The following is a 41,198-nucleotide window of genomic DNA, read 5'->3' on the forward strand; positions in this document are numbered from 1 at the left end:
TCAGTATCTGATCGAAATAGGTTTTGTTCCGCTCGGACTGTGGCCGGCGCGAGGGTGCGCAGGCATCGCCGATGCCCGCCGTTCCGTGTGCCCACACCACCAATGGCCAGCCGCCCAGCGGCGGCAATCCCGCGGGCAGATAGAGCGCGCCGGACGCCTGCGCGGGCGCGCCGTGCTGATCGGTCGTGGTGTAGCCGATCCCGAAGGACACCGCGGCCGCGGGGAACGACCACGCGGTGTCGAGCAGCTCGAACGCGCTCAGCTGCCCGGCCTTCGGGCTTTCCGCTGTCGCCGGCGCCACCCCGAGCGTGACCGCGACGCACATGCCTATCGAGGCGGCGAGGAGACCGGATCGCCGAAGGAAGGATGTGGACATGCCGCAGCACCCTACCGACGGACGCCGGTGATCGTGCCCGAGCGACACCGGCCACCAGTGGCAATTTCCATCCCGCGGAACGGATGCGAAAGCCGTCTACCCGGTCTCGGCGGACGGCTGCCGCGCCGGTGGCGCGACCACGCCCGGAAACCATCGATGCATCGCGTAGGCGCCCGCCGCGGCGGTGAGCGCGAGCGCGATGGCCGCTCCGCCGAGCACGGTCACGGCGCTGATCGCGCCGACCGCCACCGGCCCGGCGAACATGCCGATGTCGTGGGTGAGCCGCCAGGCGCCGAGGAACTCCGCGCGCTGCCCGTCGGGCGCGACGTCGGCGCCCACCGTCATGATCAGCCCGTTGCTCATGCCGTTGGCGAGCCCGAGCAGTAGGGCGGCGCAACCGAGACCGAGCACCGAGGAGGTCCACGGCAGCACGCCGAAACCGGCGGCGAACAGGATCATCGACGGCACGCCGGTGGCGCGTCTGCCGTAGCGATCCAGCCACACCCCCGCCGGATACGACATCAGCACGTCCATCGCGCCCGCGACGCCGAACACCAGGCTGGTGGTCGACGCGCTCACCCCGAGGTGCGCCGCCCACAACGGCAGCAGCGCCAGCCGCGCCGCCCGTGCCGCGCCGACCAGCAACGCGGCCAGGCCGAGCGTGCCGAGGGTCCTGCGGTGCTCGACCACGATCGCTGTCAACGCATGCCCCGCGCCCGGCCCACCCGATGCTTCGGGTGATCGGATCGCCGCCATGGCCGCGCCGGACACCACCGTGGTGACCAGTTGCAACCACAGCGCACCGTGGGGACCGACCGAATGCACCACGGCCGCACCGAGAAACGGTCCACAGAAGAAGCCCAGCCGCATCGAACCGGCCAGCGTCGACATCGCGCGCCCGAGGTCGTGCGCGGGGACCACGGTTACGAGATAGGACTGGCGAGCCAGGCCCCACACCGCGCTCGCCGCGCCGTTGAGCAGCATGCCCAGCGCGAGCACGCCGACGTTCGGCGCGACGATCGCCGCGAGCACGCCGATCGCGCCGAGCACCGAACCCACCGCCAGCGCGCCGCGCTCCCCGATCGTGGCGACCACCCGTCCGGCGGGCAGATCGGTGAGCACCATGCCCAGCCCGGACAGCGCGACGACGACTCCGGCCAGACCGGCCGAAGCCCCCAGATCCAGCGCGCGCAGCGCGTACATCGGGGCCGCCGCGCCGGACCCGATGCCGTACACCACCATCGGCACGAACACGGTCCAGACCAGCGACCGCAGCCGCACCCCCGCGACTTCGCCGACCGCAACAGAACGCTCGCTCATCGCATCACCGACGGGGTGTGCCGGGAGCGTCGCCGCGCTGGGCTCCGGCTGGTCGGTTCCCGTCCGCGGTCACCGGCCGAGGCGAGGCTGTCTCGTGCCGACCACGCGCCACACCGGAGCGCGACTCGCTGGTCGCCGCAGGTCCGCGCACCGTCTGCATCCAGCAGGCGCGGGGCAGCGGGACAGTCGCTGCCGTCGGCGCCGCTCACCGGGTCAGCGCGGGCTGCCGGGCGAAGCGGCTGTCGGGGCGGGGCAGGCCGAAGTGGTCGCGCAGGGTGGTGCCGGTGTACTCGGTGCGGAACAGGCCGCGCTCCTGCAGGATCGGCACGACGGTCTCCGCGAAGACCTCCAGGCCGCCCGGGTAGTACGGCGGCATGACGTTGAATCCGTCGGCGGCGCCGTTGCGGAACCATTCCTCGATGGTGTCGGCGACCTGCTCGGGCGTTCCGGCGAACACCCGGTGACCGCGCGCACCGGCGAGGCGGTGCAGCAGACCGCGCACGGTCGGCCGCTCGCGCTGCACGATGCCCGCCACGACCTGCAACCGGCTCTGCCCGTTGTCGGTGACATCGCCCGCGTCGGCGAACAATTCGACCGGGATGGGCTCGTCCAGCGGCAGATGCCGCAGGCTGATCCCGGCGATGCCCTCGAGCTGGGTCAAGCCGTACTCCGGCACGGTGAGCTCGTTGAACTCCCGCTCCAGCTTCTTGGCCGCCGCCTCGGTGTCGGCGATGAACGGGCTGATGCCGGGCAGGATCTTGACGTGCTCGGGGTCGCGCCCGAAGCCGCGCGCCCGCGCCTTGATGTCGGCGTAGAACGCCTGCGCGTCGCTGAGCCGCTGATGCGCGGTGAAGATCGCCTCGGCGTACTTGCCCGCGAACGCCCGGCCGTCGTTCGACGAGCCCGCCTGCACCAGCACCGGGTGACCCTGCGGCGTGCGCGGCGCGTTGAACGGCCCTCGCACGCGCAGGTGTTCGCCCTCGAAGTCGATCCGGTGGATCTTCTCCGGGTCGGCGTACACGCCCGCGGCCCGGTCCAGCACGATGGCGTCGTCTTCCCAGCTGTCCCACAGCGCGAGCACGGCGTCGACGAATTCCCTCGCCCGCGCGTATCGCTCGGCGTGCTCGGGATGCTTGGCCAGGCCGAAGTTCGCCGCCGCGAGGTCGGTGCCGGTGGTGACGATGTTCCAGCCCGCGCGGCCGCCGGAGATGTGGTCCAGCGTGGAGAACAGCCTGGCCAGGTTGTAGGGCTCGTAGTAGGTCGTCGACGCGGTGGCGATGAGACCGAGACGCGTGGTCGCCGTGGCGATCGCGGTGAGCAGGGTGATCGGCTCCAGGCCGGAGGCCGCGTTGTGCTTGACCTCGGTGCGCAGGGCCGGACCGTCGGCGAAGAACACCGCGTCCAGCTTCGCCGCTTCGGCGGTGCGGCCGATCTCCTGGTAGTAGGCGACGTCGTAGATCCGCTCGGGGCTGCTCCACGGATGCCGCCAGGCGGCCTCGTGGTGGCCGGAGGGGTAGATGAAGGCGTTGAGGCTGAGTTGGCGCGATGCGGTCATGAGGCTTTCTTCTCGTCGGTGGGCGTGTCCGCGACGTCGACACCCAGGCTGGCCAGCAGCAGGGAGCGGTGCCGCAGGAACGCGGGGTCGCCGTGGCGGCGCGGACGTTCCAGGTCGATGCGCTGGTCCACCGCGATGCGCCCGTCGTCGAGCACCAGGACGCGGTCGGCGAGCAGCACCGCCTCGTCCACATCGTGGGTGACCAGCAGGACGGCGGGCCGGTGCTTGGCGCACAGATCCTGCAACAGCGCATGCATCTTGATCCGGGTCAGCGCGTCCAGCGCGCCGAACGGCTCGTCCGCCAGCAGCAGTTCCGGTTCGCGGACCAGCGAGCGGGCCAGCGCGACGCGCTGTTGCTCGCCACCGGAAAGCTCCTTGGGCCAGGCTTTCTCCCGACCCGCGAGCCCGACCTCGGCCAGCGCCGCGCGACCGCGACCGGCCGCGTCCGAGCCGCCGAGGCCGAGGGTGACGTTGTCGAGCACACGCGCCCAGGGCAGCAACCGGGAGTCCTGGAACACCACGGAGCGCTCGGTGGGCACGCTCAGCTCGCCGGATCCCGGCACGTCGTAGTCCAATTCGGCCAGCGCCCGCAGCAGCGTGCTCTTGCCGGACCCGCTGCGGCCGAGCAGGGCGACGAACTCGCCACCGGCGATGTCGATGTCGAGGTCGCGCAGCACGACGCGGTCGCCGAAGCCACGGCGCAGCCGCCGGGCGCGGACGACGTTCAGTCCCCGAGTGTCTGCCGCCATGACAGCGCCTTCCTTTCCGCCGCGCGCACCAGGATGTCGCCGAACAGGCCGAGCAGGCCGTAGATCACCAGGCCGACCACGATGATGTCGATCTGGCCGTAGGTGCGGGCCTGGGTCATCAGATAGCCGATGCCGCTGGTGGCGTTGACCTGTTCCACCACGACCAGCGCCAGCCACGAGATGGTGACGGCCAGCCGCAGGCCGGTGAAGAAGCCGGGCAGCGATCCCGGCAGCGCGATCCGGCGGATGAACCCCCACCGCGACAGCCCCACCGTCTGGGCGAGTTCCACGTACCTGGCGTCGACGCTGCGCAGGTGCGCGTGCGTGTTCAGGTAGATCGGGATCGCCACGCTGGTGGTGATGACCACCAGCTTCATCTCCTCGCCGATGCCGAACCACACGATGAACAGCGGGATCAGCGCGAGCGTGGGAATGGCGCGCTTGATCTGGATCGGGCCGTCCACCAAGGCTTCGCCGATCCGGCTCAGCCCGGCCAGCAACGCCAGCACCAGGCCGATCGCGACACCGAGAGCGAGCCCGATCGCCGCGCGCTGCACGGAGGTCAGCAGATTACTCTGCAGACGGCCGTCGGCGAGCAGGTCACCGGCGGTCTCGGCGACCGTCCACGGGGCGGGCAGGGTTTCCGGATCCAGTGTGCCCGTGGCGGAACCGAGCACCCACGCCGCGATCAGCAACGCGGGTCCCAGCGCGATGCCGAACGGAATCGGGCGGCCGGGTCCAAGGCGCGGCCGGGCCGGTTTGCGTTTCGCCAGTGCGGGCCGGGCTTCGGTGCGGCCGCGCCCGATGCGGCGCAGCACGCCGGCGTCGAGGGTCGCCATCAGCGTGCCTTCGGTTCGAACGAGGCGCCGCTCTCGGTGACCGCCTGCGTGACCGCGGCGTCGAAGCGCAGGTCGAAACCGGTCGACGCCTGCACCTTCCTGGGCAGTTCGCCCGCCTTGGCGATGGCATCGATGGTGGCCTGCTGCCGGTCGACGAGCTGCTGGTCCAGATGTGGGAAGACGTAGACACCCAGCGACTCCACGATGCGCTTGGCGTCGTCGGCGCTCACCTTCTGGTTCTCCACGTAGTACCGGCGCGCCCAGTCCTCGGGGTGGGTGTTGGCCCACTGGTAGGCCCGGACGAACGCGCCGACCAACGCGCGCGCGGCGGCCGCCTTCGCCGGGTCCCGCACGACGGCGCGGCGGGCGTAAAGGTAGGCGAGCCCGCCGTAGATGCCCGCGGTCTCGGAGTCGGGCACCAGCGAGGCACCGGGGGTGCGCAGGAACCGGGTGACGTTCGGTTCGATCAGCGGTGCGACGTCGACCTGCCCGGTGCGCACGGCATCGGGGAATTCGGCCAGCTGCAGCCGGATCAACTGCACGTCGGAGGTGGTGAGACCGGCCTTGTCGATGGCGCGCAGCACGGCGGCCTGCTGGGCGGTGCCTTCGGCGTAGGCGATCTTCTTGCCCTTCAGATCCGCCAGTTTCGGCACCGACTTGCCCGGCGCGACCGCGAGTTTCAAGGCGGTGGTGCTGGTCTGATAGGACGCGATGATCGGCACGTCCTGCCCGGCTACCAAGGCGTGGATCGGCGGGACGTCACCGACCTGCGCGACATCGGCGGCGCCCGCGCGGAACGCCTCCAGGATGGCCGGACCGCCGATGAAATTGGCGAACTCCACCTTGAACGGCAGCTTGTCGAGCTCACCGGAGAGGCGCAGCACGGACTGCAGGCGCTCGGATTGGTCGGCGACCACCAGGGTGGTTCCGGCGGGAACCTCGGTGGGCAGCGGTCCGTCGGCGGTGGGACCGACCGGCTTGTCGTCCTTCGCGCAGCCGGTGAGTCCGAGAGTCGCGACGGTCGCCACGGCGAGCAATGCGGCGGTCGCGCGGCCGCGGAGGCCGAACCGGAACGTACTTGGTCGGAACATAGCCGAATTGAAACAAGACGAAACCGGCGGGAAAACGGTTTGTCTCAGCCTGGTTCGAACCCCTCAGCGAGGCGGCGCGGCCACCGTCGTCGACCGGACCTGCTGCTGATAGCGCTGCACGAACGGCAGGATCTGCTGCTCGATCACCGTGTTGTACTCCCGCGGGCGCTGCATCGGATTGGCGTGCCCGGTGTTTCGCGCCAGCACCACCAGCAGCGTGCCGTCCACTCCGCCGGACTGCTCGATCAGCACCCGGTGGGAGTACTCGACGTCGACCACGCGGTCGGCGCTCGCGTCGCGCGGCCGGATGAAGACGATGGCGGGCCGCGGCTTGTCCGCGACGGGCTGGGCCAGGGTGCGCAGGTCGTCGGTCGCGCCACCGGCCACGATGGCGGTGAACTGCGATTCGATCAGACCGTTGCTCGCGGCGTCGCGCGAGACGATCTTCTCCCGCAGCACTTCCGTCAGCACCTCGCCCAGCTTGCCGAAGCGGATGCCGGGGACACTGTCGCCGCGGTCGAGGAAACGGTCGCGACGGGCATAGGTCTCCACGGCCAGCCGCAGCGCCCGGCTTTCGCGGGCTCCGGGCAGCCAGCCCATCCAGCGCAGCATGTCCTCACCGCGCCCGCGGCTCTCCGGCCGGACGGCGTTCAGGTCCACCGGCGTGCAGTCCAGCACCACCCCGACCAGTCTGCGATCGCTGTCGCGGTGAATGTGTTCGGCGACCTCCAGCGCGATCACACCGCCCATGCTGTGGCCGACGAGCACGACGTTGCGCAGGCCGGACAGTTCGGCGGCGCGCACCACGAGGTCGGCGATCACCTTGGTGTCGAGGCCCTCGTTGTCGTAGCGGATCGCCCACACCATGCCCATTCTGCGCAGAGCGGGCAGCGCGGCGGCGGTGTCACTGGCGTCGAGCCCGCCGAGCCCGACCAGGTCCACCACGACGGTGTCCCAGTTCTGCGGGTCCACCGGCGGGGCGACGGGCAGGATGGCCGGCTCGGTGCGCGCCAGTCGCACCTGTTCCGGCGCGACGTCGTACTTCCAGTACTGCGCGAATACCACGAGTCCGGTCAGCAGCAGTGCGGCCACCCTGAGCAGCGTCACCTTGGTACGGCGCAACGTCTTCCACCCGTGCCCCAGGCTCGTGTCCCGCAGCCGAGCTCGGCGTCGCGCGTCGTCCCAGTCGGAGACGGTGGACGGGTGCCGGGCGTCCATCGGCGACATCCATCCCACTGTAGGCACGGGAGTGGACGGTCGCCACGAACCCGCTACCGCTCAGCGTGCTGCCTCGGCGATCGCCGCGAGTTTGCCGAGCGAGATCCGCCAGCCGAGTTCGTTGTCCTCGGGGGTGATGGCATCCGGAAGACCTTCGTGCATCGCCACGATATCGGTGCCGCCCCCGGCGTCGCCGAGGACATAGGTGATGGTTTGCTTGCCGGTCGCCGCTGGATCGTCGGTCTCGACCTGAATGACCCCCACCACCTGCTCGTCCGGGATCAGCCGGGCGAAACGACCGTGGTAGGTGTCGCCGTTCGTGGTGGTGTCGCCGGTACCGGTGGGCTCGTCGGCGGTGAACGTGATGCGGAACACGCCGCCTTCGGTGGGATCGAATTCGTGCACGCGGCTGGTCATTCCCTCGGGCCCCACCCAGTGCCGCACCGATTCCGCGTCCAACAGCAGGCGGTAGACAGTCGCGCGGGGCGCGCGCACGTGCCACCGGATCCATGTCGCGGTCATGCGTCTCACTCTAGGCAGCGGCACCGACATACTCACGCAGCGCTTTGCGCCGAGCGGGGCGAGGGCCAGTGATCCAGCTCGGCGGAGGACCCGCCCGCGCCGTCTTCGCCGTGACGCCCGAACATGGCAGCGGCGTCAGCACTTCCGATGAACTCGGCCAGCTCCTCCGCCCCGTCCCCGGGCACGACCGCGCACCCGAACTTCCGAACAACCCGACCAGCCCCTCCGCCCGCAACCCCGGACACGACCACGCACCCGAACTTCCGAGCGACTCGGCCAGCTGATCCGAGGTTTCGCCCGCGGGCGACTCGTCAGCGGAACGGTGACCAAGCGGGATCGAACCAGCCCGGGGCGGCGGCGGTGAAACGCGCACGCTGCCAGCCGCCCGCTCCCTCCGGCACCGAGCCCACCAGATCGACGCCGGTGACGCGGGACAGATCGGTGCGGTTGCACTCGGCGGCCAGGTCCGGTTCGGCGGGCCAGGAGCCGATCACCAGGCCCGCGCATCGCACGCCCGCCGAGTGCAGTGCGCGGGTGGTCAGTTCGGTGTGGTTGAGCGTGCCCAGCCCGGCCGCGGTGACCAGCAGGACGGGCGCGCCGAGTTTCTGCGCGAGGTCGAGCAAGGTGAAATCACCGAGGCGCACCAGCAATCCGCCCGCGCCCTCGACCAGGACGAGGTCCGCGTCGGACAGGGCATCGACGGCGGCGGCGGTGTCGGCGAGGGTCAGTTCCGGCAGCCCGGCGCGGCGGGCTGCGGTGTCGGGCGCCAGCGGGTCCGGGTAGCGGGCGAGTTCGACCGTCCGGGTGACGCCGGACAGCCGCTGGATCTCCGCGAGGTCACCGGGTTCGCCGGCCGCGACACCGGTCTGGCCCGGCTTGCACACCGCCACCGAACGACCGTTGGCCCGCGCCATGGCGGCGACCGCCGCGGTGACGACGGTCTTGCCGACGTCGGTGGAGGTTCCGGTGATCAGCAGGACGGTCACGCGGGCACCGCCTCGCGCGCCTCGGCCAGTACGTCACCGAGCACCGTCGCGATGGCGTCGAGTTCGGCCGCGGTGAGATTCGCCCGCGCGGTCAGCCGCAGTCGCGACGTGCCCTCCGGAACCGTCGGCGGACGGAAGCAGCCCACGGCCAGCCCGCGCGCCCGGCACGCCTGGGCGGCGTCGAAGGCGACCTGCGCCGGGCCGAGCACGACCGGCACCACCGCCGAGGGGGGCGTGGGCACACCGGCGATCCGCGCGATGTCCGCGGCGCGAGCCAGTACCCGCCCGGCCAGCTCCGGTTCGGCGCGCAGCACGCGCAGGGCGGCCCGTGCGGCGCCGACGGCGGCGGGCGCGAGCCCGGTGTCGAAGATGAACGTGCGCGCGGCGTCGACGAGGTGGGCGCGCACCCGCGCACTCGCCAGCACCACACCGCCTTGCGCGGCAAGGGATTTCGACAGGGTCGCGGTGATCACCAGGTCCGGCGCGCCGGCCAGGCCCGACTCGTGCACCAACCCGCGCCCGCCTGCGCCGCGCACGCCCAGGCCGTGCGCCTCGTCCACCACCAGCACCGCCGCGTTGGCCCTGGTCACCCGATGCAGTTCGGCCAGCGGGGCGAGGTCGCCGTCGGCGCTGAACACCGAATCGGTGAGCACCAGCGCACGGTCCTCGGTTCGCTCCGACAACAGCCGGTCCACCGCCGCGACGTCACGGTGCGGCGCGATCTCCACCCGGGCGCGGGAGAGCCGGCACGCGTCCACCAGCGACGCGTGGCTGCCCGCGTCGGAGACCACCAGCGAGCCGCGTCCGGCGAGCGCGGTGACCGCGCCCAGGTTGGCCGCGTACCCGGAGGCGAACACGAGTCCGGCTTCGGCGCCGACGAATTCGGCCAGCTCGGTTTCCAGCAGTTCGTGCTCGGTGGTGGTCCCGGTGACCAGGCGCGACCCGGTCGCCCCCGCGCCCCAGCGGCGCACCGACTCGATCGCGCCCTCGATCACGTCGGGATGGTGGACCAGGCCGAGGTAATCGTTCGAGGCGAGGTCGATCGATGTCGCCCGCGCGGCGCGCGGGCGCAGCTCCCGGCGCAGTCCCGCGGCCACGCGCGCGGCCGCGCGTTCGTCCAGCCAGCTCAGCGGATCGGTAGTCACAGCTGAGCAGCATACTTGAACACCGTTCAGGACGCCCGCTGGTACCGTGGGGCAGTCGTTGGTGATGGTCACCGGCCCGCGGTGACGAAGTTTCACCGGGGAGGAACACGGCCGGATGCCGCGGTGGGCGATAGTCGTCGAGGAAACAACGGGCTCGGGCGAGCACAAGCGCTGGTCACCCCGGATCCTCACGGAAGTGGTCGGCACGCGCGCGCAGGCACTGGCGAAGCTGGCCGGGGTACTGCCCACCTACACGCCGGAGCATCCCAAACTGCGCGGCCGCCGCGTCGTCCTGCGCGACGGCGACACCTATCTGCTGATGGTGCGCGGCTGGTCGGACGATTACCACTGCATCTTCCGGGTCTGGGAGATCTTGTCGGACAGCGATCGTCCCGAGATCGCGGGGAATCCGCCCGGCGCGCACGGACGGCTCACGGACCGGTGAACCAATTCGGCGTGTCGAGCCGGAACAGTTCGCCGGGCGTCAGCTCGCGCAGATCGCGTTCCAACGCGGCCAGCCGGTCCGCGCCGAGCCGCTCGGCCCAGCGATCGCGGATCCGGTCGAAGGTGCGCGCCGAGCGCGTCAGCACGTCCTCCGCCCGTTCGGTCAGCGTGTAGACCTTGCGCCGCGCGTCGGTCGGATCGTGTCCGCGACACAGGTAGCCCAGCCGCTCCAGCGCCTCGATGTGCTTGCCCGCGGCCTGTTTCGAGACGCCGAGCGCGCGCCCGAGGTCCGCGGCCGTACACCCGTAGGGCCCGCCCGCGCGGCCGACCGCCTGGAAGACGAAACCGTGCATCGGCCGCAACGCGTCGTGCCCGTGCTCGGCCAGGTCGGCGTGCACCTCGTCGATCACGGTGCGGAAACCGAGCAGCATGCGCAGCGGCAACTCGTAGCCACCCGCGTCACTTGACATGATGGACAACCTCGTTAACTATATGGACAACCTTATTGTCTATCTTAGAGGTGGTAGCCCGATGACCGTCATCCGACACTCCGACACCCGCCGCACCGAGACCCCGAGCGGCGTCATGACCACGCTCGCCTCCCCCACCCAGGGCGGCTCGCAGCTCGCGCTGTGGCGGGTCGAGGTTCCCGCGGACACCGCGGGACCGCTGCACTTCATCGACGCCGAGCAGATCTGGACCGTCCTCGCGGGGCGGATCGACGTCGCCATCGACGGCACGGAACTGACAGCGGCCGAGGGCGATACGGTGATCCTTCCGCCGAACGCGCTGCGGCAGGTGCGCACCGCGGAGGGCTTCACCGCCATCGTCACCGCACCGGCGGGCGCCCGGGCCGGAACTCCCGACGGCGACGGCACGATCGTCCCGCCGTGGATCGCCTGACCGGTCACCGACCGTCCTGCGCGGCCACCGCGGCGCGCATCCCGGCGGTGATCGTGGCGATGTCGGCGGAGGTGCTGATGAACGGCGGCATGACGTACACCAGGTTGCGGAACGGGCGCAGCCACACCCCGGCCGCCACCGCAGCGTCGGTCGCGGCGCGCATGTCGACCGGGCGCTCCAGCTCGATCACCCCGATCGCGCCGAGCACCCGCGCGTCGGCCACGCCGGGCAGGTCGCGCGCCGGAGCCAGGCCCGCCGTCAGCTCCGTTTCGATCCGGGTCACCTCGCCGCGCCAGTCGCGCGAGCGCAGCAGCTCGATCGACGCGACGGCCACCGCGCAGGCCAGCGGGTTGCCCATGAAGGTGGGCCCGTGCATGAGCCCGCCGTGCGCCGCGCTGATCGTCTCGGCGATCCGCGCGGTGCACAGTGCGGCGGCGAGGGTGAGGTAACCACCGGTCAGCGCTTTGCCGACGCACATCACGTCCGGGCTCACCCCCGCCTGGTCAGCAGCGAAAAGAGTTCCGGTGCGGCCGAATCCGGTCGCGATCTCGTCGAAGACCAGCAGCACGCCGTGTTCATCGCACAGCCTGCGCAGGTCGGTGAGGTAATCGGGGTGATGCCAACGCATCCCGCCCGCGCCCTGCACCACCGGCTCCACGATGACCGCCGCGAGTTCGCCCGCGTGCGCGGCGATCAGGCGATCGAGTTCCGCCGCATACTCCGGCCGGTAGTCGCGCGGCGGCACCGGCGCGAACACCTGGTCGGCCAGGATGTCGGTCCATAGCGAGTGCATGCCGCCTTCCGGATCGCACACGCTCATGGGAGTGAACGTGTCGCCGTGATACCCGCCGCGCCAGGTGAGCAGGCGGCGCTTCTCCGGTTTGCCCAGCGAACGCCAGTACTGCAGGCACATCTTCACCGCGACCTCGACCGACACCGAGCCGGAGTCGCACAGGAACACCTTGTCCAGCCCGGCCGGCGTCGCTTCGACCAGCAGCTCGGCCAGCCGGGCCGCCGGCTCGTGGGTGAGCCCGCCGAACATCACGTGACTCATCCGCCGCGCCTGGTCGAGCAGCGCGGCGTCGAGCGCCGGATGCCGGTAGCCGTGGATCGCGGCCCACCAGGAACTCATGCCGTCGACCAGCTCGCGCCCGTCGGCCAGGGTCAGCCTGGTTCCCGCGGCGGCGGCCACCACCAGCGGTTCGGTTGTCGCGGGGAAGCCGCCGTAGGGATGCCAGACGTGCTCGGCGTCGAGTGCGGTGATCTGGTCGGGGGTCAGTGCCACAGGAATCCTCGCGTCACGGCCCCGGCCGTCCGGGGCGGCTTGAACGCCGTTCAAGTTAGCACCCGAGCTGGGCGGGTCCGCAAGGGTGGGCGAAGTTCCACCGTTTCCCCACTCGGCGGCAGCGACGCGGAATATTCTTTGACGAAGTCAAAGAATGGAGCCGACGTGACCGCTGCCGCACCCGCCGACATCGCCGCCGTCCGCGAATTCAACCGCCACTACACCCGGGTGATCGGCGTACTGGGCGAAGGACTGCACGACAGCCGGTACTCGCTCACCGAAGCACGGATCCTGTTCGAGCTGGCCGCATCCGACACGACCGAAGTGGTCGCGCTGCGGCATGCCCTCGACCTCGACGCCGGCTATCTCAGCCGCATCCTGGCCCGCTTCGAACAGGCCGGCCTGGTGCGGCGCAACCGCTCCGGCAGCGACGGCCGACGCCAGGAAGTCCGGCTGACCGATCAGGGCCGGGAAGTCTTCGCGACGCTCGATCGGCGCTCCAGCGACGAAGTGGGCGCGTTGCTCGACGCGCGGCACCCGGCGGCCCGTGCCCGCCTGATCACCGCCATGCGCACCATCCAGCAGATCCTGGACCAGCCCGCCGATTCGCCTTCGTGCACGCTGCGCGCGCCGCGCTCCGGCGACTACGGCTGGGTGATCCAGCGCCACGCGGAGCTCTACGCGAACGAATACGGCTGGGACGGGACCTACGAGGAGCTGATCGTGCGCATCGTGGCCGACTACCTGGCTTCCCGCGACGAGCAGCGCGAGCGTGCCTGGATCGCGGAGTCCGACGGCCGTCCGGTGGGCAGTGTCTTCTGCGTCCGCGAGGACGACACCACCGCGCGGCTGCGCCTGCTGCTGGTCGAACCCACCGCCCGCGGCTTGGGCGTCGGCTCGGCGCTGGTGGAGGAATGCTTGCGTTTCGCCACCGCCGCGGGATATCGGGAGATCGTGTTGTGGACCAACGACGTGCTCACCGCCGCGCGGCGCGTGTATCAGCGGGCGGGGTTCGAACTCGTCGACCAGAGCCCGCATCACAGCTGGGGACACGACCTGGTCGGTCAGACCTGGCGGCGATCGCTCACGCCCGCGGACTGACGCGCGCCCGGCCCGCGCGCGGTGCGTCACCACCCCTGCCCGCCGGTCGGCCGGATCCACCTGACGCGCCACCAGCCACGCACTCGGCGGCCTGGCGCACCTCGCGATACTTCTCGGCTACCGCCGCCGCTGGTTGGAAAACCTCTCCGACCTCCCCTGATCAACTCGGCCACAACCACCCGCACAGCGGAGCGCCCGCCTGCCGCTACTGTCGTTGCCATGGCTCAGCCCGACGCAGCGCCCGGCGACGCGACACCACTGGGTGTCTGGCCCGGCACCGCCTATCCCCTCGGGGCCACCTACGACGGCGCGGGCACCAATTTCTCGGTGTTCTCGGAAGTTGCCGACGCGGTCGAACTCTGCCTGATCGAGGGGGACGGCGCCGAGACCCGGATCGCGCTCGACGAGGTAGACGGCTACGTCTGGCATGCCTACCTGCCGGGGATCGATCCCGGGCAGCGTTACGGGTTCCGGGTGCACGGCCCGTACGACCCCGACCGTGGCCTGCGCTGCGATCCGAGCAAGTTGCTGCTCGATCCGTACGGCAAGGCGTTCGACGGTGACTTCGACGATCACCCCTCGCTCTACACCCACGGTCTGGACTCCCTCGGCCACACCATGACCGGCGTGGTGATCAACCCGTACTTCGACTGGGGCGCCGACCGTGCGCCCAACCGCCCCTACCACGAGACGGTGATCTACGAGGCGCACGTCAAAGGCATGACGATGACCCATCCCGAGGTGCCGGAGGAATTGCGCGGCACCTACTCCGGCATCGCGCACCCCGCGATCGTCGACCATCTGAAGGGATTGGGGGTCACCGCGATCGAACTGATGCCGGTGCACCAATTCCTGCACGATCGCGTGCTGCTGGACCAGGGACTGCGGAACTACTGGGGGTACAACAGCTTCGGCTACCTCGCGCCGCACAACGAGTACGCGACGATGGACCGCGCCGGGTCAGCGGTCACCGAGTTCAAGGCGATGGTGCGCGCGCTGCACGCCGAAGGCATCGAGGTGATCCTCGACGTGGTCTACAACCACACCGCCGAGGGCAACCACCGCGGCCCGACGATCGGTTTCCGCGGCATCGACAACGCCGCCTATTACCGCTTGGTCGACGACGACCCGTCGCACTACATGGATTACACGGGCACCGGCAACAGCCTCAACGTGCGTCACCCGCACACCTTGCAGCTGATCATGGACTCGCTGCGCTACTGGATCCTGGAGATGCACGTCGACGGCTTCCGCTTCGATCTGGCCGCGACGCTGGCGCGGGAGTTGCACGACGTGGACCGGCTCTCGACGTTCTTCGACCTGGTGCAGCAGGACCCGGTGGTCAGCCAGGTCAAACTGATCGCCGAGCCGTGGGACGTCGGCGAGGGCGGCTACCAGGTGGGCAACTTCCCCGGCCTGTGGACGGAGTGGAACGGCAAATACCGCGACACCGTCCGCGACTACTGGCGCGGCGAACCGGCGACGCTGGGCGAGTTCGCCTCCCGGCTCACCGGCTCCTCGGACCTGTACGAGGCCACCGGCCGCAGGCCGAGCGCCAGCATCAACTTCGTCACCGCGCACGACGGGTTCACGTTGCGCGACCTGGTGTCCTACAACGAGAAGCACAACGAGGCCAACGGCGAGGGCAACCGGGACGGCGAGAGCTGGAACCGCTCGTGGAACTGCGGCGCCGAAGGCCCGACCGACGATCCGGGCATCCTCGCCCTGCGCGCCCGGCAGAGCCGCAACCTGCTGGCGACGCTGATGCTCAGCCAGGGCGTGCCGATGCTCGCGCACGGCGACGAGATGGGCCGCACCCAGCACGGCAACAACAACGTCTACTGCCAGGACTCCCCGCTGGCCTGGATGGACTGGTCCCTGCGGGAGGAGAACGCCGATCTGCTCGAATTCACCCGCGCGGTGGTGGCGTTGCGCACCGAACACCCCGTCTTCCGGCGTCGCCGCTTCTTCGCGGGCGGGCCGATCCGGTCGGCGGACAACGCCCGCGATATCGCCTGGCTCACCCCGTCCGGCGAGGAGATGACCGAAGCGGACTGGGACAGCGGATTCGGCAAGTCGCTGGCGGTCTACCTCAACGGCGAAGCGATCCCCGAACCGGGCCCGCGCGGCGAGCGGATCACCGACGATTCGTTCCTGTTGTGTTTCAACGCCCATGACGCGGCTATCGACTTCGTGCTACCGAGCACCGGCGACGGCACGGAGTGGTCGGTAGCACTGGATTGCTCGACGCCGACCGGCCTGGCCGACGCCGGGTATCCCGGCGGCGCGACCGTCGCCGTCGAAGCTCGCTGTCTCCTCGTCCTCCGCCTGGCCGCCTGACCCGAATGCCGATGAACGCACCCGATTCCACCGAGACGCACGTGACCGACCCGGTATCCCTGCGCCGCAAGCCCGCACTCCAGACCACGATCCGCAGCGCCTACCGGCTACAGCTGCGCCCGGACGCGCTGACCTTCGCCGAGGCGCGCGCCATCGCGGAATACCTGCAGCAGCTGGGCATCTCGCACCTGTATCTGTCGCCGATCCTCACCGCGACACACGGTTCGACGCACGGCTACGACGTCACCGACCCGACCACGGTCTCCGCCGCGCTCGGCGGCCCCACCGGGCTCAAGGCCCTCGCCGACGAGGTGCGCAGCCGTGGCATGGGACTGATCGTGGACTTGGTGCCCAATCACGTCGGCGTGGCCGATCCGCGGCAGAACGTATGGTGGTGGGACGTCCTGCGCAACGGCCAGGAGTCGCGGTTCGCGCCGTACTTCGACATCGATTGGAGCCCGGGCAACGGCGCGGGCGGACGGCTGGCGCTGCCGGTGCTGCAGAGCGAGAACGACCCGGCCGCGTTGACCGTGGACCGATCCGGCGCCGAACCCATGCTCGCCCTGCACGATCTGCGTTTCCCGATCGCGCCGGGCACCGACGGCGACAACGCCCTGCGCATCCACGACAAACAGCACTACCGGCTGGTGAGCTGGAAGGCCGGGCTGTGCACCTACCGGCGGTTCTTCGCGGTCAGCAGCCTGGCCGCGATCCGGCAGGAGAACCCCGAGGTCTTCGAGCTCACCCACCGTGAGCTCGCCGCGTGGTGCGAGCACGACCTGATCGACGGCGTGCGGATCGACCATCCGGACGGCCTGGCCGATCCCGCCGGGTACCTCACCCGGTTGCGCAGGCTGATCGGCCCGCACCGGCTGCTGCTGGTGGAGAAGATCCTGGCCAACCGTGAGCCGCTGGACGCGACCCTGCCGATCGACGGAACCACCGGCTACGAGGCGCTCGCCGACTTCGGCGGCGTGCTGATCGATCCGCGCGGCGAGCACGCGCTCACCGAGCTCTCGCGCCGCGTCGCCGGGCACGGCAGCGACCGGGCCTGGATCGGCGAGACCGAGCACCGGATCAAGCGCGCGGTCGCGGAGACCATTCTGGCGCCGGAGATCCGGCGGCTGGTGGCCGCGATCAAACAGGACGCGAACGCCGAGAGTTTCGACACCATGGCGCTGACCAACGCCACCATCGAGGTGCTGGCGTTCATGCCGGTGTACCGGGCCGACTACGCGCCGCTGGCCGGGATGGCGGGCGCGGTGATCGCCGAGGTGGAGAAGCGCAACAGCGAGCTCACCGCGCCGCTGGCGGTCCTGGTCGCGGCGCTGGCCGCCGACGGGGCCGCGGCGGTGCGCTTCAGCCAGGTCTGCGGCGCGGTGACCGCGAAGGCGGTCGAGGACACCATGTTCTATCAGGCCGCGCGGCTGGTCTCGTTGCAGGAGGTGGGCGGCAACCCGGCGCGTTTCGGCCACTCGCTCAACGAGTTCCATCTGTCCATGAGCCAGCGCGCGCAGCTGTGGCCCGCCACACTGACGACGCTGTCCACCCACGACACCAAACGCGGCGAGGACGTGCGCGCCCGCATCGGCGTCCTGTCCCAGGCCGCGGAGACCTGGGCGCGCAACGTCGACTCCTGGCTGGAGACGGCCCCCGCGCCGGACGGTGCGACGGCGCTGTTCCTGCTACAGAACATGTTCGGCGTGTGGCCCGCGGACGGCAGGCCCGCCGCGTCGGTGCCCGGTCTGCGCGAACGGTTGCACGCGTTCGCCGAGAAGGCGATGCGGGAGGCGAACACCAAGACCTCCTGGGAGGAGCCGGACGCCGAGTTCGAGGCCGCCGTGCACGCCTGGCTGGACGCGGTGATCGACGGGCCGGTGGGCTCCGAACTCGGCGACCTGGTGCACGAGCTGGCCCCGCACGCTTGGTCGGACGCGCTGGCGCAGAAACTGCTGCAACTGTGCGGGCCGGGCATCCCGGACGTCTACCAGGGCTGCGAGCTGTGGGAGGACTCCCTCGTCGACCCGGACAACCGCAGGCCGGTGGACTTCGCCGCCCGCGCGGGCATGCTGCAATCGCTCACCGGCACACCGGCGCTGGACACCACCGGCGCGGCGAAGATGTGGATCGTCGCCTACGCGCTGTGGTTGCGTCGCGAACGTCCCGACTGCTTCGTCGGCGGCGCCTACCGGCCGCTGTTCGCGACCGGCGACCACGCGAGCAAGGTGGTGTCCTACGCCCGCGGCCGTGCGGGCGAGCCGCCCGAGGTGATCGTCGCCGCCACCCGCCACAGCGTGGGCCTGGCCGAGACCGGATGGGGCGACACGTTCCTCGACCTGCCCGCGGGCAGCTGGACCGATCGGCTGACCGGGCACACCTTCCAGGGCCGGGCGCGGCTGGAGAAGATGTTCGGCAGGCTGCCGGTCGCCCTACTGGTGCGCTGAGAGCTGGAGCGCGGACGCGTCGGCCGGCACGGGGACGTGCTCGAGCTCCTTCTCGAACACACCGCGTACCTGCTCGAAGGTCTTCTCCGGGATCACACCGCCCAGCTCCGCGCGCCACCGGCGCAGGTTCGCGGGCTGGTAGTCCAGCGCGTCCTGCGTGCTGGCCGACAGCCGCACGCCCTGATCGGTGGGCGTGGCGATCCGCCGCCAGGAGTCCCAGTGGAAGCGGGGGCTGCGCGGATTGCGCAGCGTGCGCAGTACGTTCAGGATGCGGTAGCCGATGCTCAGCGAATCGTGCAGCCGCATGTGATCGCCGTCGGTGGTGTCGCAGCGCTTCGACAGCGCGGCCAGCCGGTCGCGGTCGAAGGCCAGACCGACCGACTCCGCCTCGCGGACCATCCACTGCAAGGTCGCGTCGGACAGACCGCATTCGGCGTAGCCGCCCCCGATATCGCTGTGCACGCCGGGGAACCACACCTGCTTGACCCGCTCGAACCCGCGCCGGTACTTCACGGTCGGTTCGACCGGCACCTCCCACACGGACGGCTCGAAGTTGCGCCGCCGCTCGTCGATGGCCAGCGCCTGGCGGGCGCAGTGCACGTGACGCGAGAGCTTGACATCGTGGAAGCGGTGGCGCAGCGAGGTGATGCCGGGGACTCCAAGCGCGCCGACGGTGTCGAACACGCCGAGGAAATCGATCTTCGCTCTCCTGCAGTGCTTCCGGCGGAACTCCTGCCACTCCCGCGGCTCCGCCGGGTCCGGGTCTTCGGGCGTGGGCGCGGGCGGGGGCTGCCGGTAGATGCGCAATGCTTCCGGGTACTTGCCCTCGATCATCGCCTCCGGGGTCATGATCCCGATGCGGCTGATCAGGCCGGCCAGGCTGCGCGCGGTGAACGCGCCGCGACTGAAGCCGAAGATGTAGATCTCGTCGCCCTTCTCCCAGTTCAAGGCGAGATGCCAGTAGGCGGACGACAGGTTCGCCTCGAGACCGAGACCGAAGGCGCCGCCCATCAGGCGATCGCTGAGAAAGCCGCGCGCGCCCGGACCGGAGACGTAGGTGACCCACTGCTGGATCGTCTCTCCCGCAGGCCCCGGCGCGTCGAACCGGATCGTCTGGGCGATCTTGACAATATTCGAAACCGTGCTGCTCGATTCGGCCTTCCAGGTGCCGTCGCAACATACAACCAGGCGTTTCATGCGCTGATCCTCCCGCTGGTATCCCATCGAAACCCGCGTACTCGACTACTCGAATTCATCGCGTGGGACGGGAGAGCGTTAATGCGGAGGACTTACGGCGTGCCGCCGGACCGGTCGTCGAGACCCGCGAACGCCATGCCGATCAGCCACCGGGCCGCGCCGAGCGCCGCCGCGACGAGGACCGCGATCTGCGACGATCCTGTGATCAGGGCCAGGACCAGGCAGCTCACCAGCCCGACGACCAGTGCGTCGAGCTTGTAGGCCGGCCACGCGGAGCCCGCGATGTCGATCGTGGTGCCGCGCGCCGAGGAGTGAACGACCGCCATCTCCTCAGGGTAGTCGGAATTCGAAGTTCGGGCCAGCGAACTTTTGTCGCAGGGAACACAGCGAATCGCCGCGGCGTTGCCGCAGACATGCCATTGACAGGTGAATACGAACCGAGCACATCCGGCTGGGCCCGCGAGCAAGCCGAGAAGTACGAGAACTCCGGCGGCACCGAGGGCGCGACCTTGCAAGGCAAGCCGATCATCCTGCTCACCACCAAAGGTGCGAAGACCGGCAAGCTGCGCAAGACACCGCTGATGCGGGTGGAGCACAACGGCGAGTACGCCGTGGTCGCCTCTTTGGGCGGCGCGCCGAAGCACCCCGTCTGGTACTACAACATCAAGGCCGAACCGCATGTAGAGCTGCGCGACGGCACGGTCAACAAGGATTACACCGCGCGCGAGGTCTTCGGCGAGGAGAAGGCGCGGTGGTGGGAGCGCGCGGTCGAGGTGTGGCCCGACTACGCGAACTATCAGACCAAGACCGACCGTCAGATCCCCGTCTTCGTCCTCACGCCCAGGTAGCTCCTACGCAGGTAGCCAGCGTGTCACCGCCACCCGCCGCAGGTCACCGCCGCAGCGGGTGGCACCATGATTCGGGTGTCCAATCCGCTTGATGTCCTCGACGCATTGTCCGCTTCTCGCCCCGCGCTCACCGCGGACGAGATCGATGCTGCCCACAAGCGAATTGCCGACGTCATCGATCCGACCCCGCTACAGCGCAGCGAACGGCTGTCCCAGCTGACCGGGGCGAACGTCTACCTGAAGCGCGAAGACCTCAGCCCGGTGCGCTCCTACAAGCTGCGCGGCGCCTACAACCTGGTGGTCCAGCTGACCGAGGACGAGCGCGCCGCGGGCGTCGTCGCGGCCAGCGCGGGCAACCACGCCCAAGGCGTCGCGTTCGCCTGCCAGGCGATGGGGATCAAGGGCCGCATCTACGTGCCGACCACGACGCCGAAGCAGAAGCGTGACCGTATCCGGGTGCACGGCGGCGAGTTCGTCGAACTGATCGCGGTCGGCGAGACCTACGACGCCGCCGCCGCGGCCGCCGCCGCCGACGTGGAACGCACCGGCGCCACCATGGTGCCGCCGTTCGACGACACGCGCACCGCGGCCGGTCAGGGCACCATCGCCGCGGAGATCCTGGAGCAGCTGCCCACCTCGCCCGACCTGGTGATCGTGCCGGTGGGCGGCGGCGGCTGCCTGGCCGGTATCGGCACCTACCTGCGGGCGCGCTCGCCACAGACCGCCATCCTCGGCGTGGAGCCCGCGGGCGCGGCCTCGATGACCGCGGCGCTGGTGGCCGGCGGTCCGGTCACGCTGCCGGAGATCGATCCGTTCGTGGACGGCGCCGCGGTGCGCCGGGTCGGCACCGTGCCGTACGCCGCGGTGTCCGGTTTCGGCGGGCGGGTGGTCTCGCACGCCTCGCTGCCGTTGCTCACCACCACCGAATCTCCGCGCGGCGCGGGAGCTTTCCAGATGATGCAGGTCGACGAGGGCGCGATCTGCACGACCATGCTCGACCTGTACCAGAACGAGGGCATCATCGCCGAGCCCGCGGGCGCGCTCACCACCACGGCGCTGGCGGAGATCACCGTGGAGCCGGGCTCGACGGTGGTGTGCCTGGTATCCGGCGGCAACAACGACGTGTCCCGCTACGGCGAGATCATCGAGCGCTCGCTCGTGCACAGCGGCCTCAAGCACTACTTCCTGGTGGATTTCCCGCAGGAACCCGGTGCGCTGCGCCGTTTCCTCAACGAGGTGCTCGGCCCGGACGACGACATCACGCTGTTCGAGTACGTCAAGCGCAACAACCGGGAGACGGGCGCGGCGCTGGTCGGCATCGAACTCGGCGCGCCGGACGGGCTGGCGCCGTTGCTGGACCGGATGCGGCACTCTCCGATCCAGTGCGAGCGCCTCGAGCCCGATTCACCGGCTTACCGCTACCTGACCTGACCCGGAATCCGTGCGCGTCCGGTGTCAGCGTCTACACCGCCGGTACCGGGCGCGTCTGCCCTCCCGAACATCACGCCGCCGGTACCGGATGCCCCCACGCCCTTGGACGTCACGCCGCCGGTACCGGCCCCTCGGACATCACGCCACCGGTGCACCGGGCCACGTCACGCCGCCTCGGCCGTCACGCCGCTGAACACCTGATGCCCTCGGACGTCACGCCACCGGTGCGGGACGCCGTTACGCCCTCTCGGAAACGTCACACCACCGGTCGAACGGGTGCCCCGAGCCCGCTCGGACAGCACGCCGGGGGCCTCAGGCCGCCTTGGGCGTCTCCGTGGCCGGGATCCGGCGCCGGGAAGCGCGCAGGCAGTTCAGCATGAGCGGCAGCAGCCAGAATGCCACCGTCTGGTCGTAGCTGAGCTGGGCGGCGGACAACCGGTTGTGCACGAAGCCGACCGACAGGCCCAGCCGTGGTTCGGCCCAGCCGAAGGAGCCGCCCAGGCCGATGTGCCCGAACCCGGCGTGAGCGCCCGGCATCGGCAGGGAGTGGTAGCCCAGGCGCCACATCATCGGCAGGTAGAACAGCGCGCGATCGGGCTGGTAGGTCTCGATGCGGCGCAGGGCCTTCATGGTGTGGCGACCGAGGTATCTGCGGTCGGCCACGGTGCCGTCGCCCGCGAGCGCGCCGTACAACTGGGCCAGCGCGGGGGCAGTGGCCACGCCGTTGCCCGCGCCGAGTTCGGTGTCCAGGATCGGCGGGCTCGCGCCTTCCAGAATGGCTTCCAGGCCGGGGAGGAACAGGCAGCGGGTGGCGGCGCCGAGCGCGCCGGGGATCCGGTGACTCCGGCCGAGAACAGCCGCACCCAAGGGTTTTCCGAGCGCGCTGAGCTGGGTGCCCGCCAGCGGGGCGTAGATGGTCGGCGAGCCGGCGGGCGGCTTGCCCAAATGCAGTCCTTCGATGCCGAGTGGTTCGGCGACCTCCGTGCGGATCAATTCCCCCAGGCTGATGCCGGTGATCGAGCGAGTCAGGCCGCCGATCAGCCAGCCGAAGGTGAGCGCGTGGTAGGTGGGCACGCCGAGCAGGCGGTCGGGCTTCGCCGCGGCCAGGCGCTGTTCCATGAGCTCGTGATCCAGCACGTCGGCCAGGCCGCCGGTCGCGATGGGGGCCAGCGCGGACAGTCCAGCCCGGTGGGTGAGCAGATGGCGAACGGTGATCTTGCGCTTGCCGTTGGCGCCGAACTCCGGCCAGTACTCCGCGACCGGGGCGGAGTAGTCGAGCAACCCGCGATCGGCGAGACGATGGACGACGGTGGCGGCGATCCCTTTGGTGGCCGAGAAGATGATCGTGCCGGTGTCCCTGGTCCACGGAGCGTCACCGCCGGAGCCGACCCAGATGTCCACCAGCGGCTCTCCGTGCCGGTGCAGCGTGAACGCCGCGCCCGCACCCCGGCGATTGCCGAACGCCCGTGCGAAAGCGCGCACGAACGGTGCGAATTCGGCGGCGGCGCTGCCACCCATCCCCGGGGGAAGAACCGCGAGGTCCCCGGAAGCGACGTTGCTCATCTCTCCACGGTAATGGCATGGGACGATTCCGGCAAAGTACCTGTCTCGGACAGTTGCACGCCCGTTACCGGGCGACCGCCCGAAAGCCTGCCGCGAGCTGGGGTTCCACGCGCTCAGCGCGGGCCGGGCGGGGCGGTTTCCAGCAGGGTGAAGGAGTGGCCGGGAACGGTTGTGGCGGAAGGGCCGATCGTCGGCGACTCCCAGGACAGCAGCGGGATGCCCGCGATCGGCACCGCCACCTGGTCCTCGCCGAGGTTGCACACCAGGGCCAGCGTGCCCCGGCGCAGGACGATCCATCGGGCGGCCTCGTCGTAGTCCACCGAAACGTGGGTCAGCCAGGGGTCACTGAGCTCCGCCCGGTCCCGGCGCAGGGCGAGCAGGGCGCGATAGCAGGACAGCATCCGGGCGTGCCCCGGTTCGTCGGCTTCGGTCCAGTCGAGCTTGGAGCGCAGGAACGTCTTCACGTCCTGCGGGTCCGGCACCTCGCCCGCGGGCCAGCCGTGGGCGGCGAACTCCTTCTTGCGCCCGGATGCGGTGGCGGCGGCGACCTCTGGATCGGTGTGCGAGGTGAAGAACTGGAACGGCGTGCGCGCTCCCCACTCCTCCCCCATGAACAGCATCGGCGTGAACGGCCCGCACAGCACGAGGGCGGCTTTGATCGCCAGCTGCCCATCGGTCAGGTAGGCGCTCGGGCGGTCGCCGAGTGCCCGGTTGCCGATCTGGTCGTGATCGCAGGTGTAGGCCAGCAGCGCGCTGCCGGGGATCAGGCTCCGATCGATCGGGCGGCCGTGCGTGCGCCCGCGGAAACTGGAATACGTTGCGGCGTGGAAGTAGCCGTGCTTCAGCGTGCGGGCCAGGCAGCGCAGCGAACCGAAGTCGGCGTAGTAGCCCTGCCGTTCGCCGGAGACGGCGGTGTGCACGGCGTGATGCAGGTCGTCGTTCCACTGGGCGGTGAGGCCGTAGCCGCCGGCCGCGCGCGGGGTGATCAGCTTCGGATCGTTCAGGTCGCTCTCCGCGACCAGCGTCAGCGGCCTGCGCACGTGGGTGGCGAGCCGCTCGACGGCGACCGACAGTTCGGTCAGCAGGTGTGTGGCGGTGCGGTCCACCAGAGCGTGCACGGCGTCCAGACGCAGGGCGTCGATGTGGAAATCCCGCAACCAGCGCAACGCGTTGTCCAGGATGTGGGCGCGCACGTGATCGGACTGCGGGCCGTCCAGGTTGAGGCTCTGGCCCCACGTGTTGCGGCCCTCCGTCAGGTAGGGCGCGAAACGGGGCAGGTAGTTGCCGGACGGGCCGAGATGGTTGTAGACCACGTCCAGGCAGACCGCCAGCCCGCGCAGATGGCAGGCGTTCACGAACCGCTGCAAACCGTCGGGGCCGCCGTAGCTCTCCTGCACCGCGTACCAGAGCACGCCGTCGTAGCCCCAGTTGTGCGTGCCGTCGAAGGCGTTCACCGGCATCACTTCGACCACGGTGACGCCCAGCCGGACCAGATGGTCGAGCCGTTCGATCGCCGCGTCGAAGGTGCCTTCGGGGGTGAATGTTCCGATGTGCAACTCGTAGTAGACCGCCCCGGCCTGCGGCCGCCCGGTCCAGTGCGCGTCGGTCCACCCCGCCGGATCGAGGGTGTGCAGGGCCGAGCGGGCGTGTACTCCGTCGGGCTGGCGCGGGGAACGGGGATCGGGCAGGACGGTCGGGTCGTCGTCGAGCAGGAAGCCGTATCCGGCCCCGTCCGCGGCCGGAACATCGGTGCGCCACCACCCGTCCGGCGACCGCCTCATCGAGTGGACGACACCCTCCAGATCCAGTCGCACCGCCTCCGGCCGCGGCGCCCACACCTCGAACACAGTCACCGCGCCAGCATCGCACGGGCACGCCCGGCCCGCCGGATACGGACACCGGCCTCGATGCAGCAACCCCTGATGCGCGGCAACCGGCCGGTGCACGTGGTCCGCGCGACCAGATCCGCGACCGACAGTGCCGGCCCGCGCCCGCTACATTCCCGTACGCGGCGCCGCTCGTCCCACGGGGCTGACCCGACATCACTCGCGCGGCGGTGGAGCCGACCGACCGCGACGGGATCGACGGCCTCACCATGCACCCCGGCCAGTGCGCCCGGCGTCGCCACCGCCATGCTCTAACGCCACTTCCCGACCGGGAAGCGCTCCTGACGAGGATCGCGGGAGCTGGTGCTCGCCGAGATCCCGCCGCCCGGGACAAGGCGCACCAGAAGTGGCGCCTCTAACGCAGGCACCCGTGGATGCTGCAGCTACTGGCGCACGCGCGCCCCGGCCGGCGTGACGTCAAGACGTCCGCGGTCGAGGGCGTGACCGGCCGAGCGCAGGAATCCGCCTGGCAAATGGTCGTGGGGCCCTGGTCTGAACAGGTCGTGCCTGCGAGAGTGGAGAGGTGGGCGTCTATGCGGAGCACGTGGTCCCCCGGATCGTCGACCTTGCCTGCGGGTTGCAGGACTTGAAGCCGTTACGTGAGCGGGCGTGCGCCGGCCTGCACGGGCGGGTCGTGGAAATCGGTTTCGGTTCCGGATTGAATGTGCCGTTCTACCCGGCGGCGGTCGAGAAGGTGTGCGCGGTCGAGCCCGCCGATCTCGGCTGGCGGCTGGCGAGCGGCCGCCTCGCCGCCGCCACCGTGCCGGTCGAGCGGGCCGGGCTGGACGGGCAGGCGCTGCCCTTCGCCGACGACACCTTCGACTGCGCGCTGTCGACCTGGACGATGTGCACCATCCCCGACATCGCCGCCGCGCTCGCCGAGGTGCGCCGGGTCCTCGTCCCTGGCGGCACCCTGCATTTCGTCGAACACGGACGGGCACCGGACGAAAAAGTGCGAGTGTGGCAGAACCGGCTGAACCCGGTTCAGAAACGACTGTTCGGCGGCTGCCACCTCAACCGCGACATCCGCGGCCTGGTGACAGACGCCGGTTTCGAGATCCGCGACGCCGAGTCGTTCTACGGGGAGCACGCTCCCCGCTTCCTGGTCGCCCAGACGCTCGGTGTCGCGGTGTCGCCCTGACGATCAGACGATGCGCACCGACAAGGTGTAGGTCGCGTTGCCACGGCTCGGCTCCACCGAGATGGTGTAGTAGCCGCTCTTGGGCAACGTGATCCGGCTCCAGGTCTCCTCCGCGCACAGGACGCGCCCGTCCGGGCCGCTGGTGGTGAACCGCGCGTTGCCCTCGACCGAGCTGAGGTCGAGGGTCAAGGTCTGCCCGGCCCGCGCCTCGAACGCGAAGGTGTCGGCGTCGCCGCGGACGACCGCTCCGTCGATCGACGTGTGATCGCTTCCCGGCGCGAACTCGATCTCGTAGACCGAGCCCGCGTTCGCCGCGCCCGCCCCGACCGCCGCGACGGCGAACGCGGGCACGAACAGCGTGACGCCGAGCACGAGCAGGCGCAGGGTGCGCAGGATGGCTTGCATGGTGATCCTCGTTTCCTGGAGTGGACGACTTGCTCCAGAACTGTCCGCGCACCCGCCTATCGAATGCTTAACAGCGCCTTGCGGTTTGAAACACCGCAGGTCACAAGCCATCGGCCAGATATTGGAACGATCTGTTCAAAACTGTGCTAGCCTGAACCCATGCCACGACCCAGATCGTTCGACGAGGACCGCGCGGTGGACGCGGCGATGCACGCCTTCTGGCGCGCGGGATACGAGGCGACCTCCACCGAAGACCTCTGCGCCGCGACCGGCCTCGGCCGCAGCAGCATCTACAACACCTTCACCAGCAAGCGCGACCTGTTCGGCCGCGCCCTGCGCCGCTACATGACGACGAAGAACGCCGCGACGTTCGATCTGCTCGACAGCCCGGCGGAGGTGCGCGCCAAGATCCACGCTTTGTTGTGGCAGATCGTCGAGGCCCCCGACGAGGACCCGCTCGGCTGCCTCGTGGTCAATTCGATGATCGAACTCGCCCCGCGCGATCCCGAACTCGCCGCCGTGCTCGCCGCCGATCACGAACGACGGCTCGCCGCGCTCATCGACGTCTTCGACAGCGCCCGGCGCGCGGGCGAGATCGCGCCGGACAAGGATCCGCGAGCGCTGGCCCACTTCGTGATCGCCACGATCAGCGGGATGCGGGTGGCCGCGCGCGGCGGCGCGGACCGCGAAACGCTGGCCGCCATCGCGACCACCGCGCTCGACGCCCTCTGAACCCTCTCGGCTCGGCGACGGCTTCGCCGCGCCCACATTTTGGATAGATCAGTACAAAACAAGGAGGTACCGATGCCCGTGGCGATCTACGTCCTGGGTCTGTCGATCTTCGCCCAGGGCACCTCGGAGCTGATGCTCGCGGGCCTGCTCACCGAGATGGCCGGAGACCTGGGCGTCTCCGTGCCGCGCGCGGGGCTGCTCATCTCCGGGTTCGCCCTGGGCATGCTGGTGGGCGCGCCGGTGCTGGCGGTGGCGACGCTGCGCTGGTCGCGGCGGACGGCGCTGCTGGCCTTCCTCGCGGTGTTCGTCGGCACACACGTCGTCGGGGCGCTCACCTCGGACTACTGGGTGCTGTTCGCGACGCGGGTGGTCGGCGCGTTCGTCTACGCCGGGTTCTGGGCGGTGGCCGCGACCACGGCGATCAGCCTGGTTCCTGTCACCGCGCGCGGCAAGGCGATGAGCATCGTCGCGGGCGGGCTCACCTTGGCCATCATCATCGGGCTCCCGGCGGGCACCGTGATCGGGCAGCAACTGGGCTGGCGGGCGGCGTTCTGGGCGGTCGCGCTGTTGTCGGCGGCGGCCGGGATCGGCGTGCTGGCGAAGATCCCCGGCGGACGGACCGACGCGCCGCTGCGATTGCGCACCGAACTGCGGACCATGATGCGTCCCGCGCTGTGGCTGTCCTACGCCACCACCGCGCTGTCCATCGCCGCGCTGATGGTCACCTTCGCCTACCTCGGCGCTCTGCTGTCCCGCACCACCGGCCTGGCGGACGGCTGGATTCCGGTGGTACTCGGCGTCTACGGACTGGGCGCCTTCCTCGGCATCGTCCTCGGCGGGCGCACCGCCGACGATCACCCGCTCACCAGCCTGTACGTCGGCATCGCCGGTGGCGTGCTCACCTCCGCGCTGCTCGCCCTCACCATGGAACACGCCGTGCCGGTCGTGCTGCTGTCATTCCTGTTGGGCGCGTTCGGCTTCGGCATCAACCCGACCCTGAACAGCCGCGTCTTCACCCTCGCCGGCGACGCGCCCACCCTGGCGGGAGCCACCAACATCTCCTCGTTCAACGTCGGCATCACCGCAGGCCCTTGGCTCGGCGGGCTGGCCATCGGCGCGGGCCTCGGCTACCCGGCGGTCGCGTGGATCGGCGTGGTCCTCGGCGTGGCCGCCCTCGCCGTCGTCGCGGGCAGCCACGCCCTGCAACGCAAGGAGGCGGCGCGAGCGTCGGCCGGCGCGCCTGCCCCGGCGCTGGCCGAAGTGGGATAACCCCTGCCCACCCAGGCAGCGGCCCTGGCCCGACGATGCAGATCGGGTGCGGGGCCGCTGTCGTTCTGCGTGGGAACCCGTTCAGGCCGGCCGGTCGAACTCGCCGTCACGAACGGCATCCCACCGGCCTGGCGGGGCCACGCAGATCAAGATCAACGGCACATGGTGGAGAGCTCTTCTCGCTCGCGTTTCGCCGCGGCCATGTGCCACTAGACGTCACAACCCCGGGTGGGCATGCGCCGACGAACGGCCCGTGCGCAGCATGCCGCTCAGCTCGCCAGGCAGCCCGGGCCCAGCAGCGCCTTCAGGTCGCCCATCAGTGCCGACGACGGGGAGACGCGTAGGCGGTCGTCGAGTTTCAGCAGCGTGGTCTTGTCTCGGGCGCCGACGTGCCGGATGTGGACATCCGACGTGCCGGGATGCCTGGACAGGACCCGCTTGAGTTCGCCGATCTTGTCCGGTGTGCACATCCGGGTGGTGATGGTGACCGCGAGCGGCTTGGCGACGCCGACGGCGGACAGGTCGGGCACGGCGAGATCGTTCGCGATCAGCGAGATCCGGTCGTCGCGGACCGAGACGCGCGCTTTGACCAGCACCACGGCGTCCTCCACGACGTCCATCCCGTACACGGAGTACGCCTGCGGGAAGAACAGCACCTCGATGCCACCGGTGAGGTCTTCCAGCTGGGCCGAGGCCCAGGCCAGGCCGTTCTTGTTGATGCGCCGGTTCACCGAGGCGAGAATGCCGCCGACGGTCACCTGCGTGCCGTCTTTGATGTCGCCTTCGAGGATGGCGGGAATCTGCGTGTCGGCCTGCGCCGCGAGGACATGCTCGACGCCGTTGAGCGGATGTCCGGACACGTACAGCCCGAGCATCTCCCGCTCCAGCGCGAGACGGTGCTTGGACTCCCACTCCTCGTCGGGCACCTTCACGTTGAACACCGAAGTCACCGACTCGTCCGCGTCCAAGCCGCCGAACAGATCGAATTGACCCATCGCCTCGGCCTTCTTGGTGGCCATCACGGCATCGATCGCGTCGGAGTGGATCAGCATCAGGCCCTTGCGCGGGTGCCCGAGCGAGTCGAAACCGCCTGCCTTGATCAGCGATTCGGTGACCTTCTTGCTCGCGGCGATCGCGTCGATCTTGTTCAGGTAGTCGGAGAAGTCGGTGAACTTCGACTTCTCCTTGCGCGCCTGGATGATCGAGGCCACGACGTTCGCGCCGACGTTGCGCACCGCGCCGAGACCGAAGCGGATGTCCTTGCCGACGGAGGCGAAGTTCTGCTCGGACTCGTTGACGTCCGGCGGCAGCACGGTGATGCCGAGGCGGCGGCAGTCGGACAGGTAGACCGCGGCCTTGTCCTTGTCGTCGCCGACGGAGGTGAGCAGACCCGCCATGTACTCGGCCGGATAGTTGGCCTTGAGGTAGGCGGTCCAGAACGAGACGAGGCCGTAGCCGGCGGCGTGCGACTTGTTGAACGCGTAACCGGCGAAGGGAAGGATGGTGTCCCACAACGCCTTCACCGCGGCCTCGGAGAAACCGTTCGCGGTCATGCCCTCGTGGAAGCCCTTGTACTCGGCCTCGAGCACTTCGAGCTTCTTCTTACCCATGGCCTTGCGCAGCGCGTCGGCCTTGCCCATCGAGTAGGAGGCGACCTTCTGCGCGATGAACATGATCTGCTCTTGGTAGACGATCAGGCCGTAGGTCTCGGCGAGGATGTCCTTGAGCGGTTCCTCCAGCTCGGGGTGGATCGGCTTGATCGGCTGCCGCCCGTTCTTGCGGTCGGCGTAGTCGTTGTGCGCGTTCATGCCCATCGGGCCGGGCCGGTACAGCGCGAGCACGGCGACGATGTCGTTGAAGCCGGTGGGCTGCATGCGGCGCAGCAGGTCGCGCATGGGGCCGCCGTCGAGCTGGAAGACGCCGAGAGTGTCACCGCGCGAGAGCAATTCGTAGGTGGCCGGGTCGTCCAGCGGCAGGTTGTCCATGTCCAGGTCGATGCCGCGGTTCGCCTTGATGTTGTCCAGCGCGTCACCGATGACGGTGAGGTTGCGCAGGCCGAGGAAGTCCATCTTCAGCAGGCCGATGGCCTCGCAGGACGGGTAGTCCCAGCCGGTGATGATCGCCCCGTCCTGGGGCCGCTTCCACACCGGGATGGCGTCCATCAACGGCTCGGAGGACATGATCACCGCGCAGGCGTGCACACCGGCGTTGCGGATCAGGCCCTCGAGGCCGCGCGCGGTCTCGTAGATCTTGGCCACGTCGGGGTTGCTGCCGATGAGCTCACGGACCTCGGCTGCTTCCTTGTACCGCTCGTGATCGGGGTCCATGATGCCCGACAGCGGGATGTCCTTGGCCATGATCGGCGGCGGGAGCGCCTTGGATATCTGGTCGGCGATGGCGAAGCCGGGCTGGCCGAACTGGACGCGCGCGGAGTCCTTGATCGCGGCCTTGGTCTTGATGGTGCCGAACGTGATCACCTGGGCGACCCGGTCGCTGCCCCACTTCTCGGTGGCGTAGCGGACCATCTCACCGCGCCGGCGATCGTCGAAGTCGATATCGATATCGGGCGCGGACGGACGCTCCGGGTTGAGGAACCGCTCGAACAGCAGGCCGTGCGGCAGCGGGTCGATGTTGGTGATGCCGAGCGCGTAGGCCACCAGCGAACCGGCCGCCGAACCACGGCCGGGACCCACCCGGATACCGACTTCCCGCGCGTGCTTGACCAGGTCGCCGACGACGAGGAAGTAGGCGGGGAAGCCCTTCTGCTTGATGACGTCGAGCTCGAAGTAGGCGCGGGTGTAGTACTCCTCGGGCACGCCGCCCGGGAACCGGCGCGCCAGGCCGCGGTCGACCTCCTTGCGCAACCAGGAATCCTGGTCCTCGCCCTCGGGCACCGGGAAGACCGGCATGCGGTCCTTGAAGGCCCACACGTCGTCGTAGGACTGGACCCGCTCGCCGATCAGCACCGTGTTGTCACACGCGCCGGGCACCTCGGCGTCCCACAGCGCGCGCATCTCCTCGGCGGATTTCAGGTAGTAGCCGTCACCGTCGAACTTGAACCGCGTGGGATCCGACAGCGTCTTGCCGGTCTGCACGCACAGCAGCGCCTCGTGGTTGGCGGACTGGTCCTTGGTGACGTAGTGGCAGTCGTTCGTGGCCAGCGCCGGAATGCCCAGCTGCTTGCCGACGTTCAGCAATCCCTCGCGGACCCGGCGCTCGATGGACAGGCCGTGGTCCATGACCTCGAGGAAGAAGTTGTCCTTGCCGAAGATCTCCTGCCACTTGGCCGCGGCCTCCAGCGCCTCACGCTCGTGCCCGAGGCGCAGGCGGGTCTGCACCTCGCCGGACGGGCAGCCGGTCGTCGCGATGATGCCCTCGGCGTACTGGGCGATGATCTCCGCGTCCATGCGCGCCCACTTGCCGAGCTGGCCCTCGATCGAGGCCAGCGAGGAGAGCTTGAACAGGTTGCGCAGGCCGGTCGCGTTCTCGGCGACCATGGTCATGTGGGTGTAGGCCCCGGAGCCGGAGACGTCGTCGCCCTTCTGGCTGGGATCGCCCCACTGCACGCGCTTGGTGTCGAACCGGGAGGCGGGCGCGATGTAGGCCTCGATGCCGATGATCGGCTTGATGTCGTGCTTCTTGGCCGAGTTGTAGAACTCCGACGCGCCGTACATATTGCCGTGGTCGGTCATCCCGACCGCGTTCATCCCCAGCCGTTTCGCCTCGGTGAACAGTGGCGAGATCTTGGCCGCACCGTCGAGCATGGAGTACTCGGTGTGGTTGTGCAGATGGACGAACGATCCGGACGAGGCGGCCAAGACGGTCCTTCCTCCCAAGGTCTCGACGGGGGTTGGCTGGACCGATTCTAGGCGGGCCCACCGACCGGTTCGGCACGGCTCGCTGGCGTCGCGCAGGTGCCCGGCGTGTCGGTGAGGATGATCACCGGCGCGTCCTGGCGACTCGCCGTGTGAGCGGCCGATTTCCGCGAGTGTCGGGACTGCACGGAATGCCGCAACCACCGGCCGAGGGCCACGACACGGCGGTACGCTCTGCTTCCCTCCCCGCGACGCTGCCGGGCGCTTCCGGGGACGGACGAGCACGACAGGCAGGATTGTTTTCCCGAAATCGTGGAGGTGTCGATGAATTCGACCACAGCACTGTTGACCGTCCCCCTCACCGCGATGGCGACCCTGGGCGCGACGGCCGCGCCCGCGACCGCCGCGCCCGCCGCGTTCGCCACCGTGTACACCCTGGCTCAGGGGCCGTGCGTGGGTCAGGTGCAGATGTCGGTCAACGGCAACGCCTACCCCAACCAGGCGGCGTTCACCGTGGGCGCGACGCTGGTCGGCACCGGGCCGTGCACGCTGCCGATCACGCTGAACTGGCACAACGTCGGCACCGGCCAGGAAGGCACGTTCCAGGTGGTCGCCCAGGGCCCCGGCTACTGGGGCAACAGCAGCCACTCCACGCTGTTCGCGCCCGGCATCGGCCAGTTCACCGCGACCGTCACCATCGGCGCGGCGCACTTCCCCGACCCGGGCACCGTCGAGTTCACGGTGCCTCCGTACCAGGGCTGAGACTCCCATAGGCGGACCGCGCCCTCGCCCGGCGGCGGCGCGGTCCGCGCTCGACTCGAACCGGCCGGCTCGTACGGCCGCTGTGGCGATCGTTTGCCGCGAGCGCTCGATCGCCACCCCGCACCCGATCGCCGGGGACCGCGGCGGCCGGCCACTCTCACCGGCTCCAGCCCCCTCGCGCGACGCTGTCGCCCGTGCCCGCGCTCGACCGCACGCCGTCTTCGCGCTACACGGCCGCCACCGCCCAGCAACCGATCAGGTCGGATAATCAGCCCATGAAACCCCCGCGCCGCTGCCCGCCATGACCACCGCGCTCGCCGTCGCGGCCACGGCCGCGTTGATCGCCGGTGCGCTGCTGGTCTGGTCGCGCACCCGCAGAGTGGTGACCACCCCCGCCGAGCGGGCGGTGCATTCGGCGCTGCACATCGCGTCGCTCGCGGCGGTACCGCTGCGGCGCGGGCTCACCGAGCAGTCCGCCCGGGAGGCGGCGCCGCACCTGCGGGCACTCACCGGGGCCGAGGCGCTCGCGCTGGCCGATCCCGACGGCACCCTGCTGGCCTGGGACGGGCCGCACGCCGAACTGGCCGAATACTTCGGCGAAGCCGCCGAGCGCGCCGTCGCGGGCGAGCGTCCGGTGCTCGTCGCCGGACCGGGCCGGGGCGAACACGCGGGGCGCACCCTGATCGCGCAACCGCTGCTGATCGAATCCAACGGCGTGGCCGGCGTCCTGGGCGTGGTGAGCACCGGCCAGCCGGGACCCGGTCGGCTCGGCGCGGTCGCCGAAGTGGCCCGGTACGCCTGCGGACAGCTCGAGCTGGCCGAACTGGACGCGTCACGGGCCCGGCTGGACCGCGCCGAGGTCCGCGCGCTGCGGGCACAGATCAGCCCGCACTTCATCTACAACGCGCTGAACACCATCGCCTCGTTCGTCCGCACCGACCCGGCGCGGGCCAGGGAGCTGATCCTCGAATTCGCCGACTTCACCCGGTACTCCTTCCGGGCCGCGGGCGAATTCACGGTGCTGTCGGACGAGTTGCGCAACATCGAGCGATACCTCGCGCTGGAACGCGCCCGTTTCGGCGACGCGCTGCAGGTCCGGCTGCGGATCGCGCCCGAGGTGCTCGGGGTGGTCCTGCCCTTTCTGGCGCTGCAGCCGCTGGTGGAGAACGCGGTGCGGCACGGGCTGGCGGGCACCGCCCACGGCGGCACCGTCAGCATCGTCGCCACCGACGCGGGCACCGACTGCGTGATCAGCGTCGAGGACGATGGCGTCGGCATGGACCCGGACCTCCTGCGCTCCGGCGCGCTGGACGCCGTCGACGCCGGGACGGGCCCCGCCGGGTCCGGAGAGGCCGCCCACGTCGGACTGGCCAACGTCGACGACCGATTGCGCGCGGCCTTCGGCGACGACTACGGGTTGGTCGTGGAAACCGCCCCCGGCGCGGGGACAAAGGTCAGCTTGCGCGTTCCCAAATTCCGCGCGGGCATCCGGCCGTGAAATCGGCGCACGCGACACCCTCGACCCGGGCGCGTGCCGCCCGGTCGGCGGTCCGGCACGGGAGCTTTACGATGGTGCGATTGTGACCCGCGTTACCGGCAAGCCGGCGGGCGCGCTGCGCGTGCTCGCCGTGGACGACGAGAAACCCGCTCTGGACGAGCTGGTGTATCTGCTGCGCGCGCGGACCGAGATCGGGGAGATCCACGCGGCGGGCGATGCCACCAGCGCGCTGCGGGTGCTGCGCGCCCACCCCGTCGACGCGGTCTTCCTGGACATCAACATGCCCGGCCTGGACGGCATGGAACTGGCGGGCATCCTCTCGGAGTTCGCCAATCCGCCCGCCGTGGTCTTCGTGACCGCGCACGACGACCGGGCGATCGCCGCGTTCGACCTGGGCGCGGTGGACTACCTGCTCAAACCGCTGCGCGAGGCCCGGCTCGCCGAGGCGGTGCGACGGATCGCGGCGGCCCGCAGCGCGCCGCACCAGCCCGCCGCCGACGCGCGCGCCGACCCGAGCGAGGTCATCCCGGTGGAGCTGGGCGGGGTGACGACGCTGGTGCCGAGGTCGAGCGTGAGCTGGGTGGAAGCCGATGGAGACTACGCGCGGCTGCACACGAGCGGCGGGTCGCATCTTGTGCGGATCCCGTTGTCGGCGTTGGAAGCACGCTGGCACGACGCGGGCTTCTTGCGCGTGCACCGCTCGTATCTGGTGGCGCTGCGGTTGGTCACCGGGCTGCGCACGGTGGGTTCCGGCACTGTGGTGTGCCTGCGCGCCGAGGGCGACGCGCGAGCGGTCGAACTGCCGGTGAGCCGACGACAGGTGCGCGAGCTGAAACAGCGGCTGGTGCACCGGCCTAGGCAACACTGGGGCAATCAGTGACCACGCCGCAGCGCCGACGCGTGGTGCTCTCCGAGCGACGGGGCGCACGCCGGGTGCGCACGCGCGTGGAGGTCGCCGAGCAGACCGAATTCGGCGAAGCGCTCATCGGCGGCCTCATCCGCGCGCAACTCGGGCTGGCGCTGCGCGTGGGCCTGGTGACGATCGCGCTGCTGTGCGCGCTGCCGGTGCTGTTCCGCACCGGCTCGATCGGATCGATGACGGTGCTGGGCATCCGTTTGCCGTGGCTGCTGCTCGGCGGCGCGGTATACCCGTTGCTGTTCCTGGTCGGCCGCACCTACGTGCGCTTGGCCGAACGCAACGAACAGGATTTCCTCGAACTGGCCGAGGACTGACCGTGCACCCGGCCCGAACTCATCCCGCGGCACGGACGCCCGGTTCCGCCCGCCCGCACATGGCCCGTGCCGATCCGTGCCCTCCGGCCGGCGCGCGGGAGTCCCGGCCACCCGCCCGGAGCCGGTGGACCCGGAGCCCGTCACGATCCTCATCGGGCGCGTCGACCACACCGGTGACCAGGGCCGCATCGCATACCGAACCGTCCCACTCGCCCACCGGCCGAAACGTCCCCAGGATCCAGGTAACGCGCGGATCCAGCCAATCCGCCCAGAGGTGCGCCCCGACGTCGGGCACGACGTCCACGCCGCCGGGGGCCGCATCGCACAACGAACCGTTGCGCTCGCCCACCGGTCGAGATGTCGCGGGGGCGTACCGCGCCGATCCGTCCGGCTCGCCCGGAGGCACGCCGTGATGCCGGGCACGGCTCCCGCGCTGACGGTGGCGGCGCTGGTGCTCGCGGCGCTGGCGACGGTCGCGATCGGCGTGTACGGCGTGCGCCTCGCCCGCACCACGTCGGATTTCCTCGTCGCTTCGCGCAGCGTGGGGCCGCGCTGGAACGCCGCCGCGATCTCCGGCGAATACCTCTCGGCTGCCTCGTTCCTCGGCGTGGCCGGGTTGATCGCGAAGTACGGCGCCGACGCGCTGTGGTACCCGGTGGGCTTCACGGCCGGGTACCTGGCGCTGCTGCTGTTCGTCGCCGCCCCGCTGCGCCGCTCCGGCGCGTACACGGTGCCCGACTTCGCCGAATTCCGGCTGGGCTCAGTGCGTTTGCGAAGACTCGCGGCCACCGTCGTGGTGCTCATCTGCGCGGTGTATCTCATCCCGCAGTTCCAAGGGGCCGGGTTGACGCTGCACATCCTGCTCGGTGTTCCGGACTGGGTGGGCGCGGTGGCGGTGGGCGCGATCGTGATCGCCAACGTGGTCGGCGGCGGGATGCGCTCGATCACCCTGGTCCAGGCGTTCCAGTACTGGTTGAAGCTGACCGCGGTGGCGCTGCCCGCGCTGGTGCTGCTCGGGCACTTCCTGGCCGACGAGCGCGAGCTGGGCGCGCCCGCCCCGCCGGTGGTGTCCGAGCGCACCACCGTCGACGTGACCACCGACGTGGTGGTGCGGGTCGGCGCGCCGCAGCGGGTCTCGATCACCGGAACCCTGGACGAGCACGTGGTCGACGGCCCGGTGCCGTTGGCACCCGGCACGCACGAGCTGGCGGCGGGAACGAGATTGGTGCTCGAGGCGGGGGCGGCGGTGCCGGTGGTGGCGGGCGCACCTGCCGACGGCGCGGGCTGGCTCGCGCCCGGCCGCGGCTTGGGCGGACCGCATCCGACCTACCAGGTGTATTCGCTGATCCTCGCGACCTTCCTCGGCACCATGGGTCTGCCGCACGTGCTGGTGCGTTTCTACACCAACCCGGACGGGCGGGCCGCGCGCGCGACCGCGCTCGCGGTGATCGGTCTGGTCGGGCTGTTCTACCTGTTCCCCGTCCTGCTGGGCGTGTTCGCCCGGCTGTACGTGCCGCAGTTGCTGATCACCGGGACCAGCGACGCCGCGGTGGTGCTGCTGCCCGGGTCGGTGGTGGCCGGGCTGCCGGGCCAGTTGCTCGCGGCGCTGGCCGCAGCCGGCGCGATCGCCGCCTTCCTGTCCACCTCGTCGGGACTGCTGGTGAGCATCGCGGGCGTGCTCAGCACCGACATGCTGCGCGGGCGGATCCGGGACTTCCGCACCGCGGCTCTGGTCGCGGGCTCGGTGCCGCTGGCGCTGTCGCTGACGGTGGTGTCGCTGGATCTGTCCCGCACCGTCGGCCTGGCCTTCGCGGTGGCCGCCTCCACGCTGTGCCCGCTGCTGGTGCTGGGCATCTGGTGGCGCGGGCTGACCGCGACGGGCGCGGCGGCCGGTCTGATCGCGGGCGGGCTCGCCGCGGGCACCGCCACCGCCGTCTCGGTGACCGGCGGATTCTCCGACGACGTGGCAGGCGGCTGGCCCGCGGCGCTGCTCGGCTATCCGGCGGCGATCAGCGTGCCGCTGGCGTTCGCCACCATGGTGCTGGTCAGCTCGGTCACCCGGGGACTGGAGACCAGGACGGTGAGCCGGATCTTCGTCCGGATGCACGCGCCCGAGCGACTGGGCATGGGTGCCGATCGCGAGCGCAGTCTGCGCTCGGACTGACCAGGGACCGCACCGCGGGCCGACCGTTCGTCGCGCGGTATCGACCGCTCACCGCAGATTCGGACACCTTCATGGAGTGACCCACACCACAGCCTACTGGCGCCCCGCGGGTCTGGCTTACCGTCCTCGAGAAGTAAGCCACGTCACTTGGTAGGACCATCATGACCAGTACCGAACTCGACGACACCGCCCCGCGGCGAGCGCCGAGCGCAGCAGAATTCGCCGAAGTCCAGGCGAGCCCCCAATTCCAGGAACTGCGAATGCGCTTGCGTCACTTCGTGTTTCCGATGACCGCGTTGTTCCTGCTCTGGTATCTCGGTTACGTCCTGCTCGGCGCGTACGCCCACGACTTCATGAGCCACCCGGTGTTCGGCAACGTCAACGTCGGATTGCTGCTCGGCCTCGGCCAATTCGTCTCCACCTTCGCCATCACCGCGCTCTACGTCCGGTTCGCCAACCGGGAACTGGATCCGCGCGCGGCGAAGATCCGTGGCTACCTCGAGGGAGAACGCGCGTGAACACCGTGCACACCTACGCCGCCGCCGCGACGGTCGGCAACCCGGTCGCGAATATCGCCATCTTCGGCGTCTTCGTCGTGTTCACCATGATCGTGGTGATCCGGGCCAGCCGGAACAACGCCACCGCCGCCGACTACTTCACCGGCGGGCGCGGCTTCTCCGGCCCGCAGAACGGCGTCGCCATCGCGGGCGACTATCTCTCGGCCGCGAGCTTCCTCGGCATCGCGGGCGCCATCGCGGTCTACGGCTACGACGGATTCCTCTACTCCATCGGATTCCTCGTCGCCTGGCTGGTCGCGCTGTTGCTGGTCGCCGAGATGCTGCGCAACACCGGCAAATTCACCATGGCCGACGTGCTGAGCTTCCGGCTGAAGGAAGGCCCGGTGCGCACCGCCGCCGCGCTGTCCACGCTCACGGTGTCGCTGTTCTACCTGCTCGCTCAGATGGCGGGCGCGGGCGGGCTCGTCGCGTTGCTGCTGGACATCTCCGATAAGACCGGACAGTCCGTCGTGATCGCCGTCGTCGGTGTGTTGATGATCGTGTACGTGCTGGTCGGCGGCATGAAGGGCACCACGTGGGTGCAGATCATCAAGGCCGTGCTGCTGATCGTGGGCGCGGCGCTGATGACCGTCATGGTGTTCGCCAAGTTCGGTTTCAACGTCTCCGACATCCTCGGTTCCGCGCAGGAAGCCGTCTCCGAGTCGTCGAACAAGGCCGTCGCCGCGCGTGACGTCCTCGCCCCCGGCGCGCAGTACGGCGGCAGTGAGACCTCGAAGCTCAACTTCCTGTCCCTCGGTCTGGCGTTGGTGCTCGGCACCGCGGGGCTGCCGCACGTGCTGATGCGCTTCTACACCGTGCCCACCGCCAAAGAGGCGCGGCGCTCGGTGGTCTGGGCGATCGGCCTGATCGGCGCGTTCTACCTGTTCACCCTGGTGCTGGGCTACGGCGCGGCGGCGATCGTCGGGCCGGACCGCATCCTGGCGGCCGCGGGCGGGCAGAATTCGGCGGCGCCGCTGCTGGCCTTCGAGCTGGGCGGCGTGGTGCTGCTCGGCGTGATCTCCGCGGTCGCCTTCGCCACCATTCTCGCGGTGGTCGCGGGCCTGACCATCACCGCGTCGGCGTCGTTCGCCCACGACATCTACGCCAACGTCATCAAGCGCGGCAAAGCCGGTGAGCGCGAACAGGTCCGGGTCTCCCGGATCACCGCGGTGGTGATCGGCGTGCTGGCCATCGCCCTGGGCATCCTGGCGAACGGCCAGAACGTCGCCTTCCTGGTGGCGCTGGCGTTCGCGGTCGCCGCGTCGGCGAACCTGCCGACCATCCTGTACTCGCTGTTCTGGCGGCGGTTCAACACCACCGGTGCGCTGTGGAGCATGTACGGCGGCCTGATCTCGACGATCGTGCTGATCGTGTTCTCCCCCGCGGTCTCCGGCACCAAGACCGCCATGCTGCCCGGCATGGACTTCGACTGGTTCCCGCTGTCCAACCCGGGCATCGTGTCCATCCCGTTGGCGTTCCTGCTCGGCGTGCTCGGAACCTTCGTCGGCGGCAGGTCCGAGGACCCGGCCAAGGCGGCGGAGATGGAGGTCCGCTCGCTCACCGGCGTCGGCGCGGAGAAGGCGGTGGTGCACTGATCGTCGCCCGGCATACCTCGTCCCCCTTGCTCTTTCGTTAGGAGATCTCGCGTGACCAGCGCAACCACCGATGACCGCGACACCACCGCCGCCTACCCGCCGGCCCCGGAGTTCGCCGCCCAGGCGAACGCGAGCGACGCGCTCTACGACCGGGCGCGGTCCGATCGGCTGGAGTTCTGGGCCGAACAGGCCCGCAGGCTGCACTGGGAGCAGCCGTGGACCCAGGTGCTGGACTGGAGTGACGCGCCGGTGGCGAAGTGGTTCGTCGGCGGCAAGCTCAACGTCGCCTACAACTGCGTGGACCGCCACGTCCTGGCCGGACACGGAGACCAGGTCGCCATCCACTGGGAAGGCGAACCCGGCGACTCGCGCGCCATCACCTACGAACAGCTCCGGGACGAGGTCTGCCGGGCCGCCAACGCGCTCACCGAGCTGGGTCTGGTCGCGGGCGACCGGGTGGCGATCTACATGCCGATGGTGCCCGAAGCCATCGTCGCCATGCTCGCCTGCGCCCGCCTCGGGCTCACGCACTCGGTGGTCTTCGCCGGATTCTCCCCCACCGCCCTGCGCCAGCGCGTCGACGACGCCGGTGCGCGGTTGGTGATCACCACCGACGGGCAGTGGCGGCGCGGCAAACCCGCACCGCTCAAGGCCGCGGTGGACGAGGCATTGGGCGATGACCCGACGACCGTCGAGCACGTGCTGGTCGTGCGCCGCACCGGCATCGAAGTCCCCTGGACCGAGGGCCGCGACCTGTGGTGGCACGACACCGTCGCCCACGCCT

36 protein-coding genes (1 of these 36 cut by a window edge) are annotated in these 41,198 nt (G+C 70.2%); 18 read left to right on the forward strand and 18 right to left on the reverse strand.

The annotated features are described in order from the left end of the window. The 10 genes from ABZ552_RS24795 to ABZ552_RS24840 all read right to left on the reverse strand — a co-directional run. On the reverse strand, window positions 1–376 hold the beginning of the coding sequence (locus ABZ552_RS24795; protein WP_281917101.1) for an alpha/beta fold hydrolase. The gene continues 767 nt to the left of window position 1, outside the view; only the first 376 of its 1,143 coding nucleotides appear in the window; it begins with the start codon at window positions 374–376; its stop codon lies beyond the left edge, outside the window. 96 nt (window positions 377–472) lie between these two features. Further along, the gene (locus ABZ552_RS24800) at window positions 473–1,696 is read right to left on the reverse strand and encodes an MFS transporter (RefSeq protein ID WP_281917100.1); all 1,224 of its coding nucleotides are present in this window, start codon (window positions 1,694–1,696) and stop codon (window positions 473–475) included. Window positions 1,697–1,901: 205 nt separating this feature from the next. Continuing rightward, on the reverse strand, window positions 1,902–3,251 hold the full coding sequence (locus tag ABZ552_RS24805) for an LLM class flavin-dependent oxidoreductase (protein WP_281874512.1): 1,350 nt from the start codon (window positions 3,249–3,251) through the stop codon (window positions 1,902–1,904). Then, on the reverse strand, window positions 3,248–4,000 hold the full coding sequence (locus ABZ552_RS24810) for an ABC transporter ATP-binding protein (RefSeq protein ID WP_281874514.1): 753 nt from the start codon (window positions 3,998–4,000) through the stop codon (window positions 3,248–3,250). The genes ABZ552_RS24805 and ABZ552_RS24810 overlap by 4 nt, the downstream gene beginning before the upstream one ends. After that, a complete protein-coding gene (locus tag ABZ552_RS24815; protein ID WP_357440026.1) occupies window positions 3,976–4,839 on the reverse strand; it encodes an ABC transporter permease in 864 nt (287 codons plus the stop codon). Before ABZ552_RS24815 ends, ABZ552_RS24810 begins: the two co-directional genes overlap by 25 nt. Further along, complete coding sequence (locus ABZ552_RS24820; RefSeq protein ID WP_357440029.1) at window positions 4,839–5,930, reverse strand: ABC transporter substrate-binding protein; 1,092 nt, start codon at window positions 5,928–5,930, stop codon at window positions 4,839–4,841. Before ABZ552_RS24820 ends, ABZ552_RS24815 begins: the two co-directional genes overlap by 1 nt. Window positions 5,931–5,993: 63 nt before the next feature. After that, window positions 5,994–7,157, reverse strand: a complete 1,164-nt coding sequence (locus ABZ552_RS24825) for an alpha/beta hydrolase (protein WP_281874518.1) — start codon at window positions 7,155–7,157, stop codon at window positions 5,994–5,996. Between the two features lie 51 nt (window positions 7,158–7,208). Then, window positions 7,209–7,670 (reverse strand): SRPBCC domain-containing protein, encoded by a 462-nt coding sequence (locus ABZ552_RS24830; RefSeq protein WP_281874519.1) that lies wholly within the window; start codon window positions 7,668–7,670, stop codon window positions 7,209–7,211. 311 nt (window positions 7,671–7,981) lie between these two features. Beyond that, on the reverse strand, window positions 7,982–8,656 hold the full coding sequence (gene bioD / locus ABZ552_RS24835) for a dethiobiotin synthase (protein ID WP_281874520.1): 675 nt from the start codon (window positions 8,654–8,656) through the stop codon (window positions 7,982–7,984). Then, complete coding sequence (locus tag ABZ552_RS24840) at window positions 8,653–9,801, reverse strand: 8-amino-7-oxononanoate synthase (RefSeq protein ID WP_281917097.1); 1,149 nt, start codon at window positions 9,799–9,801, stop codon at window positions 8,653–8,655. Before ABZ552_RS24840 ends, bioD begins: the two co-directional genes overlap by 4 nt. A gap of 115 nt (window positions 9,802–9,916) precedes the next feature. On the opposite strand from ABZ552_RS24840, the gene ABZ552_RS24845 reads away from it, so the two are divergent. After that, window positions 9,917–10,246, forward strand: coding sequence for a hypothetical protein (locus tag ABZ552_RS24845; RefSeq protein ID WP_281874522.1), 330 nt, complete (start codon window positions 9,917–9,919; stop codon window positions 10,244–10,246). Here ABZ552_RS24845 and ABZ552_RS24850 read toward each other — a convergent pair. Then, window positions 10,233–10,715 (reverse strand): MarR family winged helix-turn-helix transcriptional regulator, encoded by a 483-nt coding sequence (locus tag ABZ552_RS24850; protein WP_281917096.1) that lies wholly within the window; start codon window positions 10,713–10,715, stop codon window positions 10,233–10,235. The genes ABZ552_RS24845 and ABZ552_RS24850 overlap by 14 nt on opposite strands. Window positions 10,716–10,776: 61 nt before the next feature. Here ABZ552_RS24850 and ABZ552_RS24855 point away from each other — a divergent pair, with 61 nt between their 5' ends. Then, the gene (locus tag ABZ552_RS24855; protein ID WP_281874524.1) at window positions 10,777–11,148 is read left to right on the forward strand and encodes a cupin domain-containing protein; all 372 of its coding nucleotides are present in this window, start codon (window positions 10,777–10,779) and stop codon (window positions 11,146–11,148) included. A gap of 4 nt (window positions 11,149–11,152) precedes the next feature. Here the strand turns inward: ABZ552_RS24855 and ABZ552_RS24860 are convergent, their stop codons facing one another. Further along, the gene (locus ABZ552_RS24860; protein WP_357440036.1) at window positions 11,153–12,433 is read right to left on the reverse strand and encodes an adenosylmethionine--8-amino-7-oxononanoate transaminase; all 1,281 of its coding nucleotides are present in this window, start codon (window positions 12,431–12,433) and stop codon (window positions 11,153–11,155) included. Between the two features lie 165 nt (window positions 12,434–12,598). Here ABZ552_RS24860 and ABZ552_RS24865 point away from each other — a divergent pair, with 165 nt between their 5' ends. From ABZ552_RS24865 to treY, 3 genes are all read left to right on the forward strand, one after another. After that, the gene (locus tag ABZ552_RS24865) at window positions 12,599–13,534 is read left to right on the forward strand and encodes a helix-turn-helix domain-containing GNAT family N-acetyltransferase (RefSeq protein WP_357440039.1); all 936 of its coding nucleotides are present in this window, start codon (window positions 12,599–12,601) and stop codon (window positions 13,532–13,534) included. Between the two features lie 219 nt (window positions 13,535–13,753). Then, window positions 13,754–15,874 (forward strand): glycogen debranching protein GlgX, encoded by a 2,121-nt coding sequence (gene glgX, locus ABZ552_RS24870; RefSeq protein WP_281874527.1) that lies wholly within the window; start codon window positions 13,754–13,756, stop codon window positions 15,872–15,874. 11 nt (window positions 15,875–15,885) lie between these two features. Beyond that, a complete protein-coding gene (gene treY / locus ABZ552_RS24875) occupies window positions 15,886–18,318 on the forward strand; it encodes a malto-oligosyltrehalose synthase (RefSeq protein WP_281874528.1) in 2,433 nt (810 codons plus the stop codon). Here treY and ABZ552_RS24880 read toward each other — a convergent pair. Both ABZ552_RS24880 and ABZ552_RS24885 read right to left on the reverse strand, forming a co-directional pair. Next, window positions 18,304–19,515, reverse strand: a complete 1,212-nt coding sequence (locus ABZ552_RS24880) for a DUF2235 domain-containing protein (RefSeq protein ID WP_281874529.1) — start codon at window positions 19,513–19,515, stop codon at window positions 18,304–18,306. The genes treY and ABZ552_RS24880 overlap by 15 nt on opposite strands. A gap of 92 nt (window positions 19,516–19,607) precedes the next feature. Further along, window positions 19,608–19,841: a hypothetical protein gene (locus ABZ552_RS24885; RefSeq protein WP_281874531.1), complete on the reverse strand. Its 234-nt coding sequence runs from the start codon at window positions 19,839–19,841 to the stop codon at window positions 19,608–19,610. A gap of 87 nt (window positions 19,842–19,928) precedes the next feature. On the opposite strand from ABZ552_RS24885, the gene ABZ552_RS24890 reads away from it, so the two are divergent. After that, complete coding sequence (locus ABZ552_RS24890) at window positions 19,929–20,363, forward strand: nitroreductase family deazaflavin-dependent oxidoreductase (RefSeq protein WP_281874532.1); 435 nt, start codon at window positions 19,929–19,931, stop codon at window positions 20,361–20,363. 75 nt (window positions 20,364–20,438) lie between these two features. Then, window positions 20,439–21,794: a threonine ammonia-lyase IlvA gene (gene ilvA, locus ABZ552_RS24895; protein WP_281917092.1), complete on the forward strand. Its 1,356-nt coding sequence runs from the start codon at window positions 20,439–20,441 to the stop codon at window positions 21,792–21,794. A gap of 312 nt (window positions 21,795–22,106) precedes the next feature. Here the strand turns inward: ilvA and ABZ552_RS24900 are convergent, their stop codons facing one another. Both ABZ552_RS24900 and treZ read right to left on the reverse strand, forming a co-directional pair. Further along, complete coding sequence (locus ABZ552_RS24900) at window positions 22,107–23,357, reverse strand: serine hydrolase domain-containing protein (protein WP_281874534.1); 1,251 nt, start codon at window positions 23,355–23,357, stop codon at window positions 22,107–22,109. 113 nt (window positions 23,358–23,470) lie between these two features. Next, window positions 23,471–25,210: a malto-oligosyltrehalose trehalohydrolase gene (gene treZ, locus ABZ552_RS24905; protein WP_357440044.1), complete on the reverse strand. Its 1,740-nt coding sequence runs from the start codon at window positions 25,208–25,210 to the stop codon at window positions 23,471–23,473. A gap of 556 nt (window positions 25,211–25,766) precedes the next feature. Between treZ and ABZ552_RS24910 the strand changes: the two genes are divergently transcribed. After that, window positions 25,767–26,384: a class I SAM-dependent methyltransferase gene (locus tag ABZ552_RS24910; RefSeq protein WP_281874536.1), complete on the forward strand. Its 618-nt coding sequence runs from the start codon at window positions 25,767–25,769 to the stop codon at window positions 26,382–26,384. Between the two features lie 3 nt (window positions 26,385–26,387). Here the strand turns inward: ABZ552_RS24910 and ABZ552_RS24915 are convergent, their stop codons facing one another. Next, window positions 26,388–26,789: a PPC domain-containing protein gene (locus tag ABZ552_RS24915; RefSeq protein ID WP_357440047.1), complete on the reverse strand. Its 402-nt coding sequence runs from the start codon at window positions 26,787–26,789 to the stop codon at window positions 26,388–26,390. Window positions 26,790–26,948: 159 nt separating this feature from the next. On the opposite strand from ABZ552_RS24915, the gene ABZ552_RS24920 reads away from it, so the two are divergent. Both ABZ552_RS24920 and ABZ552_RS24925 read left to right on the forward strand, forming a co-directional pair. Then, window positions 26,949–27,521, forward strand: a complete 573-nt coding sequence (locus ABZ552_RS24920; protein WP_281917088.1) for a TetR/AcrR family transcriptional regulator — start codon at window positions 26,949–26,951, stop codon at window positions 27,519–27,521. A 72-nt stretch (window positions 27,522–27,593) separates the two neighbouring features. Beyond that, on the forward strand, window positions 27,594–28,790 hold the full coding sequence (locus tag ABZ552_RS24925; protein WP_281917087.1) for a Cmx/CmrA family chloramphenicol efflux MFS transporter: 1,197 nt from the start codon (window positions 27,594–27,596) through the stop codon (window positions 28,788–28,790). A 269-nt stretch (window positions 28,791–29,059) separates the two neighbouring features. On the opposite strand, the gene dnaE is transcribed toward ABZ552_RS24925, so the two are convergent. Next, entirely contained in the window at window positions 29,060–32,608 is a 3,549-nt protein-coding gene (gene dnaE / locus ABZ552_RS24930; protein ID WP_281917086.1) for a DNA polymerase III subunit alpha, read from the reverse strand. A gap of 321 nt (window positions 32,609–32,929) precedes the next feature. On the opposite strand from dnaE, the gene ABZ552_RS24935 reads away from it, so the two are divergent. From ABZ552_RS24935 to ABZ552_RS24970, 8 genes are all read left to right on the forward strand, one after another. Beyond that, window positions 32,930–33,367 (forward strand): hypothetical protein, encoded by a 438-nt coding sequence (locus ABZ552_RS24935; protein ID WP_357440052.1) that lies wholly within the window; start codon window positions 32,930–32,932, stop codon window positions 33,365–33,367. Between the two features lie 301 nt (window positions 33,368–33,668). Beyond that, a complete protein-coding gene (locus ABZ552_RS24940) occupies window positions 33,669–34,865 on the forward strand; it encodes a histidine kinase (RefSeq protein WP_357440055.1) in 1,197 nt (398 codons plus the stop codon). A gap of 82 nt (window positions 34,866–34,947) precedes the next feature. Next, complete coding sequence (locus ABZ552_RS24945) at window positions 34,948–35,745, forward strand: LytTR family DNA-binding domain-containing protein (protein ID WP_281874543.1); 798 nt, start codon at window positions 34,948–34,950, stop codon at window positions 35,743–35,745. Beyond that, the gene (locus ABZ552_RS24950) at window positions 35,742–36,098 is read left to right on the forward strand and encodes a hypothetical protein (protein WP_281874544.1); all 357 of its coding nucleotides are present in this window, start codon (window positions 35,742–35,744) and stop codon (window positions 36,096–36,098) included. Before ABZ552_RS24945 ends, ABZ552_RS24950 begins: the two co-directional genes overlap by 4 nt. 412 nt (window positions 36,099–36,510) lie before the next feature. Beyond that, on the forward strand, window positions 36,511–38,262 hold the full coding sequence (locus tag ABZ552_RS24955) for a cation acetate symporter (RefSeq protein ID WP_357440074.1): 1,752 nt from the start codon (window positions 36,511–36,513) through the stop codon (window positions 38,260–38,262). A 161-nt stretch (window positions 38,263–38,423) separates the two neighbouring features. Further along, a complete protein-coding gene (locus ABZ552_RS24960; RefSeq protein ID WP_281874546.1) occupies window positions 38,424–38,780 on the forward strand; it encodes a DUF485 domain-containing protein in 357 nt (118 codons plus the stop codon). Next, window positions 38,777–40,414, forward strand: coding sequence for a cation acetate symporter (locus ABZ552_RS24965; RefSeq protein WP_281917083.1), 1,638 nt, complete (start codon window positions 38,777–38,779; stop codon window positions 40,412–40,414). The genes ABZ552_RS24960 and ABZ552_RS24965 overlap by 4 nt, the downstream gene beginning before the upstream one ends. Before the next feature lie 51 nt (window positions 40,415–40,465). Beyond that, window positions 40,466–41,198, forward strand: a 733-nt coding sequence (locus ABZ552_RS24970; RefSeq protein WP_357440059.1) for an AMP-binding protein, incomplete at its 3' end; no start/stop codon positions are given.

Origin of the sequence: Nocardia sp. NPDC019219, from assembly GCF_040632645.1 — a bacterium.
Lineage (GTDB): Bacteria > Actinomycetota > Actinomycetes > Mycobacteriales > Mycobacteriaceae > Nocardia > Nocardia sputorum.

Coding starts and splice junctions, on each gene's coding strand:
- ABZ552_RS24805 (WP_281874512.1), bottom strand. CDS start 3,251: ATGACCGCATCGCGCCAACTCAGCCTCAACGCCTTCATCTACCCCTCC.
- ABZ552_RS24850 (WP_281917096.1), bottom strand. CDS start 10,715: ATGTCAAGTGACGCGGGTGGCTACGAGTTGCCGCTGCGCATGCTGCTC.
- ABZ552_RS24935 (WP_357440052.1), top strand. CDS start 32,930: ATGAATTCGACCACAGCACTGTTGACCGTCCCCCTCACCGCGATGGCG.
- treY (WP_281874528.1), top strand. CDS start 15,886: ATGAACGCACCCGATTCCACCGAGACGCACGTGACCGACCCGGTATCC.
- ABZ552_RS24820 (WP_357440029.1), bottom strand. CDS start 5,930: ATGTTCCGACCAAGTACGTTCCGGTTCGGCCTCCGCGGCCGCGCGACC.
- ABZ552_RS24940 (WP_357440055.1), top strand. CDS start 33,669: ATGACCACCGCGCTCGCCGTCGCGGCCACGGCCGCGTTGATCGCCGGT.
- ABZ552_RS24890 (WP_281874532.1), top strand. CDS start 19,929: ATGCCATTGACAGGTGAATACGAACCGAGCACATCCGGCTGGGCCCGC.
- ABZ552_RS24960 (WP_281874546.1), top strand. CDS start 38,424: ATGACCAGTACCGAACTCGACGACACCGCCCCGCGGCGAGCGCCGAGC.
- ABZ552_RS24920 (WP_281917088.1), top strand. CDS start 26,949: ATGCCACGACCCAGATCGTTCGACGAGGACCGCGCGGTGGACGCGGCG.
- ABZ552_RS24955 (WP_357440074.1), top strand. CDS start 36,511: ATGCCGGGCACGGCTCCCGCGCTGACGGTGGCGGCGCTGGTGCTCGCG.
- ABZ552_RS24845 (WP_281874522.1), top strand. CDS start 9,917: ATGCCGCGGTGGGCGATAGTCGTCGAGGAAACAACGGGCTCGGGCGAG.
- ABZ552_RS24855 (WP_281874524.1), top strand. CDS start 10,777: ATGACCGTCATCCGACACTCCGACACCCGCCGCACCGAGACCCCGAGC.
- ABZ552_RS24815 (WP_357440026.1), bottom strand. CDS start 4,839: ATGGCGACCCTCGACGCCGGCGTGCTGCGCCGCATCGGGCGCGGCCGC.
- ABZ552_RS24885 (WP_281874531.1), bottom strand. CDS start 19,841: ATGGCGGTCGTTCACTCCTCGGCGCGCGGCACCACGATCGACATCGCG.
- ABZ552_RS24915 (WP_357440047.1), bottom strand. CDS start 26,789: ATGCAAGCCATCCTGCGCACCCTGCGCCTGCTCGTGCTCGGCGTCACG.
- ABZ552_RS24825 (WP_281874518.1), bottom strand. CDS start 7,157: ATGTCGCCGATGGACGCCCGGCACCCGTCCACCGTCTCCGACTGGGAC.
- glgX (WP_281874527.1), top strand. CDS start 13,754: ATGGCTCAGCCCGACGCAGCGCCCGGCGACGCGACACCACTGGGTGTC.
- ABZ552_RS24800 (WP_281917100.1), bottom strand. CDS start 1,696: ATGAGCGAGCGTTCTGTTGCGGTCGGCGAAGTCGCGGGGGTGCGGCTG.
- ABZ552_RS24925 (WP_281917087.1), top strand. CDS start 27,594: ATGCCCGTGGCGATCTACGTCCTGGGTCTGTCGATCTTCGCCCAGGGC.
- ABZ552_RS24830 (WP_281874519.1), bottom strand. CDS start 7,670: ATGACCGCGACATGGATCCGGTGGCACGTGCGCGCGCCCCGCGCGACT.
- ABZ552_RS24880 (WP_281874529.1), bottom strand. CDS start 19,515: ATGAAACGCCTGGTTGTATGTTGCGACGGCACCTGGAAGGCCGAATCG.
- ABZ552_RS24810 (WP_281874514.1), bottom strand. CDS start 4,000: ATGGCGGCAGACACTCGGGGACTGAACGTCGTCCGCGCCCGGCGGCTG.
- ABZ552_RS24900 (WP_281874534.1), bottom strand. CDS start 23,357: ATGAGCAACGTCGCTTCCGGGGACCTCGCGGTTCTTCCCCCGGGGATG.